The 56,310-nt window shown below is 47.5% G+C and carries 58 protein-coding genes and 2 pseudogenes (2 of these 60 running past the window's edge); 23 read left to right on the top strand and 37 right to left on the bottom strand.

What is annotated here, in order from left to right:
* The 5 genes from AC2YIT_RS20910 to AC2YIT_RS20890 form a co-directional block, all read right to left on the bottom strand.
* On the bottom strand, positions 1–118 hold the 5' portion of the coding sequence (locus AC2YIT_RS20910; protein WP_487280459.1) for an SDR family oxidoreductase. It extends 632 nt beyond the left edge of the window; 118 of the gene's 750 nt are visible here — the first part of the coding sequence; its start codon is at positions 116–118; its stop codon lies beyond the left edge, outside the window.
* A gap of 172 nt (positions 119–290) precedes the next feature.
* On the bottom strand, positions 291–2,942 hold the full coding sequence (locus tag AC2YIT_RS20905) for a sigma-54-dependent Fis family transcriptional regulator (protein WP_487280458.1): 2,652 nt from the start codon (positions 2,940–2,942) through the stop codon (positions 291–293).
* A 128-nt stretch (positions 2,943–3,070) separates the two neighbouring features.
* Positions 3,071–3,934 carry a hypothetical protein gene (locus AC2YIT_RS20900; RefSeq protein WP_487280457.1) on the bottom strand — a complete coding sequence of 288 codons (864 nt, stop codon included), beginning with the start codon at positions 3,932–3,934 and terminating at the stop codon, positions 3,071–3,073.
* 776 nt (positions 3,935–4,710) lie between these two features.
* Positions 4,711–5,031 carry a helix-turn-helix domain-containing protein gene (locus AC2YIT_RS20895; RefSeq protein ID WP_487280456.1) on the bottom strand — a complete coding sequence of 107 codons (321 nt, stop codon included), beginning with the start codon at positions 5,029–5,031 and terminating at the stop codon, positions 4,711–4,713.
* Between the two features lie 168 nt (positions 5,032–5,199).
* Complete coding sequence (locus tag AC2YIT_RS20890; RefSeq protein ID WP_487280455.1) at positions 5,200–5,772, bottom strand: antirestriction protein ArdA; 573 nt, start codon at positions 5,770–5,772, stop codon at positions 5,200–5,202.
* Positions 5,773–6,055: 283 nt separating this feature from the next.
* Here AC2YIT_RS20890 and AC2YIT_RS20885 point away from each other — a divergent pair, with 283 nt between their 5' ends.
* Entirely contained in the window at positions 6,056–7,165 is a 1,110-nt protein-coding gene (locus AC2YIT_RS20885) for a serine hydrolase domain-containing protein (RefSeq protein WP_487280454.1), read from the top strand.
* A gap of 55 nt (positions 7,166–7,220) precedes the next feature.
* On the opposite strand, the gene AC2YIT_RS20880 is transcribed toward AC2YIT_RS20885, so the two are convergent.
* On the bottom strand, positions 7,221–7,538 hold the full coding sequence (locus AC2YIT_RS20880; protein ID WP_487280453.1) for a hypothetical protein: 318 nt from the start codon (positions 7,536–7,538) through the stop codon (positions 7,221–7,223).
* 517 nt (positions 7,539–8,055) lie between these two features.
* Here AC2YIT_RS20880 and AC2YIT_RS20875 point away from each other — a divergent pair.
* From AC2YIT_RS20875 to AC2YIT_RS20865, 3 genes are all read left to right on the top strand, one after another.
* Positions 8,056–8,679 carry a hypothetical protein gene (locus AC2YIT_RS20875; protein WP_487280452.1) on the top strand — a complete coding sequence of 208 codons (624 nt, stop codon included), beginning with the start codon at positions 8,056–8,058 and terminating at the stop codon, positions 8,677–8,679.
* Between the two features lie 56 nt (positions 8,680–8,735).
* Entirely contained in the window at positions 8,736–10,178 is a 1,443-nt protein-coding gene (locus AC2YIT_RS20870; RefSeq protein ID WP_487280451.1) for a serine hydrolase domain-containing protein, read from the top strand.
* A gap of 101 nt (positions 10,179–10,279) precedes the next feature.
* Entirely contained in the window at positions 10,280–10,951 is a 672-nt protein-coding gene (locus AC2YIT_RS20865; protein WP_487280450.1) for a hypothetical protein, read from the top strand.
* A gap of 95 nt (positions 10,952–11,046) precedes the next feature.
* On the opposite strand, the gene AC2YIT_RS20860 is transcribed toward AC2YIT_RS20865, so the two are convergent.
* Positions 11,047–11,664, bottom strand: a complete 618-nt coding sequence (locus tag AC2YIT_RS20860) for a hypothetical protein (RefSeq protein WP_487280449.1) — start codon at positions 11,662–11,664, stop codon at positions 11,047–11,049.
* Positions 11,665–11,803: 139 nt separating this feature from the next.
* On the opposite strand from AC2YIT_RS20860, the gene AC2YIT_RS20855 reads away from it, so the two are divergent.
* The gene (locus AC2YIT_RS20855) at positions 11,804–12,199 is read left to right on the top strand and encodes a helix-turn-helix domain-containing protein (RefSeq protein ID WP_487280448.1); all 396 of its coding nucleotides are present in this window, start codon (positions 11,804–11,806) and stop codon (positions 12,197–12,199) included.
* Positions 12,200–12,262: 63 nt separating this feature from the next.
* Here the strand turns inward: AC2YIT_RS20855 and AC2YIT_RS20850 are convergent, their stop codons facing one another.
* From AC2YIT_RS20850 to AC2YIT_RS20810, 9 genes are all read right to left on the bottom strand, one after another.
* The gene (locus AC2YIT_RS20850; RefSeq protein WP_487280447.1) at positions 12,263–12,730 is read right to left on the bottom strand and encodes a hypothetical protein; all 468 of its coding nucleotides are present in this window, start codon (positions 12,728–12,730) and stop codon (positions 12,263–12,265) included.
* 55 nt (positions 12,731–12,785) lie between these two features.
* Entirely contained in the window at positions 12,786–13,631 is an 846-nt protein-coding gene (locus AC2YIT_RS20845; RefSeq protein ID WP_487280446.1) for a relaxase/mobilization nuclease domain-containing protein, read from the bottom strand.
* Positions 13,628–14,002, bottom strand: a complete 375-nt coding sequence (locus AC2YIT_RS20840; protein WP_487280445.1) for a hypothetical protein — start codon at positions 14,000–14,002, stop codon at positions 13,628–13,630. The genes AC2YIT_RS20845 and AC2YIT_RS20840 overlap by 4 nt, the downstream gene beginning before the upstream one ends.
* Positions 14,003–14,032: 30 nt before the next feature.
* Positions 14,033–14,287, bottom strand: coding sequence for a plasmid mobilization protein (locus AC2YIT_RS20835; protein WP_487280444.1), 255 nt, complete (start codon positions 14,285–14,287; stop codon positions 14,033–14,035).
* A gap of 281 nt (positions 14,288–14,568) precedes the next feature.
* Complete coding sequence (locus AC2YIT_RS20830; protein WP_487280443.1) at positions 14,569–15,099, bottom strand: hypothetical protein; 531 nt, start codon at positions 15,097–15,099, stop codon at positions 14,569–14,571.
* A complete protein-coding gene (locus tag AC2YIT_RS20825) occupies positions 15,092–15,790 on the bottom strand; it encodes a P-loop NTPase family protein (protein ID WP_487280442.1) in 699 nt (232 codons plus the stop codon). Before AC2YIT_RS20825 ends, AC2YIT_RS20830 begins: the two co-directional genes overlap by 8 nt.
* A 3-nt stretch (positions 15,791–15,793) precedes the next feature.
* The gene (locus AC2YIT_RS20820; protein ID WP_487280441.1) at positions 15,794–16,120 is read right to left on the bottom strand and encodes a hypothetical protein; all 327 of its coding nucleotides are present in this window, start codon (positions 16,118–16,120) and stop codon (positions 15,794–15,796) included.
* Between the two features lie 4 nt (positions 16,121–16,124).
* A complete protein-coding gene (locus tag AC2YIT_RS20815; protein WP_487280440.1) occupies positions 16,125–16,421 on the bottom strand; it encodes a hypothetical protein in 297 nt (98 codons plus the stop codon).
* 98 nt (positions 16,422–16,519) lie between these two features.
* Complete coding sequence (locus tag AC2YIT_RS20810; protein ID WP_487280439.1) at positions 16,520–17,257, bottom strand: hypothetical protein; 738 nt, start codon at positions 17,255–17,257, stop codon at positions 16,520–16,522.
* A gap of 735 nt (positions 17,258–17,992) precedes the next feature.
* Between AC2YIT_RS20810 and AC2YIT_RS20805 the strand changes: the two are divergent.
* A pseudogene (locus tag AC2YIT_RS20805) lies at positions 17,993–18,232 on the top strand (Arm DNA-binding domain-containing protein); the annotation flags it as partial.
* A gap of 3 nt (positions 18,233–18,235) precedes the next feature.
* On the top strand, positions 18,236–19,261 hold the full coding sequence (locus AC2YIT_RS20800; RefSeq protein WP_487280543.1) for a site-specific integrase: 1,026 nt from the start codon (positions 18,236–18,238) through the stop codon (positions 19,259–19,261).
* 212 nt (positions 19,262–19,473) lie between these two features.
* Here the strand turns inward: AC2YIT_RS20800 and AC2YIT_RS20795 are convergent, their stop codons facing one another.
* Entirely contained in the window at positions 19,474–19,794 is a 321-nt protein-coding gene (locus tag AC2YIT_RS20795; RefSeq protein WP_487280438.1) for a hypothetical protein, read from the bottom strand.
* A 459-nt stretch (positions 19,795–20,253) separates the two neighbouring features.
* Positions 20,254–21,174, bottom strand: a complete 921-nt coding sequence (locus tag AC2YIT_RS20790) for an SDR family NAD(P)-dependent oxidoreductase (RefSeq protein ID WP_487280437.1) — start codon at positions 21,172–21,174, stop codon at positions 20,254–20,256.
* Positions 21,175–21,180: 6 nt separating this feature from the next.
* Here AC2YIT_RS20790 and AC2YIT_RS20785 point away from each other — a divergent pair, with 6 nt between their 5' ends.
* Positions 21,181–21,492, top strand: coding sequence for a winged helix-turn-helix transcriptional regulator (locus AC2YIT_RS20785; RefSeq protein WP_487280436.1), 312 nt, complete (start codon positions 21,181–21,183; stop codon positions 21,490–21,492).
* A 461-nt stretch (positions 21,493–21,953) separates the two neighbouring features.
* Here the strand turns inward: AC2YIT_RS20785 and AC2YIT_RS20780 are convergent, their stop codons facing one another.
* Positions 21,954–22,289 (bottom strand): helix-turn-helix domain-containing protein, encoded by a 336-nt coding sequence (locus tag AC2YIT_RS20780; RefSeq protein WP_487280435.1) that lies wholly within the window; start codon positions 22,287–22,289, stop codon positions 21,954–21,956.
* A gap of 167 nt (positions 22,290–22,456) precedes the next feature.
* On the bottom strand, positions 22,457–23,029 hold the full coding sequence (locus AC2YIT_RS20775; protein WP_487280434.1) for an antirestriction protein ArdA: 573 nt from the start codon (positions 23,027–23,029) through the stop codon (positions 22,457–22,459).
* A gap of 280 nt (positions 23,030–23,309) precedes the next feature.
* Here AC2YIT_RS20775 and AC2YIT_RS20770 point away from each other — a divergent pair, with 280 nt between their 5' ends.
* Positions 23,310–24,419, top strand: a complete 1,110-nt coding sequence (locus AC2YIT_RS20770; protein WP_487280433.1) for a serine hydrolase domain-containing protein — start codon at positions 23,310–23,312, stop codon at positions 24,417–24,419.
* Positions 24,420–24,459: 40 nt separating this feature from the next.
* A complete protein-coding gene (locus tag AC2YIT_RS20765; RefSeq protein WP_487280432.1) occupies positions 24,460–25,017 on the top strand; it encodes an isochorismatase family protein in 558 nt (185 codons plus the stop codon).
* Here the strand turns inward: AC2YIT_RS20765 and AC2YIT_RS20760 are convergent.
* A complete protein-coding gene (locus AC2YIT_RS20760; RefSeq protein ID WP_487280431.1) occupies positions 25,007–25,795 on the bottom strand; it encodes a phytanoyl-CoA dioxygenase family protein in 789 nt (262 codons plus the stop codon). The two genes, AC2YIT_RS20765 and AC2YIT_RS20760, sit on opposite strands and share 11 nt — an antisense overlap.
* A gap of 105 nt (positions 25,796–25,900) precedes the next feature.
* On the opposite strand from AC2YIT_RS20760, the gene AC2YIT_RS20755 reads away from it, so the two are divergent.
* Entirely contained in the window at positions 25,901–26,401 is a 501-nt protein-coding gene (locus AC2YIT_RS20755; RefSeq protein ID WP_430849212.1) for a hypothetical protein, read from the top strand.
* A 3-nt stretch (positions 26,402–26,404) separates the two neighbouring features.
* On the opposite strand, the gene AC2YIT_RS20750 is transcribed toward AC2YIT_RS20755, so the two are convergent.
* The 11 genes and pseudogenes from AC2YIT_RS20750 to AC2YIT_RS20700 all read right to left on the bottom strand — a co-directional run bounded on the left by AC2YIT_RS20750 (position 26,405) and on the right by AC2YIT_RS20700 (position 34,246).
* Positions 26,405–26,560: a Kazal-type serine protease inhibitor family protein gene (locus tag AC2YIT_RS20750; RefSeq protein ID WP_430849214.1), complete on the bottom strand. Its 156-nt coding sequence runs from the start codon at positions 26,558–26,560 to the stop codon at positions 26,405–26,407.
* 540 nt (positions 26,561–27,100) lie between these two features.
* A pseudogene (locus AC2YIT_RS20745) lies at positions 27,101–27,807 on the bottom strand (DUF6544 family protein).
* Between the two features lie 402 nt (positions 27,808–28,209).
* Positions 28,210–28,374: a hypothetical protein gene (locus AC2YIT_RS20740; protein ID WP_487280430.1), complete on the bottom strand. Its 165-nt coding sequence runs from the start codon at positions 28,372–28,374 to the stop codon at positions 28,210–28,212.
* Positions 28,375–28,454: 80 nt separating this feature from the next.
* Positions 28,455–28,910, bottom strand: a complete 456-nt coding sequence (locus tag AC2YIT_RS20735; protein ID WP_487280429.1) for a DinB family protein — start codon at positions 28,908–28,910, stop codon at positions 28,455–28,457.
* A 33-nt stretch (positions 28,911–28,943) separates the two neighbouring features.
* Positions 28,944–29,282 (bottom strand): hypothetical protein, encoded by a 339-nt coding sequence (locus AC2YIT_RS20730; protein ID WP_430849222.1) that lies wholly within the window; start codon positions 29,280–29,282, stop codon positions 28,944–28,946.
* 119 nt (positions 29,283–29,401) lie between these two features.
* Positions 29,402–30,421 carry a zinc-dependent alcohol dehydrogenase family protein gene (locus AC2YIT_RS20725; protein ID WP_487280428.1) on the bottom strand — a complete coding sequence of 340 codons (1,020 nt, stop codon included), beginning with the start codon at positions 30,419–30,421 and terminating at the stop codon, positions 29,402–29,404.
* Between the two features lie 26 nt (positions 30,422–30,447).
* Entirely contained in the window at positions 30,448–31,464 is a 1,017-nt protein-coding gene (locus AC2YIT_RS20720; protein WP_487280427.1) for a hypothetical protein, read from the bottom strand.
* Positions 31,465–31,468: 4 nt separating this feature from the next.
* Positions 31,469–31,957, bottom strand: coding sequence for a P-loop nucleotide/nucleoside kinase family protein (locus AC2YIT_RS20715; protein ID WP_487280426.1), 489 nt, complete (start codon positions 31,955–31,957; stop codon positions 31,469–31,471).
* Positions 31,958–32,023: 66 nt separating this feature from the next.
* Positions 32,024–33,349, bottom strand: coding sequence for a PAS domain-containing sensor histidine kinase (locus AC2YIT_RS20710; protein ID WP_487280425.1), 1,326 nt, complete (start codon positions 33,347–33,349; stop codon positions 32,024–32,026).
* Between the two features lie 168 nt (positions 33,350–33,517).
* Positions 33,518–34,030, bottom strand: a complete 513-nt coding sequence (locus AC2YIT_RS20705) for an Hsp20/alpha crystallin family protein (protein WP_430849232.1) — start codon at positions 34,028–34,030, stop codon at positions 33,518–33,520.
* A 45-nt stretch (positions 34,031–34,075) separates the two neighbouring features.
* Positions 34,076–34,246, bottom strand: a complete 171-nt coding sequence (locus AC2YIT_RS20700; protein WP_430849234.1) for a hypothetical protein — start codon at positions 34,244–34,246, stop codon at positions 34,076–34,078.
* Positions 34,247–34,525: 279 nt separating this feature from the next.
* Here AC2YIT_RS20700 and AC2YIT_RS20695 point away from each other — a divergent pair, with 279 nt between their 5' ends.
* A complete protein-coding gene (locus tag AC2YIT_RS20695; RefSeq protein WP_487280424.1) occupies positions 34,526–35,710 on the top strand; it encodes a S1C family serine protease in 1,185 nt (394 codons plus the stop codon).
* A 215-nt stretch (positions 35,711–35,925) separates the two neighbouring features.
* Complete coding sequence (locus AC2YIT_RS20690) at positions 35,926–36,174, top strand: hypothetical protein (protein ID WP_430849239.1); 249 nt, start codon at positions 35,926–35,928, stop codon at positions 36,172–36,174.
* A 32-nt stretch (positions 36,175–36,206) separates the two neighbouring features.
* Here AC2YIT_RS20690 and AC2YIT_RS20685 read toward each other — a convergent pair whose 3' ends face one another.
* Entirely contained in the window at positions 36,207–36,671 is a 465-nt protein-coding gene (locus AC2YIT_RS20685) for an NUDIX hydrolase (protein ID WP_430849241.1), read from the bottom strand.
* A 407-nt stretch (positions 36,672–37,078) separates the two neighbouring features.
* Here AC2YIT_RS20685 and AC2YIT_RS20680 point away from each other — a divergent pair, with 407 nt between their 5' ends.
* From AC2YIT_RS20680 to AC2YIT_RS20650, 7 genes are all read left to right on the top strand, one after another.
* Complete coding sequence (locus AC2YIT_RS20680; RefSeq protein WP_430849243.1) at positions 37,079–37,537, top strand: DUF3659 domain-containing protein; 459 nt, start codon at positions 37,079–37,081, stop codon at positions 37,535–37,537.
* Between the two features lie 79 nt (positions 37,538–37,616).
* Positions 37,617–37,898 (top strand): YtxH domain-containing protein, encoded by a 282-nt coding sequence (locus tag AC2YIT_RS20675; RefSeq protein WP_430849245.1) that lies wholly within the window; start codon positions 37,617–37,619, stop codon positions 37,896–37,898.
* Between the two features lie 123 nt (positions 37,899–38,021).
* Positions 38,022–38,540 carry a hypothetical protein gene (locus tag AC2YIT_RS20670; protein WP_430849247.1) on the top strand — a complete coding sequence of 173 codons (519 nt, stop codon included), beginning with the start codon at positions 38,022–38,024 and terminating at the stop codon, positions 38,538–38,540.
* A 245-nt stretch (positions 38,541–38,785) separates the two neighbouring features.
* Positions 38,786–39,157, top strand: a complete 372-nt coding sequence (locus AC2YIT_RS20665; RefSeq protein WP_430849249.1) for a rhodanese-like domain-containing protein — start codon at positions 38,786–38,788, stop codon at positions 39,155–39,157.
* 123 nt (positions 39,158–39,280) lie between these two features.
* Positions 39,281–39,841, top strand: a complete 561-nt coding sequence (locus tag AC2YIT_RS20660; RefSeq protein WP_487280423.1) for a class I SAM-dependent methyltransferase — start codon at positions 39,281–39,283, stop codon at positions 39,839–39,841.
* Between the two features lie 874 nt (positions 39,842–40,715).
* Entirely contained in the window at positions 40,716–41,588 is an 873-nt protein-coding gene (locus AC2YIT_RS20655) for a helix-turn-helix domain-containing protein (protein WP_430849255.1), read from the top strand.
* 74 nt (positions 41,589–41,662) lie between these two features.
* Positions 41,663–42,079, top strand: a complete 417-nt coding sequence (locus AC2YIT_RS20650) for an ester cyclase (protein WP_487280422.1) — start codon at positions 41,663–41,665, stop codon at positions 42,077–42,079.
* A 104-nt stretch (positions 42,080–42,183) separates the two neighbouring features.
* On the opposite strand, the gene AC2YIT_RS20645 is transcribed toward AC2YIT_RS20650, so the two are convergent.
* Together AC2YIT_RS20645 and AC2YIT_RS20640 are read right to left on the bottom strand one after the other, a co-directional pair.
* On the bottom strand, positions 42,184–43,101 hold the full coding sequence (locus tag AC2YIT_RS20645; RefSeq protein WP_487280421.1) for a helix-turn-helix domain-containing protein: 918 nt from the start codon (positions 43,099–43,101) through the stop codon (positions 42,184–42,186).
* 59 nt (positions 43,102–43,160) lie between these two features.
* Complete coding sequence (locus AC2YIT_RS20640) at positions 43,161–43,961, bottom strand: SDR family oxidoreductase (RefSeq protein ID WP_487280420.1); 801 nt, start codon at positions 43,959–43,961, stop codon at positions 43,161–43,163.
* 284 nt (positions 43,962–44,245) lie between these two features.
* Between AC2YIT_RS20640 and AC2YIT_RS20635 the strand changes: the two genes are divergently transcribed.
* Together AC2YIT_RS20635 and AC2YIT_RS20630 are read left to right on the top strand one after the other, a co-directional pair.
* Positions 44,246–44,770: a TetR/AcrR family transcriptional regulator gene (locus tag AC2YIT_RS20635; protein ID WP_430849263.1), complete on the top strand. Its 525-nt coding sequence runs from the start codon at positions 44,246–44,248 to the stop codon at positions 44,768–44,770.
* A gap of 24 nt (positions 44,771–44,794) precedes the next feature.
* The gene (locus AC2YIT_RS20630; RefSeq protein WP_487280419.1) at positions 44,795–45,205 is read left to right on the top strand and encodes a DUF1348 family protein; all 411 of its coding nucleotides are present in this window, start codon (positions 44,795–44,797) and stop codon (positions 45,203–45,205) included.
* Positions 45,206–45,389: 184 nt separating this feature from the next.
* On the opposite strand, the gene AC2YIT_RS20625 is transcribed toward AC2YIT_RS20630, so the two are convergent.
* Together AC2YIT_RS20625 and AC2YIT_RS20620 are read right to left on the bottom strand one after the other, a co-directional pair.
* Positions 45,390–45,941, bottom strand: coding sequence for a DJ-1/PfpI family protein (locus AC2YIT_RS20625; protein WP_430849267.1), 552 nt, complete (start codon positions 45,939–45,941; stop codon positions 45,390–45,392).
* Positions 45,942–46,282: 341 nt separating this feature from the next.
* Positions 46,283–52,462 carry a DUF8202 domain-containing protein gene (locus AC2YIT_RS20620; protein ID WP_487280418.1) on the bottom strand — a complete coding sequence of 2,060 codons (6,180 nt, stop codon included), beginning with the start codon at positions 52,460–52,462 and terminating at the stop codon, positions 46,283–46,285.
* 586 nt (positions 52,463–53,048) lie between these two features.
* On the opposite strand from AC2YIT_RS20620, the gene AC2YIT_RS20615 reads away from it, so the two are divergent.
* On the top strand, positions 53,049–56,310 hold the 5' portion of the coding sequence (locus AC2YIT_RS20615; RefSeq protein WP_487280417.1) for a hybrid sensor histidine kinase/response regulator. It continues 773 nt past the right edge of the window; the window shows 3,262 of its 4,035 coding nt (coding positions 1–3,262); it begins with the start codon at positions 53,049–53,051; its stop codon lies beyond the right edge, outside the window.

Here is a 56,310-nt window from a genome sequence, read left to right as displayed (position 1 = left end):
TGATGGTGTTAATGCCTGTTGCTGGTGAGCCCGCGATTACCTCGTGGCCTAGGTTGGTAAGGTTAGTGACAACTTTGGAACCGATAAGGCCACTTCCGCCGATTACTACGATTTTCATGAGTGTTAAAGATTTTGGTTCAAAAACACTTCATAAAGATCAATCGCCATACCAAACTAGCAAGCTATTGATAATAAACAAATTACCTGTTTGTCATTATAAAAAACCACGCGATATTTCGCCTATTAACACGGGTCGGCTTTGTATATCGCGTGATTTCGTTTTGTTCAGCTCAATCTGCCAAGTACTGACGTTTCGTAATGCCCAGCTTCTTGATTTTTGAATGCAGTGTGGTGGCAGGCATTCCTAGGTATTCGGCAGCCCCACCACGACCGGCGAGCTTTCCGCCGCACCGTTTGATGGTTTCGATAATGTGTGCCCGCTCCACGTCCTCCAACGTGCCCACCATTGTGGTGAACTGCGATATCCCATTGGCCTTCTTGTTAGGCAAGTATACCTCCCGTATCATCGGCCCGGTCGACAGCAGTACACACCGTTCCATCAAATGTTCGAGTTCCCGTACATTACCGGGCCAGGGATAGCTCGTAAGTTCGTGCAGCACTTTGGGCGAAATTTTCTTGACTTTCCGGCCGGTGGCTTTACTGTACCGGTCCACAAACAGGTGTGCGAGCGGCACAATATCGTCGCGCCGGTCGCGCAGGGGTGGCAGGTGGATCGGAAAGACATTGAGGCGGTAGTACAGGTCGGATCGGAACCGGCCTGCCTTTACCTCTTCTTCCAGGTTCCGGTTGGTAGCCGCAATAATGCGGACGTTCACTTTGATAGTTGTTTTCCCGCCGATCCTTTCCAGCTCCTGCTCTTGTAAAACGCGCAGCAGTTTCACCTGCGCTTCCAGCGGCATTTCGCCGATCTCGTCGAGAAACAAAGTACTATGGTCGGCCAGTTCAAACTTGCCTATCCGGCGTTCCAGCGCGCCGGTAAATGCGCCCTTCTCATGCCCAAACAACTCACTTTCAATCAAATTGGCAGGCAATGCGGCACAGTTGATCTTGATCATCAGCTTATCTTTCCGAGGCGAAGTGCTGTGGATCGCTCTGGCGATCAATTCCTTTCCTGTGCCAGTCTCACCAGTAACGAGGACAGTCGAGTTAGATTCCGCCACGAGGCTGATCAGCTCGTATACCTGCTGCATTTCCGGCCCGCTGCCAACGATCTCGTTGAAATTGTACGTCTGTTTGATCTGCTCTTTCAACTGGCTGTTCTCCATTTCGAGCATCCTTTTATAAGCCAATATCTTTTCATTGGCCTGAATGTTGGCAACGGCTGTCGAAATCTGCGAGCAAATACCTTGCAGGAGTTCACTTTTCAGGTTATCGGTGAGCAGCCAGAGTGTACCAAGGTCGGCCTGGGCACTGCGCAGAGGCGCCGCAAAAATATATTGAAGCCCTGTTTTCGCCCAATGCTCTACAAAAGGATTGTCGGGACAGGTCGTAAGTTCTTTTTCAACGTTGAGGATTACACGGTCTTCGGAAGCGAGTATTCTGGCGGTAATCGGTTTGTCGACGCTGCCGGAAACTGCTGCCAATGCATCGAGCTGCCCGGCATTTTCGAAGAGCGTCTTGTCATGCATGAGGGGTTCCAAAGTAAAATTATCGTCAGCGATCAGGTTGATCAGGGCCAGCCTGACGTTCTGTACGCGGCTTAGCACCTTAAAAACGGCATTCTTTAAATCCTCCTTCGTACGTACGCGTGAAATTTCATTGCTGAAACCGAGCAGGAAACTTTTCTCCTGCTCCCGTTCGATGATCTCCTCCGCAGCCAGCACATTCGACATCGCCACCGAGATCTGCGATCCGATCGCCTGCAACAGCGTGAGATTAGCCTGCTCTATACCCAGCCACAGCACGCCGAGCTTCAAATCGCCATTGCGCAATGCGATGCCTACCATTGTTTTAAGGCCCATGCGCTGCCATATCCAAATGTACCAGCTTGTGACGCCCCGGCTGACCTCCGCGTCGATGTTAACCTGCAGCGGTATCGCGCTGTCGAGCACCCGGTTTTGCAGGCCGTCGGAAATCGGGAACTGTCCCTGGGTCAGCTCGATTCTGTCCTCATCGGAAATCTGGTTAACTCCCAAATCGTATGCGTAAGTGTTCATGGTTTGCCCGTCGGGATTGATCCGCCGGATACTGAACCCGCGCATGAGGTTGAACCGGACCAAGGTTGTGCGCACCGCGTCGACGAGTTCCTGCCGGTTGCGGACCGCGGCCAGGCCAATGCTGCATTCGAGCAGGACTTCATTGATCCACTCCTTTTCCCTGATCTGCTCGTTCTTGATGATATTGGTGACCGCGCTGGAAATCTGCGGTGCAATGCTTTCTATTATGCCGACGAATTCCTCCGTGAAACTGCCCGGACGGTCGGTGTACATATGCAGGAAGCCGATGATCTCGTTCTTGCTTTTCAGAGGCGTCATCAGGATTTCCCGAATACCCCTTTCATAATTCACTCGCAGAAAAGTGGGGCTGCCCGGCAGGTCCATCACATCTTCCATCCAATACAAAACCGGCTTGCCGGCATCGAGTACACCCTCTATGAATGGGCCGCTCAGGGGAAAATCGGAGTCGACCAGCGTGGCATAGATCGGGTGCGTCTGAATGGGCGATGATTTCGGGTCGAGCAAAAACGGGCGGTACGAGGTCCGCTCCGGGTCGATTAGGGTTACGATCGTATGTTTAAAGTAGAAACGGCTCTTAATGCGGGAAGAAAACAGCGCGATCAGGTCATTCTTGTCACGGATCTGCGTGATGTCGTCACTTAAGTCGAGCAGTATCTTGCGCTGTTTTTCCAGAAACTCCCTGGTCTCTGGATTTTTGGGAAGCGCTTCCTGAGCTTCGCGCCCGTTCTGGATATTTTCTTTCATACTAGATGTGATGGCTGATCTGCCACGGCGAAAGAACTGTATCGCATGATAGGGGCAGATGTACGAATTTAATGAAAGTGGGAACGCAAAGTGGCGATCCGAAGAAAGTAACCCCTGAGAACGGGCACTCAAATGCTGTTTGCCCATCCAGACAAGAAACGCTCTACTGCGGCTTTGACCGGTTCGTCACCGGAAATAGAACCGGCCGTAGCGATGCCTAGTAGCAAGCAGTGCGAGGGTTCCATGCCGATTTTCAGGCCTGATGCGTAGCCTTCGATGAATTTGTCGCGCTCGCGCTCGTGGTGCATATATGCGGGCACCGGCGGGCGGGTGACCTCAAAATAGAAGTCTTGCATGATCAGCGAAGCATTAGTTTCAGAATAGATAATAAGACGCCGCACGTCCAATGTCTGGAAAAGTGTCCTATAACGCCCTCTCGCGTCGGGATCCTTCATGCTAAACTCCGCAATATCCTTCCCTCCGAATAGTACCGACCATACGCCCCAGGCTTCCCGCTCATCCAACGCAAGAGTTACATTGCCACTGTGGGTGAACCTGCCCATTACATCCAGGATTTCATCCACGTCGAAAAAGTGACGGCTGGCAGGATTGCCGAGGTAGAAAATGAATTCCCAGTCGTTGCGTGCCAGCGGGCGAATTACATCGGCCAATAGGCCGTACCAGACATCGGCGGCCTGGTGCACGTCCGTCCAGTCGGAAAAGGGGATGACGCGGCTTTGGGAAAACAGTTTTTTTAAGACTTCCATGCCGGTTTGGGAAACGATGTCGCGCCATCGGGAAACCTTTGTTGAGGTGACAGAGGCGGCTTGCGCTGCTCCCGCCCTGATTCCCATCAGTTGCAGCAGGGGAGCATTGTCTTCGGAGGCGAAACCGGACACAAAGTCGGTGTCACCGAGCATTCCAACGGCCTGTGAGACGGAGCGAAGTATTGTACGCGTCGCGTCTGCCGTCAGGGATTGGCGATTCATCATGTTGAGTTTGGATACGATGCTCACTAAGTGTAAATACTTATACCCAAAAGCAATATGTTGATTATCAACAGGTAATTTGAAATGGCACCACAAAAAAGACACTGTATTTCGTCATTTCCCGTTTGGGTTACGAAATACAGTGTATATCGAAGTATCCATACCTGTATATGCCAATATCGCAGTCTGCTGCTGCATTTCTTTCAAAAATACTTTTCGCCGGTATCTAAGCTACCGAACCCGCTCGCTGTTTCTAATAATTTCTATAATTCTGGCTGTTTTAAGTTGCCTTGAAAACTTCGCTGTGGGTTTGTTGAAAATTCAGGTTAATTTCCCGTCCAGCGCCGAGTGTTCAGCAATAAAATTGGATTAAGCATTGGGTATGGGGCGTCTTGAACGGCTTATATAACTAAGCTAGGAGTACCGGAAGAACTGACATCTTTTTATTGGTGTCTCCTGTCTCATTCAAAGCAAAAAGCACTATTAACGAGCATTTTTTTGCTTTTGCCATCTAAGGCAATCTATTTGAGCAAGCAAAATGGGGTTGAACAGGCCCTTCGCCTTGTTAGCGGCGTCTTGTATACCACACCCACGACCAAGCAAGTCTCTTCCAATTTTTCATCGGCTTACCGTTCACATTTTGCCATAGCTGTATTTGGTAATGGCAAAAAAACTGGCTGCTTCGCGAGCCGTCGATCCTTGCTGCAAAAAATAAACCTCGACATGAATTTCGTCTGGCGGGCACCCGTTTCCAAAGCCGGCTAAGAAGCGTTTATGCCTCATTTGACCGCAATAGTTTTAAACTTTTCGAACATTTTATCAATATCTGACCGCTCGTAGTAGATCACGCCGCCAATCCGCATAAAGCTGAGCTGGCGACTTACACGCATGGCGTGCAGCTTGCCTGGTGAGACATCGAGCAACTTCCTGACCTCCCGAGATTTGAGCCATTGTTTGGAATGCTGAGAGCCTCCACCTGCCAGCAGCCGTCTCATTTCTGAGAGCATTTGCTCTTTAAACTTTTCAAGATCCGCCAAAGTGACTAATTGATGCGTGAACAACGCCGAACGCTCCTCTGATTGCTTGTCCTTCTTTTCCATTGCTGCCTGCTTTACGTTAACAATCAAAAACATCGATTGACACGTGCAGTCGATGTTTTTGATCGAAAAATAATAGTCAGCATTTGATGCTTGCTTCCTCTCTTTCCTAGTGGAACAAAAAGAATAAGGTGCCGTTAGATGCGGCCCGCATCTAACGGCACTTTGCCTTCAATAATCTGTGAAGATATGACCTTCGTGTTCGCTGTACCCTTCTAAAAACAAGTCTTTGGCGAAGGCTTCATAGTCGAAGTACCTTTCAAGAGCTTGTGGCACACCTGACAACAAACCTGTGTCTTCGATATATTGATAGGCATATTCAAGTGTAGCGTCTTTCCCAGAGCCGCCAAAGAACCCTTGGTAGCTTTCCTGGAAACTTTCGATTTGGTCTTCCACCTCGTAGCCATTAGATGGCCAATAGTTGATCTGCTTACAGTAAATCTCGAACGCTTCAGCAGTCTCATCGTCCATTTCGCCGCTGGCCCCAAAGTAGGCGAACGCTTCTTTGTGAAGGCTGCATTCTGATATCAAAAAGTCCGGGATATTTTCCCAGTCCTGGAACATGAGCTCCGGACGGCAGCCGTCGCTGTCAAATTCATTCCGATGAAACTCAAAACAGTCTTGAAGAAATTGTCTGAGATCAGAATATTCCGTCAGGTCAAACCATTTACCGAACAGCGAACCACTGCTATACTGACCATAAGTTCCAACATAGATTTTTGGAGCATTTGCGAGATTTCTCATGATTGAAAGGCATTTAAGAGTAGCTATGGCCCGGCGGGGCCGCCCAGGCTTTGTGCTCAGGGCAATCGCTGTCTTCCACTCAAAGAAAAAATGACGGGGCTTGTCCCGCTGGTTGCAAGCCCATACGGCGGTTTAAGGTGCGGCTGGCAGTTGTGCGACCAGCTAAAAAGCCGGATGACGAAGTGCAGGCTTTCAACCGTCATTTTTTGCTTTGTAACTTTCGTTTGCACTGATCGCATTGTTAACTTCGGCTCCCATTCAAGTATCTTTCTTTCCGCAGTCTATGAAATGTCCTTTACTGTTATTAGCATTTTACCTATTGGCTGGATTAGCTCATGCTCAGACATCCAAACTTGATTCGCTGGTTATCGGGAAATTGCAAGACCTTCGCGTTCCTGGCCTTGCCGCAGCAAAGGTTGAAAACGGCCAAGTTTCCTGGACGCGTTATTACGGCTTCCAAAACGTTGAGCAAAAAATACCGGTGTCGGATTCAACGGTTTTTCACATAGCCTCTATTTCCAAGACAGTAACGGCCGCCGCCGTTATGCAACTCGAAGCAAAGGGTTACTTCCGGCTGGATGACGACATTAACCGCTTCCTTCCATTTAGCGTTGCCAATCCATTGTTTCCAGCTACTCCCATCACGTTTAGGCAACTGCTCCGGCACCGCTCTTCGATAGCCGATAATCTGGACTATCTGCTTCCATTTTGGGAGAATGAATATCACGGTGCCCATATCCCGTTGGAAACGTTTCTTGCAGACTATCTATCAGTGGGTGGCAAGCACTATCATGCGAATAAGAATTTTGCCGGCGTCGAACCGGGTAGCAGGTTCGAATACTCGAATATTGGCTTTGCACTTTTAGGTTATCTTGTCGAACGGATTGCGAAGATGCCATTCGATCAGTACAGCAAAACGCATCTATTTGCTCCGCTCGAAATGCGTCATACCAGTTGGTCTTTAAAACAGTTTCGATCAGACCGTCTGGCAGTGCCTTATCAGTATTCCGACTCGCTCGGCCGGTATGAAAAATTGCCCCAGGGCAAATATCCGGACTATCCCGCAGGCCAGCTGCGCTGCACAATAAACAATCTGGCGAAGTTTCTCGCCTGCTGGTCAAATGACGGATCGTATGCTGGTAAGCGTGTTATTGAAGCTAGGTCAATACAACTTCTGACACCAAAGGACATGAGCCTGGGGTTTCACACCTGGTTTATGTATTTACTCAACACGGAGACACCCGCATATAGCCATAGTGGGCATGGTCCTGGCATTTCCACCTACATGCTTTACGACCCGTTTTCTAAAAAGGGGCTGATTATTCTGATGAATGGAGAGCTCTCTGATTACTTCGAATGGAGAAAATTGATCGACATGTTTTACAACTCCTGACACGTCCTTGGAGCCACCTCCAATACATAATATTGAGTGTTTTTAAGAGGTTCTCTTAGAAAATCCCTCTTGCCTCCAACACGCCGTCCCTCTTAATCTCGAAAAGTTGTTCGACATACGCGCCTTTCCAACAGTATGCTTTGCCGCCTTTAATTTCATAGAATTGTTCGGGGAAAAACCTTTTCACTTGCTCTTCCTTCATGCCCGATAAGTCGAAGGTAACGGGCTTATCAAATTTCAATTTGACGGCTACTACGTCGCCCGGGATGGGCCTTATCGAATCGATATGGATCTCCGCAACTGGCCCACCGGCCGTTCCTGGTTTTGTAAATGTCGAAGTACTGGTATTTTTCGTGATACAGCTTTCCGTCATAATATGATAAGAACAAAAGCACGTGTTTGTATTTAGAAAAAGCGGGCACACCGTAGTGATCATAAGCGACGAACCTGCAAGTGTCACCCGCAAATTTACCAAATACATTGCCCAGCACTTTGTACTCAGCTCTAAAGGCTTCGTCCATTAAAATTTGATTCTTTGAGCGTACCGGTTCAAATTTCTCTACCGCAATTCGTTCGCCGACGATGACTATCAAACTGTCTGGTTCGCGTTGTGCCTTGCAGTCAATAGAGCTCGCAAGGAGAAACATCATTATTGACAGTACAAAATAAAGATTCAATATGCGGAAATTAAAGATTACTCGAAATCCCATGTGAAAGATGACAGAATTTAGTTTACCAAGCCTTCTTCAAGACACACAATTGGCCATACATAGGCCGGAGTCAGGTAACAAAATATAAACAATTAGTTACAACACCTGTTATATTAGCGCCTCACTTTGCTCAAAACAAACAGAATGGGCAAACCGTAATTTTTCAAACTATCAGCTACTATGAAAAAATTGGTTTTTGCGATTCCCTTGTGTCTTTGCATGCTCGGTGCATTTGCCCAGTCTTCATTCCAGGGACGCATCCTCTACCAAAACAAATTCCTCTTACCCAATGGCCAGGATATCACAGAATCCGCATCCAAAATTATGGGAGCCCAGCAGGATTATTACATTAATGCAAATAACTACAAGTCGACTTCAAACGGACAGCAAGTGACCATGCAGCTTTATAATAGCCATGACAACAAGTATTATAGCATTGACGGCGATAAGACAGCCAAAAGCTTCGATGCCGGCACAGAAACAGGTAAAGTTGAGAAAATCGAAAAGCTGGATGGACCTTTCGACATTCTCGGCCGAAAATGCAAAGGACTGATTATGACTACGGGCTCAGTTAAAACAACGTATTACTATGATGAATCATTGAAGGTAGACACAAAGCCATTTTCCAAGCATAAATTTGGCAACTGGAGCGATTATCTGGAAGCATCGTCAGGTGCCTTGCCACTGGCCTTTGTAATCGAAAATCCACAGTATACCTGGAAGTCGGAGGCGATTAAAATCGAGGAAATGAAGCTTGAAGATTCTTTCTTTTCGCTACCTGCCGACGTGAAGCTAAAAAACTAGCCCAAGCGGCTCCGCGAGTTGTTAATCGCTACTTAACTACCTAGTTCAGAAAGACGATGTTCAGGAAATTCCTCTATACCTTAAGCTGGATTCTCGCCCTGTCAATCTGTGTTTGGGGTGCGGCAGTCGCACAGACCAAACAGCAACAGCTAACAACCCTGTTTGATACGCTGTCAAATCGGCAAAACTTTAACGGGTGCGTGCTGATTAGCGATCAGGGGCAATTGCTGCTTCAATCCGCTTATGGCATTGGCCGCGCAGGAACCGAGCGTCGCTTAACAAACGAATCCCGTTTTGAGATCGGATCAATCACGAAGGCTTTTACGGCTGTCGCGATCATGCAGCTTAAAGAGAAAGGTCTGATTCGATACGATGACAGCTTAACCCAGTTTTTACCCGAATTGCCATTTCCCGGCGTAGCCATCAAACACTTACTGTCCAACACATCCGGCATCGAGGAATTTTTAAGCTGGACGGAAAGCGAAATCGATATATCCGTCATACAGTCCAATAGTTCGATCATTCGGACATTATTCGAAAGAAAAACAAAGCCAGCCTTTGAGCCAGGGCAAGGTGTCCAGTATTGCAATACCAATTATTTGCTGCTGGCCTCGATCGTTGAGATTGTTACGAAAATGCCGTTTGAAGAATATCTGTCCCAGAACATCTTCAAGCCCTGCGGAATGCAAAATACAAGTGTCAATGCGAGACACAAGAGACCATTGCCCTCGGATTACACTTACGACTATTCCTGGGATGGTAGCCAGAACCGTTTGGTTCGGACAGACAGCTTGAAGCGCTATACCCATTATATGTCCGGCATCAAAGGTGCCTACGGGATTTTAACTACTACCAACGATTTATTCCAGTGGCTGCAGGCCCTTTCGGATCATAGATTGATCAGCAAAGCCACCTTTAATGAGGCTACGAGTCCATTTTACATAAAAGGTGGGACCACGGCAGCTGAAATAGACCCCGGAATTCCGTATGCAGCCGGATGGTCAATTATTCCCGGGGATGCAGGGGCAACTAGTATGTATTCCTCTGGAAAGTACGGAGGATACACTTCGTTGGTCGTTAGGAGTTCTTCCAGCAAACGTACGGTCATTTTGCTCTCAAACTCCAATGAAACAACCGACATAATGGGTGTCATGAATAGCATTGACGAGATTCTGGAAACTGGAAAACTTTCGTTCCCGCAGTTGCCTCGACCAAAACGTGGGGTCATTTTACCTGAAAAACACCTCAGGAGCTATTCAGGTAAGTATCTGGCGACCAAGGGGGACTTAGACGAATTACATATTGTATTCTCCAACCATTATTTGCACGGTAGGTTTAGCAACTCTTTTGAGCAGAACCTGTTCCCAGAATCCGAAAATGTCCTTTTCGCAAACGGTATCGGGGCTAAACTGATTTTTAAAAAGGCAACAGACGGGAAAATCCTAGGATTTACCCTAACCGAGAGGGGCATGGAGCGATACTTTGAAAAGGCTCAATAGCACTCGCGGAAGTTGTCTGATGCCTGACTATCGAATTTTCGCGACATGCATCACGGTCAGGGAAATTCTTATATTGCAAAAATTTGCCCTTACTGCCATCTATGACATACTTACCCACTCTCCTTCTTCTCCTCGTCGTTATCGGTTGTAAAAAAACAGAGATAGAGCAGCCTCCTGAATTTCCATCGACGCTCTACTTAAATCGCATCAGTATAAAATCGAAAATCCGGTTGTATAGTGATAAAAAGGAGATAACAGATAAGGCTGTAATAGACAGATTCTTAAAAAACAATGGCGGTTTTACATTAAGAGATTCCTCATTTGTCAGCGATGAACACATAAAATTCTTTTCCCCGGACTCCGCTGAAATACCGAACTCCTTTAACTCGCTGCTCATCACAAAAAATGGTAAACAGTTCATATTCAGGTCGACAAACAAGCTGATTGTCACAAAAGAAGCTATTCAATCCAGCTACAACATGTCAAAATACAGGAGCGAATTTGAACCCGTTTGGGACAGCAAATTCAGCGGCTACAATATGCTAGTGGGCTACGGAAACTATTCCGAGTTGAATTTATCCGTGTTTGAGTACCGGCGTGTATCGTGGAATACATTCTCTGACCCAGACAATTACTACCTGTATCCGCAATTATATAGAGGCTCCGCATCCGGTACCAGGTTTAACGAATTCGATGAATCTTATGTGAATTCAATTAGGAAAGCGGACACCCTGGCCATTCGTGAATACTTCTATTCATTTAAAAAAAGGTAATTGCCGGTTTCCACTTGTGTTGGGTTCTTACAATTTTCGCCTACGACGCAACAAATAGCTTTGTCTAATATATAACATTCTTATACAATATCAAGTTACGTCGCATTGACGGCCCGGCGAGTGGTTATCAAATACGTGGCCTCAAGTAGACTTTCAAGCAATTCATACTGAAATACCTGTGCGCTTTCTCCTGTTGCTTCACAAATACTCATCTTGCTTAGCCCGTATTCTACCCATTCGTCCAAAATCTCGTTCCATTCTTCCAGGCTGTGAGCATCAAAAAATCGACTAAGTGCAAGAATGGGACGCTCTGCCTCCAACAGAGTCAATCTCCTGATTGTCCCGGCGTACTTTGTTGTTAGCTCTTTAATCTCCCTCATATATTTACGATCGCTCGCTATCTGCTCTTCGCTGAATGGCTGAAATCTGTCAAACGAAACGTCTTCTCCGAGTGTCTGTGCAACGTCAAGAATCATCCTGCTTGCGAGAATAATTTTCGTCAACTGTTTTTGCAGCGTAACAACGGTAGATGGCTCGCCACGAAACGAAAATGGTTTCTCACAAGTTACGGCTTTAAGCCATTGCCATAAATCTACACGGAAGTAGTCCAAATCGCCAGGCTGAAAGAACACCGAAATCTCTTGAAATGCCTCCGCAACTTTATCCTTGCCGGTTTGCGATGGCTTGTTTGAATTGAATGCTAAGTTTTCCATGATTCGGTTTTTTCACGCAAGGAGCCACGCAGGCCTGACGTAGCGAACCATGGAAGATTGTATCCTACTATTCACGACTTGTATAATACTTCCTGACTTGGTGTTGACCTTGGTTGTGATATTTACTTAATTTGTAACCATGAGCACAGCAACGAAACCTAGCCACCTTGGGCATAAAATCGGCAGAATCCGTGAACTTCGTGGACTGAAGCAGGAAACCCTTGCGCATGAATTGAAAGTCAGCCAGCAAACCGTCTCGAAAATCGAGCAGAGCGAAACAATTGATGAACTAATGCTCGAGCAAATCGCAAGTATTCTCGGGGTTTCCGTTGACGGGATCAAAAATTTCAGTGAAGAGGCGGTGTTCAATATCATCTCTAATACTTTCAATAATACCAGTAGTGACAGTTCCACGCTTATAGCCAGCTCATTAAACTATCAACCGACTTTCAACACTATCGAAAAGATCGTCGAATTGTATGAGCGTTTGCTTCAAAGTGAGCGAGAAAAAATAGAACTTCTAAAAAACAAGTAATAGAAAAAAGCCGCAGGATTGCGGCTTTTTTCGTTTTGAGATTATCTTTTGATAATTCGAATTCTACGGCGTCTGTACGCGGGGCTTCCTACCACGAGGTTTCCCTGTGTATTCCGGTTTCGGAGCCTCAGCTTCAATCGTCAGCTCAAACCCCTTCGTGGTCTGATCAAAATCAAATGTCGAGATTTTGAAAATCAGCTTTTCACTTTCGAAGTTGACGTTACCTTTTTTCAAAATTATGGCCAATGGAATTACATGACCTCGGCCGCTTTTTTCGAATGAGAAAGTTTGATCGGAACTTGCAGATGGGACCAGATATACGGATTTGATTTTTCGCTTCCCTTCCTGAGTGCCTATTTTGAATTTGGTGGACTCTGGATCAATTCCTAGATCACGTAGTGCAGTTGCCGGAAAAACAAGTTTGCCTGAATTAGAAATGTAACCCGTTGGGAGCGGCGCTTCTTTGCGGGTCTCCTTGGTTTTTGCTACGTTTTCCTCTGGGGAAAAGAATTTGATTGCTTTAAGCTTCATGGGTGCAATTGGTTATTTTTGGCTAAAATAAGTCATTCTCCCTAGAAACTGGCATTTAAATGCCAAGGCCCTGCTTTTTCTGTCTTTTTTGCACCTGATGCAACTGCTCTTTAATCTCGATTCCGATGTTTTGAGCCAGCCGTTTTTCAATGGAGGCTAGCGAATAGCTCCGTCCCAAGTCGGAGCCCTTAATCTTGATATTTTTCCGCATATGATAGAATGCGATTCCTCTTCCAACATAAGTCTTATACCCCTGGGTTAACAATTTCGCTTTGAGCTCATCGATCGATGCTGCCGTATTTAAAGGCTGGTCAACGGATGATTTCAGTTTCAGATGCTGCTTGTTGGTCTGGACATTTTCAAGCTCTAGCCGCTTATTGATCCTCATTTCCGGAGCCTGGATTAATTCAAGCCTTTGTTCCATTCTGCGGCAGAATTCGCCGGTTCTGGCGTAGTTGTGAAAGTGCTTTGAAGTGTTTTGGCCATTGAAATTAATTCGATTTGCGACGATATGAAAGTGCACATTCGACGTATCTTCATGCTTGAAAACCAGCATCTGATTCTGTTCAAACCCAAACTCCTTGGCGAACTCGTTGGAGATCTCAGTGATTGTTTCGTTGCCGGGCTTTTCGCCTGGCGCGAAGCTAAATGACTGGTGCCACATGAACTTTTTCAGGTTCGTATTTTGCATATGATTACTGTTAAACTGGTTGATCAAATAGTCCAGGTCCAACTTCCCGTCGGCCTGCATTTTTATGCCCAGGTTCTGGATATAAACCAATTCCCCTCGTACATCCTGCTCATCCAGGCTTTGCCGCATCTTTGCAGAGACGTGTTTGTCGTAGTAGCAATATTCAATTAACCCTTTGGCGTAGCTGCCGAGTGTCGCCTTTCCAATCATAACCTCATCTTTTTCAGGGTTGCATTTACAGCTTTTTCAATCTCAGCGTGAACGGAGGCTGCATCGGTTTGGCTCCATGTCCAGAAAGGTGTTAGTTCTGCAAGAGTCTGTGAATAGTAGGCCTCATATTTTTGCTGCAAATCACCGATCAGTCGACTGGTCGCACTGCATCTCAGCAGTAGCTGATGTTTGCCTTCGGTTTCAGGTAGCATTTGAGAAAGATAAGAGCTGAGCTCATTTGACCAATTCAGCAGTTCTTCGAATGCTTTCTTCATGCTACGGATCTCAAAGCTTTCAAACACCCAAAGCGTGATAAGATCGGCGAGCAGCCGAACCCGCAGGCTACTGTGCTGCCACTGGTCTGTAAGCATTTGGTGTCCCTTGGTTTTTAGAACTGCGAGTTATAAAACGCCGGAAAGTTGTTGAAGCACCCTGACCATCTCGGCAGTTGCCTTGGGCAGCGCCCTTTTCTGCGGCCTTTTAAAAGGCACATCAAGCGCCAGGGCTAAGAAATATTGACTGGCGGAAAGCCCGCTTTTTTCAATGAGCTCATTAATCTGTCTTTTCTGATCAGCACTTACCCAGACTGAAAAGTGTTCCCGTTTGGCAGTACCTTTTTCCTTAGGCGGTCTGCCTTTTTGTTTCTGATTTTCCATGTGTCTTTTTTGATTAGCTATGAGCCGGAAGGCGAATAGCAGGGGTCCAGGGGTTTTCCCATGGCCAGCTCCCGCCGGGGAGTCGCATTTCGCGACGTACCGGCGATAGCTGGCTGTGGAGGAAACCACCGCGCAGGATCTTTCCTGACCGCTTCTGGCTCAATTTTTCCGTTAAATGATTTTTATGGATTATTTTTTGACTCTTTGGAGCACTTTCTGACTCTTAATACCCTTTAAAGACTCCTTTAGAGCACATTAAGACCTTTCTTTACCGTTTTGGATCAATTTTTCCTCTGCAAAGGCACTTTGACCAATTTTCGTCGCGAGTCGAATTCGTAGCTCTTGCCGAATACATATTTGCCGCGTTTCGATGGCGAGAGAATAAGATACTCGATGCCACCTGACGTTTCCGTCTCACCTTCGCGGATCAAAGCCACATAGTCCGGTGCATTTTTGTACGCCGAAACGAAATCCTCTATCCGCTGGTAATCTACATACGTACTCATGTATACGTAATACAAGATGCCGAGAACAAGTGCAGTAATGGAATACGGCAATCCCTTGCCTAAACCGTGGATGAATGCTTCCAGGATGGAATTGAATTGTATCATCTTCACGGATTCTTTGATCTTGCCACTCAGCTTTTTGTTCTCATCCAATACTGCCCGGAGCTGGCTATCCATGTTTTGAAACTGGGCCTGGTTATCTAGCAAGATGATTGCCGACCAGTCGTCCATTTCAATTTCGTACCTGGCCAGGTATTCCGCTTTGATCCTGGCCAGGGTTTGTCTACTGGTCGACTCGCTAGACATCGGCAAAGTTGATTTGAAGTTCTCTTTGAAGCCTCAATCTCGGACCAATCGTGTAGGTGTCGAGGGCAAGGCCTTTACGGATGCCTGTCAGGATTTCTGCGCCGAGAAATGATTCAGGTTCAAAATCTCCGAACCTGCGGAACACGAGCCCTGAGTTCTTACAGTTTTCCCTAAGCTCCTGGGTTAGATGTGGAAATTTACGGAAGGTGGCCATGCTCTGCCAGACGAGGATTTCAAAGTCGGTTTTAACTAGATCAAACATCCTCAGCAAATAATCGATGGATGGATTGTAAGCACCTCCGCCGCCTATGACGATATGAAACGTGATTTCAAAACCCAGTCCTTCGGCAAATGCTTTGAGAGGTATGTCGTACTCGATGAGCGCTGGAAGCTGCTCGCTTTCAGGAGCACCAAAATCGAAATAGGCGTCTTCGAAATCTTCTTTTGCGATGCTTTGCAAATAAGCCAGTAAATTATCACGGATCAAAAGCCCTTTCTCGTCTAACAGGTTCGCAACATCGGATTGATCCTGATGGACAAATTTAAGCTGACGTGTACTGGTCTGCGTTGAAGCGTCAACGTCGATAAACAGGCACTTGGTGTCTTGATAATGTTTGAGGGCAAACAGGTACATCAGAATGGATTTACCTACGCCTCCTTTGGCTTGCACTATAAAATTCAAGTTTTTCATCGGTCAATATTTTTTAGATGGTTTAACATATGGCTCGGGCTCAGAGCGGGGAAATTTCATTGCCGCTTTGGGTTGAGCCTCAGCTTCGGGCATTTCACTTTTTTGAACTGGCATTTGCGGGTCTCCCCACCTTTTCATTTTAGCGCGGATGTATTTGATGTCATACAGCGAAACCGCTTGCATTGAAAGCTTTTCATTAATCACGTCCACAAGGAACCTAGCTGACATCCTGGACATAAACAGATCGCGATAGAGCTCAAAAAGCATGCGCTTGCGCTTAGGGTCTTTCCGCTCACAGAGCCTGAGAACCAACTCCTTGGTTATCTCCATAGTGTCAATGGTTAAGCTTGGGATCTTTTTGAGACTTTATCCTGTGGTGCCAGTGCCGGATGACTGCCTCAGAAAAATATAGCTTTCCTGCCTGGCGGATAAATGGCAGATTTCCCTTCGCGCAATGGTAGTAAAGCTTTTTTGCAGAGACTGTTTTTAACATCCGCTTTGCTTCATGTACATCGACTAGATGATCAGAGCTGACCGCAGGATCCGAGCGGATAGTAACAGGAGCTACGTCCTGTATGGTGGAGGTCGCGTTTGGATTGTGGCTACGCAAATCCGGAGTTTTCATTTTCATTTTGCCTTTCTGTTTGATAAAACATGCTGGCAAAATTGAGAGTGGCATCGGAGAAACTCCTTCCCATCGTTCGTTATGGAAAGAAAAGAATCAAGATTTTACAAGTTGAGGACAACTAGTCTTGCCTCTTCAATGTATTTATATCGTACATGCCCTTCGACAGAATTAAATTGACCTAACTCTTCAGCTTGGAAAGCTTTTACGAACGAGCTTTGCTCGAAATCATGCACAAGCCAGGAATTGAAAAGGGTGGCGACCTGTGGGGCATCAAGAGTCTTTTCGATGTGCCCCTTTTCCAATAGGGCGTAATAAAGCGCAGCGATATACAGCCGTCCGCCTTTCGATTGCTTGAAATATCGGAAGGTATCGGTGCCATCTACTGGTACTATCCATTGGTGCCTAACCAAAATTTCCTTAAGGCGGTCAAATTTATTCCGTTTCTCAGATGCATCCGTTCCCGCAAAATGCTCGTAAAACAGTCCGTGTATCTGGATGCGTGTTACACTTTTTGCTCCTCCTTTTGGGCTTATCGAATGCTGTAAAGATGTGAGTTCGCGCTTCCAGCTATCCAAGTCTATCGAACTATCAATCTCGTCCTTCGACGGTAAGCTGTGTAGCCAATCTGATATTTGAACAAGTGCCTCATGCACCGCTTCTGGCGATGCGTAGTCCTTTCTCGACAAAAGTCGTTCAAAGATGGCCCGGTTATGCCTGAGAGCAAACGCTGTACGGTACTTGACCTTCCGAATTCTTAGGCGTTTAGCTCTTCCGAGCCACCAGTAAAACTGTTCACGCTCAGAATAACCTCTCTCATGCGAATCAAGGAAGTCTGTCATGTTGTTTGGCCTGACGGAAAATGAATAATTGTTGTGATATAGAATTAACAGACGGTTCAAACACGTAAAATCACTTTCATAGAAAACCCCGGAAAATTCCTCTATAAGATACTTAAAAAAGGGGTATCGGAAATTGGAGTGAAGATTCATAACTAAGCATTTGAAAGGCATAAGGAGTGAATATAATAACCATCGGTTACTATTCATAACTTTCGAATGATTCACTTGACAGCTCAAATCGCTACAGTGTGGGCATACGACTGACGGATTGAAGAGAGTCTGCGCTGGCAGAAGTAATTAACTATAGATATATTGCTTCCGATTGTAAACCCGATATCAGGAAATTATTTAATGAATCAAATAGGAGATTTTTTGAGGAAGCCTTGGTGGCTGACCAGGGAAGTGTTCCCGAAGATCAGAGATCAGCGTGCCAGCCTGGAATCTGCCAACCAAGAGCATGTGCTTTCCTTTGGGTTTCCTTAGTTTCCGATCATTTCCTATCACGGAGCTGAACTCATTCTTTCTGATATGGAATGGTCTTTTGATTGGAAAATACGGCGCCGCTGACCATCCCGTTCCGTGGCAGATTGACCACCGGCCATAATTCGCGGACTTTCGGTCAACTCGCTGTTGAAGATAGAGATAGAGTGGTCAATTCGGACCGAAATGACCTAGTCAGCCGAAAACGAAATTAGATGGTCAGCTTCGCCGTAATTTCCACTCTTCTGGCTATTCAAAGCCAAAGCAACCAAAGACGGTAAAGCGCCGATTTATGTCCGTGTTACGATCGATGGCCTCGATGACGAAATCTCCCTCGGAAAAAAAGTGCACCCCGACGACTGGTGCAACCAAACCAAAAAGGTCACTGCCCCAGGCATGGAAGCCAAACTGATCAACATTGCTATCGATCAGGCGCGCACTTCGCTCACTTCCCAATTCATGGTGCTGCAATCGCAGTTTGAGTGCATTACGCCCACTATGCTTAAAAACGTCTTCAAGGGCAAACCGGTCGAAGACAAAGACGATGCCCCAAAGCAAGGTTCGAAGAAGCAGCAAACCCTGCTTCAAGCATTCGACGAACACATTGAAAAATTTGAATTGATGGTCCAGCGAGGCATGCGTTCCGACAACACACTGCGGCACTGGCGAAAACTTAAAAGGCATGTTACTGCTTTTATCAAGTTTCAGTACAGGACATCGGATTTAAATTTTTCAGAATTATCCGGTCTGTTTGCAGAAGAACTGTACGAATATCTGACACTTCACAAGCCGAAGCCGCTCGCGGAGGTATCTGCCCGTAAGGATGTAAAATGGACCAGGCAGATCGTAAAAATCGGTGTCAAGAAGGATTTCATAACACGCAACCCGATGGAAGGTTTTAAATGCTCGGGCGGTGATGTCGAGGTAATCCCGCTGGAGTTTGAACAGGTGGAGCGAATCCACCGAAAGAAATTGCATGTTGAAAGACTGGCTGAGGTGCGCGACGCTTTCATTTTTCAATGCTTTACCGGTTTTGCCTACCAGGACATCTACGGGCTTACTAGGGATAGCATAACACTTGTCGGTCCGAAGAGGGAAAGGTGGCTGGTTCGGAAACGAGGAAAAACACAGGTCGGCGAAATGGTACCGATTCTGCCGATTGTAGAAGAATTGATTGAGAAGTACAAGGACCATCCATACTGCGTAGCCCACGATAAACTCATTCCAGTCAACAGTAATTTCAGGTATAATACCTATCTGAAGGAGCTAGCGGATCTCTGTGATATTCGGGATATCACGGGAAGTATCAGGAAGCTAGACACTCATGACGCCAGACATTTCTTCGCCGATATGATGCTGAATAATGGCGTGCCTTTGGAAGATGTAAGCAAAATGCTTGGCCACAAAAACATCAGAACCACAATGCGTTATTGCCGGGTGAGAAAATCGCGCATCAGCGAAAATGTTGGACTAGTAAGGGAGAGGCTATTTACCAAAGCTGGCAAGCTCAGGCAGGCTTCCTAGATCTCAATAAGGCCATTTACCCCGGTCGCCGAGATAAGATAAAAGGCGGCCGGGCGATGGCAGATGAGTATCAAATGCGAATCTCTGCAACTCTCCTGGCCATTTTCTTATTGTATTTCAGAGCGATATTACCGCACCGAGGCGTATTTGGCATGGTCTAAAATGCGGTCGCCGAAGACCGACCGGTTTGGGTCGGTGTTTCGCAAAAGGGGTTAAGCAGAATATCTCCCCTTCAAGAATTTTACTAGATCTCTTTCAAGCTTGGTCAGCGAAGAATAAGCAACTGCACTTACCAAACCAGTCAAAACTGCGTCCAATGAGCTTAACAATAAATTGGGTGGCATTGCATGCACAGTAATCTGATTTCCACTTTTTGAAATTTGTGCTCCCACTAGTACTGATTTTTCGACAATGATAGTTTTGCTTTCGCCAACACCGAAAAAGCTATAAGAATACTTGGAAGAAAATTCTTGCCGCAGGGCCAGAATGAGTTCTTCGGTGGATGGATCTTGCTCTATTTTGAAAACTTTCATAACTGTCTTTGTAAATGTCAATGAAGAATATTGTAAGATAGGAAAGTTGTAGGCTTTTTCAAAGTCGTTGTATCATCGACTCTTATTTAAAATAATGTTTCTGTTCCTTTTGAACTTTTCCGTCTCGGTCGACTCGGTACCATCGCTCTCTGGAAAGTCAAATTTCAACACAAGATGCATAGGAGAAACAACGATGCGTTACTCTCGAGTGAGGAAGTCGAGGATTACCGTGAATGTGGCGAAAGTCCGTTTAAAACTGTTCTCAAAATCTTGTCGTCTTCAAATTGCCGAATAAAAGGCAAAACGAGGGTGTCTCATTTCCAAAAATGAGACACCCTCGTTTTATGGTATAAGCATTGCTTGAGGTCATTTTGAAATCTGGCAGGTAAGCTTGTCCATTATTAACTGTAACAGCTTCAAAGTAGGTTCCCGTAGCTGCTCGTTAGATTAGTATCCGTCTTAGCGCATTCCTCCCGAAACGGCTAATTTTTCACCAGTGATCCAGCGCGCATTATCTGAAGCCAGAAAAGCAACTGCTGGGGCTATCTCATTGGGTTTGCCGAACCTACCCATCGGTATAGCGGCAATCATGCTCTTCTCGATGGCGCTACCTGCCAGGCCCAGCGTCTTTGACCCTTCGGTATCAGTTGGACCCGGTGCCACCGTATTGACGCGGATGTGTCGATTCACCAGTTCCCTTGATAAAGAAACGGTTAAGGCGTTCAAGGCAGCCTTCGATGACGTATAAATGCTCGTGTATGGCCCTGGATTCTGTCCGCCTACTGAACTGATATTGATAACGCTACCTCCTGTTGGGGGAAAATACTTCAAAGACTCCTGGATCGTCAGCACGGGACCTAATACGTTGACCCGGTACTGTTCCAGAAAATCCTCCTCCGTAACAGCTTCAATAGGGCCGAATCGGGCGATGCCAGCGTTATTCACCAGCACATCCAGCTTGCCAAACCGATCCTTTACCTGTTTTAACAAATCAATAATATCGGCATGCCGGGCCATATCGGCCTGAAGGGCAATGGCCTGTCCGCCTGTCTCCCGGATGGCGGTAACCACGCCTTCCGCATCACTTGCCGCCGAATGATAGGTAACAATGACGGTCGCGCCACAGGCGGCAAGTTCCTTTGCGATGGCAGCACCAATACCTTTTGAGCTGCCTGTAACGATGACAATCTTCTGTGTCAAATCTATTTTCATTATATCTTTTTTTGACAAAGCTAAATGAACGAACTTTACCCTGGGAATGAGTTTCCCTTTAGAAAGTAGTTTCCTTTGAGAAACTAAGTTGCGCCAAGACAGATGAAAAAGAAAGTATTTATTGATCAAAAGCCCCTGCACTGTCCAAGTCAGCTCAGGGCTATCCATGATACGATGGATATTTTAAGCGGCAAATGGAAAATCACTATCATTGGCTGCCTTGCCTTCGGCGACAAACGGTTCATGGACTTAATGCGGGAAATAAAAGGGATTGGCTCCAAAATGCTGTCCAAGGAGTTACATGAGCTGGAGACCAACGGTTTGATCAGTCGCACGGTGCAGCCAACCAAACCGGTCACCGTAGAATACGCGCTTACCGCTTACGGTGAGACCCTAAGGCCTATCCTGTGGGAAATGGCTGATTGGGGGCAACATCACAGGGTAAAAGTAAAAGCAATATTCAACGGAGAAATTGACAATGGCTAGAACATAGCTGACCAGGTTGCGACAAACCGGTGCCATACTCGCGGGGATCGGTACGCGACACCTTAAATTCACCATCAGATAGAAATCCGAGCCTAAATCAGGTTGACAATGGCTTACCAGTACATCTGTTATCGGTTTATGATTTTTCTTACTTATTCGTTACAAACCACGTAACGATTTGAGGGTACAAATCCGCGATTACCAGGCCCTTGCTCCGATTCTTATACAACCTAATAAGAAATTGATCAAACTCGACAAACTTTACAAACCCTCTAACCTCGACTTGGTGCTTTTCCATTTTGGCAATCAGTTTAGCCTGCTCAAGAGGTGGGGCATAATCGATATAGCGTAGACTTACCAGAGCCCAATTCATGTATTCATCAAAACAAGCACGCGCATTATTGTAGCCACTCGCGGCGGGAGAGCCTTTCCTAATCCAGGTAGATAAATTCGCAAATGCCTCATTGATTTTGCTTTGATATTCCTGTTTTTGGCCTTCTGGACCGATAAAATTGTGATTCAATTTTGAACTTCTCAAACATTTTTTCAATGTCAGCCCTGTCATAATAAATCACACCACCGATCCGCATGAAGCTTAATTGGCGGCTTACACGCATGGCGTGCAGCTTGCCTGGCGATTTGAGCCATTGTTTGGAATGTTGAGAGCCTGCACCTGCCAGCAGCCATCTCATTTCTGAGAGCATTTGCTCTTTAAATTTTTCAAGATCCGCCAAAGTGACTAATTGATGCGTGAACAACGCCGAACGCTCCTCTGATTGCTTGCCCTTCTTTTCCATTGCTGTCTGCTTTACGTTAACAATCAAAAACATCGATTGACATGTGCAGTCGATGTTTTTGATCGAAAAATAATAGTCAGCATTTGGTACTTGCTTCGTCTCTTTCCCAGTGGAACAAAAAGAATAAAGTGCAGTTCGATGCGGGCGCATGGAACTGCACTTTGCCGTCAGTAGTCTGTGAAAATATGACCTTCGTATTCGCTATATTCTTCTAAAAACAAGTCTTTGGAGAAGGCTTCGTAGTCGAAGTAACGTTCAAGAGCCTGAGGCACAGCTGACAACAAACCTGTGTCTTCGACATATTGGTAGGTGTATTCAAGTGCGGCGTCCTTTCCTGAATCGCCAAAGTATCCCTGGTAGCTTTCACGGAAACTTTCGATTTGGTCTTCCAGCTCGTAGCCATTAGATGGCCAATAATTGATCTGCTTACAGTAAATTTCGAACGCTTCAGCAGTCTCATCGTCCATTTCGCCGCTGGCCTCAAAGTAGGCGAACGCTTCTTTGTGAAGGCTGCATTCTGATATCAAAAAATCCGGAATGTTCTCCCAGTCCTGGAACATCAGTTCTGGGCGGCAGCCGCTGCTATCGAATTCATTCCGATGAAACTCGTGGCAGTCTTGCAGGAATTCATTTAGATCTGAGTAGTCTGATAGGTCAAACCATTTACCGAATAGCGATCCATTGTTGTACTGACCATAGGTTCCCACGTAGATTCTTGAAGCATTTTCGAAGTTTTTCATAATTGAAAGGCATTAAGTAGCTATGGCCCGGCGGGGCCGCCCAGGCTTTGTGCTCAGGGCAATCGCTGCCTTCTACTCAAAGAAAAAATGACGGGGCTTGTCCCCCTCGTTGCAAGCCCATACGGCGGTTTAAGGTGCGGCTGGCAGTTGTGCGACCAGCTAAAAAGCCGGATGACGAAGTGCAGGCTTGCAACCGTCATTTTTTGCTTTGTAACTTTCGTTTGCACTGATCCCATTGTTAACTTCGGCTCCCATTCAAGTATCGTTCTTTCCGCGTTTTATGAAATGTCCATTACTGTTTGTTGCATTTTACCTATTCGCTGGATTAGCTTATGCTCAGACATCAAACGTTGATTCGCTGGTTATCGGGAAGTTGAAAGAGCTGCACGTTCCGGGCCTTGCCGCGGCAAAGGTTGAAAACGGACAAGTTTCCTGGACGCGCTATTACGGCTTCCAGGATATGGAGCGAAAAATACCGGTATCGGACTCAACGATTTTTCACATCGCCTCTATTTCCAAAACAGTAACGGCTGCGGCCATTATGCAATTCGAAGCGAAGGGTTACTTCAAGCTGGATGATGACATAAACCGCTTCCTTCCATTCCGGGTTGCGAATCCACTGTTTGCAGCTACTCCTATCACGTTCAGACAACTGCTACGGCACCGCTCGTCGATAACCGATAATATGGAATATCTGCTCCCATTTTGGGAGAATGAATATCAGGGTGCCGATATCCCATTGGGGACGTTTCTTGCAGACTATCTATCTGTCGGGGGCAAACATTATCACCCGAATAAGAATTTTACAGACGCCGAACCGGGTAGCAGGTTCGAATACTCCAATATTGGCTTTGCATTGCTAGGTTATCTTGTCGAGCGAATTGCGAAGACCCCATTCGACCAGTATTGCAAAACGCATCTGTTCACCCCACTGAAAATGCAAAATACCTATTGGTTCTTAGAGCCATTTCAATCAGACCTGCTGGCAGTACCTTACGAGTATTCAGACTCACTTGGCCAGTATCAAAAACTACCCCAGGGTAAATATCCGGACTATCCCGCAGGCCAGCTACGCTGCACGCTAAACGATCTGGCGAAGTTTCTTGCCTGCTGGTCAAACGACGGAGCGTATGCTGGTAAGCGTGTTATTGAAGCTAGCTCCGTACAACTTCTGACGCCAAAGGACATGAGCCTGGGCTTCCACACCTGGTTTATGTATTTGCTCAACACGGAGACACCCACGTATAGCCATAGCGGGCATGGTCCTGGTATCTCCACCTACATGCTATATGACCCATTTTCAAAAAAAGGGCTGATTATTTTGATGAACGGGGAGCTTTCCGATTACTTCGAATGGAGAAAATTGATTGATTTACTCTGGAAGTCCTAAACATTCCCAGGCAAGTAACTTTACTTAAAAAACAGTTCAGATGATCAACAGAAAAGCACTCCTAATAATTGACATGCAAAAAGGCTCCTTTACAGAAGGCACCCCTCGTCACAACACTGAAGGAGTCGTGCAAATAATCAATTTGCTTGCAGCGGTGTTTCGCGAGAAATCTTGGCCCGTGTTATTTATTCAGCATGATGGTAGCACAATGAACGAGTTTGTTCCCCTTACTGCGGAGTGGGAATTGCTGGATGATCTACAAATTGATGCCAATGATATCCGCATTGACAAATATGCCAATGATGTATTCTATCGCTCCGAACTCCAAAAGAAACTGGACCTGCTAGCTGTTAACGAATTAGTTATCACAGGCTGCGCCACAGATTTCTGTGTAGAATCCACGATTCAGTCGGCAGTTTCAAGGGATTACAACGTAACCGTCATCGAAGACGGTCACACTACCGGTAACAGACCGAACCTGAAAGCCCATCAGGTGATTGACCACTACAACTGGGTATGGAAGAACATGATCCCCACAAAGGGAAAAATTGAAGTTTTACCCCATCATTTATTTCTTCAAAAGATTCTCAACGACTGATTCCGTTCCCTTCCAAATCAATTTCATTTGGAAGGATACCGGCGAATTCAGACCAGCAGAGCCCCTCGGGCAATGATTTTCTGCCAAATTCTATATGTATCACGCGGCGGCGATGGTTAGAAGTTGTGCGGCTGGAAGCATGAAGCAATAAAGGCTTCATCAGCATGATCCCACCGCACCTGACATCGCAGATAACCTCACGCTCAGTAGACCAGTCAATGTCCTCGGCGCGGTATACCCCTTTGCCATGGGATCCTGGCACCACCCGGAGGGCCCCGTTTGTGTGATCGGTATCATCCAGGTGAACCCGGATCGTAAAATTATCTTCCAGGATTTCCAGTGGCGGCTGAACCGCAAATTGCCCCTGTTTGACAGTCCATGGCCCAAAGCCGGGATAATCACCTCTTTTGTCGACCGAGATCGTAAGGTCCTGGTGATAAGGCACAAACCAGTTCGACTTTTCTGGCTTATCAAAATAGATAGATTTAATAATAAAGTAATCGTTTCCGAAAAGCCGGTTAATCAAATGGCTAAGCCGCTGATTCATAACCTGAAGTTGAATCTGCGGAATTTCTTTTACAAACTGCCTGATAGCGAACAGGTCGCCGTTCTGACGAAATGTATCACTGCTGGCATCCGCATTGGCAATGGTTTGCAGCAACATTTCAATTTCGTCACCAGTAAAAATCTCATTGATTATAAAAAAGCCATCGCTGGCGAACTGGCTTTGAACGTCGTCATAATTGATCACAGGTACTTGCGGGTAGATTTGAAGCAAGTAAGTGAAAATGATTAATGTTTGCGCTCAATATCTGAGGCCAATAAATGAATGTTGGATTTATATTAAATTTTCTTTTATATTGTCGACATAATCTGTTTTGCTATGAAGTACTTCTCTTTTCTTTTTGTCGTTTTTTTAATCAGCGCGTGTCGGCAGGAACAAATGCCTGTTCAACGGGAGCCGAACTTCAACATCATACTTTCATCCACAGATGATTACGGAGATAGCGTCAATCTGAAAGAGGGTTCTGTTGGTTATCCGCGCCGAATGGATGTCGGTTTCGTTGACATTAGTCTTACTGAACAGGAATGGCAACAGATTTTCCAAATTGTCCCCTGGAACTCGATAAAAGACCTACCCAACTATTATGAGCCGCACGGGCAACATCTTTTTGACGCCGGGACTTATGATAAAATCACATTTATTAATGGTAAGCTCAGGAAGACAGTAATGCTGAAGTCGTGGGATAAATTTTCGGACAATCCCGAACTGGTGGAACAAATACGTGACTGTGTAGGCCTTGTTCATCAAACAGTCCGACCCAAAACCGATATACCACCTTTGAAAAAATTTGAATGCGGAGTCGGATTTGAAGCTCGCTAGCTGCTACAAGCATTTACCATCGGCACAGGAGGTAATTCCATTACTTTCCGCTTCACAACTATTCCCGTATGTTTTTCCGTCAAACCCGCAAACTGACCCGTAAATATCCGGGCAGTTAAGCGGCTCCGGTGCATCTTCCTTACAGTTAAGGCAGGCCAAGCATCGGTATTGGCAGTAGGAATGGCGCGCATAAAAATTTTCGAACTATCATAGCCTGATGATTTTACCTGGGACGAATCGAGGATATGGTGATCCAGTTTCCATATTTTTTTTAGCCATCGCTCTCATCTTTTTGGAACCTCAACCAAACTGCTTGATTACCTGACATGTAAGACTCGGGAGCATTCGATCGATACTTAATTGAATCGACCGTGACAAACATCCGTGCTATTGAAGGAAATGTTAGGCGATTAGATACGCACGATGCCCGGCATTTCTTCGCAAACATGATGCTTAACATTGGCATTCCTCTGGAAGATGCCAGCAAATGTTAGGCCACCGAAGTATCAGAACAACGACGCGCTACTGCCGAGTGAGAAAGTCGAGGATTAACGCGAACGTTGCACCAGTGAAAAACAAGCTATTTACCAGGGCGGGTAAACTTCCGCAAGCCTCTTGACTGTCAGGAGTGGTTTGTGCGCTCGGGACCATCGCCCGACCGCACAGCCAGAATACGGCAGCATGGTTTTGGCCGGTCGCTCAAATCGAGGTGTTGTAATCGATTTCTTTGATCGTGAACCGTGCATAGGGGTAATAGCGGCCATTAATCTGCCAGCCCGCTTCCAGAACGGTCGGAATGCGTACGCCATCATGCAGCTCATAGTTGCTCAAACGGTTTACCCATTTTTGCCTTGGCCCCTCCCCCATACTCCGCATAGCGCTCATCTCAACGATTTCATGCCGGGAATTAAAAATAACCATATAGTTGATCGATATGCCAAGGTAATTATATTCCAGTCTGGCAGAATGCGCACCGATCGGAAACCACTTCAAGTTCTGTGAAGGAAGTAAATTGGTCGGAAAGCAAACGCTTTCTCCCAGCCACCGCATTAATTCGCCACAGTTGTATTTCTCACCATAGCTGTCCTGTATCTTAAAAAGAGAAAACAAAGAAACTACCAGCCTTCCCTTGCCATTGATAAACATATCCCGTCGGTAAACATGGCAGTCTTTCCTTTCCAGACGAAGCCGGGGCGCTTTGCAGAGAAGTACTCATCGCCAGAGATCGTCATCCAACCCTTTTTCAAATCCGACTTGAATAACCCGCTATGCGTTAGATGAACGCGGCTGACGTAACACTGTCCCGGTGAAAGCACATGCCGAAAGTATAGCTGGACCGGTTCGGGCAAACCTTTCAGTTGTTGATAGCTAAATTTCTGAGCAGAAATATCTACCGAGTTGGCCATCAATCCTGCTACTTCGCCGCTGAATCGAAGATACAGGTTCAGACTACCGGCAAAAAAAGTCACAAACAACAAAGTAGCCGTCCATAGTGCCCATTTCATGAGCGCCGAAAGCTGTTTCGAGCCATTGCTTTGTGCGCCTTTGACCTTTAGCGGTGACCTGGTGGTTTCCATATCGGCTCAATGTTTGAAACGTTCAGCACCGGTTTTAACTCTGGTCATAAATGCGTGAAAATCATCCGACGGCTTTGGCATCGGCTTCTTTGGACCAGTAATTAAAGGGCCCAAAAACCGGTCAGTCATTTTTTGTATGGATGTGAGAATAGCGTTCATAATATCATTTTGGTTGAGATTGCAGACTATGTAAGTTCATACCGGTAATGCATATACGACGCATGTAAGACCTCAATATCGCTCATATTCGAAAAGCAGCGTTTCCGATAGCACCGCAGGAAGGTCAAGAAATTGCTTTACAAATGTGTTGCGTCTTTCAGGTAACCCTTCCGGGTTGTACTGTACTCGTATGACGGCTATGCCGGTTGCCAGTAACAAGCAGTAAAGTGTTTTCATATTTGCTCAGATTTTAATGGTCCGACTTCTGGCTTGGTTCTCTACTTTATTACGTAATGGGTATAAAGCGCCCCAACTAACTAAGGCGCGTATTTGAGAATAAGAGCCATCTGCCCCCCATGATGGGCCGTGTGGGAAATTATCCCTCCCAGTGCCTCAGCTAATGTCATACTGCCCACATTTGTTACTGCAATCCGGTCCCAATCCTGATCCGCGTGGCCTGCAATGAGCGTTTCGAGTAATTTCCCGGATTGTTCGACATAAGCCAACAGCTCATCCAGCTTTGTCCATTCTCCTGTGTCCCGCTGGGCTATCAGTGTCGAAGGGTGTACTTCGATTGGCTCACCAAACGTATTCTTGGCAAACATCAATTCGACTTCCGCTATATGCCGGATCAGAAAGCCGACGCTATTTTGCGTTTCGGACAGCCTTTTTTTCAGGTCCCGCTCGGTAATACCACCGAGCTGATCTGAGAATCTTTTGCGCGCACGCCGCCATAATGAAAGCAGCATCTGGGTCGTTGTTGATTGTTTCATTGTCGCTTTTATGATCAACTGCCATCGGTTTTGTTAATCCCGAAAAATAACCGGGGCATTTTTAGAGAATAGCAAGAAAAACACTACCAAAAGAACCAATCCGTTGATTACAGTACCGAAGCGGGCCTGGCTCCATTCTGACACGATAACTGCCTGCGAAGCAATCACCGACACCAGCGCTACCGCAATCCAAAGCTTCTCGCTAAAAAGAAAGAGGATCGAAGTCATGCAAAAGAGGATCGCGCAGCCCACCCAGAAAGCTCCGGGCGCATTATAGATCTCCATCCTATCGCTCGTCGCCGGAGCGAAAAATCCTGCCAGGTGAATCAAACCATGCAGCATCAGCAGGGCGAAAAACAGGTAACGTGCCATGTTTTCTTCTATTGGTTACCCGACAAAAATTGCGCTTAATGCGGTGAAAAATCATGACCATAGTCACCCTAAAAACAATTGGTTATCAATCACATGCAATCCTATTTCGTCACATCCGATCAATCCATATATAAAACGGCTGCTCCATGGATTTTCCCCTCACGCAAGGCCCGTAAAGCCAGGTCAGCCTCAGCCAGCGGGAAAAGCTCGGTCCGTGTTTGAACCGGGGAAATACAGATTTGCTCAAAAAAGTCGTGGCCATCGGCAACAGTCAGGTTTGCCACCGACCTTACCACCCTTTCCTGCCATAACAGCTTGTATGGAAAAGAAGGGATGTCGCTCATATGAATCCCCCCGCAAACGACAGTCGCTCCTTTGCCCGTATCAGAAAGCGCTTTAGGCACAAGCTCTCCTTCCGGTGCGAACAAAATCGCTCCGTCGAGCTGACCGGGCGGTTTCTGTGAGGAATCCCCGGCCCATACCGCGCCCAGCTCGATGGCTAGTTGCTGAGCCGCAATATCCCCTTTCCGTGTGAAGGCATAGATTTGCTTTTGATGCGCCACCGCAATCTGGATTAAAATATGGGCCGCTGCCCCAAATCCGTATATACCAATTTGGGTACAATCGCCGGAAAGCATCCTGTATGACCGGTAGCCGATCAGACCGGCACACAACAGCGGCGCGGCCCATGGATGCTGGTAAGCCGGTGGGATTGGAAAACAGTACCGCTCATAAGCGACAAGGTATTCGGCATACCCTCCATCTGTGGTGTAACCGGTAAACAATGCACGTTCGCACAAATTTTCTTTCCCATCCCGGCAGTACTGGCATTTGCCACAGGTGTAGGCCAGCCAGGGCACTCCGACAACGTCTCCTTGCCTTAGAGCGCTTACGTCCCGGCCAACCGCGATAACCTTGCCAACCACCTCATGGCCGGGGATCAAAGGGTATTTCCCCTCTTTCAAATCGCCATCCAGGATATGAAGATCGGTCCTGCAAATCCCGCAGGCCATTACTTTGATCAGAACCTGCCCTGAATCAGGTTTTGGAACAGGAACCTGCATCTGGGTCAACACAGCACCGGGCGCTGGCAGCACCATCGCGCGCATGGTATCTGGAATATCCTCTGTTTTTTTCATCGGTAAATTGCTTTTGAAGAACATCCTTACTTTTCGGCGATCAGATCAATGTAGGATTCCATCAGATCCAGGTATTTCCGGCATTTGGCCAGCGCGACTTGCCTCGCACTTCCATTTGCGGATGACTGAGCGGCGATAGCGAATACCTTTGCCCTGATATTCGCTCTCAGGCACTTGTAGTAGATGAAAACGAGAGAGTCCTCTGGAACCTGAAAACATGGAAAATAATCGCAGTAGGTCGATAAAAAGATCTCCGAAAAGGCCTGTTTGCAGTAAGACTCCATGTCCATGCAAAGAAATGCGAGTTCGTCGATAACGTCGATCTGTCTGAATGTGTCGTTGTATTCCAGGCAATCGAACAGTACCGGCTTTTTGTATAAAAATATATTGCCACAATGAAGGTCGCCGTGAACGTCCCTGCGATAGCCCAGCCCAACCCTTTCATTGATCCGGCCGCCGTAGCGGGAAAGGCATGCGGCACTAAAAGACCTGGCTCGTTCAATCAAATCGCCGTAGCGTTGTCCGAGCTGCTCGCTGGCAAAGCTTGTCACTCCCCCAAGATCATCAAAGGTCCGGGCCAATTCAGCCAGATCAAGAGGCTTCGCGATAGTCTGGGAGCGGCTGTGCATGAAAGCGATTTCCTGGGCCAGGGCTACAATGTGCCCGGCACTAACTTTTTCCACATTAAGCATGGCGTCCATTTTTTTGGTCGCCGCCAGCCGCCGCATCACTACCGCGTAGTCCACGATCCGGCCCTTGGCCCCGCCTATGGAGAACTGCCCGTTGTGCTCTCTGACGGGCAGCACCTGCTGATAAATAGGCGAAAAGCGGCTGTTAAGCCTCAGTTCTTTCCGGCAAGCCTGTCTGCGCTGGCTGACCCGGGAGAAATCCAGGAACGAGAGCCTGACCGGCTTTTTGATTTTAAAAGCGCATCCGGCGCCCAGTAAAATCCACGAAATATGGGTCTCTTCCAACGATGCATGCAGCGGCGCGCCGTTGAAATCACCCCTGCTGGCCAAACTTTCGATTTCAGACCGGTCCATCTTTCTACCCCAGATATTTCAATGCAACTTCAATCATTTCTTCGACATTATCATTCTCTGAATGCAGTAACAGGTGCGGCCCTTCGAATTTTTCAAACAGGTGTTTCATGGACTGATACACGCCAAAATCCGCTTCGCTGTCGGATCTGGGCCAGCTTAACCGTTCTTTTGTGAGCGCCTCGCTGGCAGTAACAAGTATGAAGCGGATCCCGCAATGACAGTCCCGGGCCGTTCCATTAAATAAATCGCGCATGCTATGATGATAAAAAGTAGCGTCGACCACGGCCGGTTTTCCAGCCCGAACGGCGGCCGCCGCCATTTGGGCCATATACTCATAAATACGGAGCTTATCGTCAAACGAGTATTTCCCCATTGCCGCAAGACGCTTTCTGACCCGGTCACTATTCAAATATTCAGCGCCAAGCCTTGCGGCAAGTCGAATGGCGAAATAACTTTTACCTGAGCCTGGTAGTCCTGCAACAACAATGATCATAGCTTCTGGAAAGTTTTCGGAGAAAAAGCTGATATAGTCGCGCTCCGGACATCAACCAGCTTCCGCTCATATCATCGAAGTTTCAGCGGGCAAAGCCGCAGGCTGTTTGTTGGCCAGTGAAACATGAAAGGTTGTCCCTTTTCCCAACGCACTTGTCAAAGAGACAGTTCCCCCCATAAGTTCGACATAGCCCTTCACAATGTTCAAGCCCAGGCCAGTCCCCTGCCCTGCACCGGCATTCGAAGCCCGGAAAAAACGGTCGAAAATGTATGGCTGATCCGCTTGTGAAATCCCAATTCCATGATCCTGTATATCCATTTTGACCTGCCGTTCACTGCAAGTTGCTTCCACAAGAATCTGCGTTCCCTCACCGGAGTACTTGATCGCATTGGAAAGCAGATTCAACAGCACGTTCCTTAAAAGCTGCGTGTCAAGCCAAACCTCAGAAATGCCATAATGTACCAGGCTGATCCTCTGGTCGGGCTTACATAACTCCTTTATTTCTTCAATCAACTCTTCGCAGAAGACCTTTAAATCAAGTAATACCGGAATGCTCTTTATTTTGCCCTCCTCGAGTTTGCCGATGGAAAGAAAATCATTAAGTATCTCAGTAAGGCCGTTTACTGTGGTCTTTATTCTTTGGATGTGTTTTTGGCGCTTCTCATTATCGGCCGTCGTTGTGTACTTACTGATCAGCGAGCTCGAAGACAAAATTGTGGCCAGGGGTGTCCGGAATTCATGCGAGGCGACGGTAACAAACTGGCTTTTCATCAGATTTAATTCACGCTCCTTTTCAAGTGCCTTCATGACTTCGCGTTGTGAGCGTTTGACTTCCTGAATCGCTTCTGCAAGCTCAGCTGTACGCTGCTGAACCCTTTTTTCAAGGTTCTGATTAAGTCTTTGAATTTGAAGGTTCGCGTCCAGGATTGCCATTTCCTGTCTTTTACGCTCGGTGATATCAATAATAAAGGCAACAACAAACTGACCTTCGCTGGTGTGAAATGGGCTTAGGCTAACCTCGACCGGAAACTCGCTGGCATCCCTACGTTTGCCATAAAGCTCTGTTTGGTTGTCCATTCCCCTTACTTTTGCGTCAAGATCGTACCGCTCGCGGTAAGCAACATGCTTGTCTGCGAACCTATCCGGGATCAGCACTTCTATCTTTGTACTTTGCAACTCTTGCTGGCCATATCCGAATAGCTCAGCGGCTTTCGGATTGACCATCACAATCCGCCCGTCGCTACCAACGACAATAATCCCTTCGGTGGCATGCCTGAACAGCGCATCCAACATTTCTATGTGACGGGTTATTTCTTTTAATGACCCAAAAAGTCTGCTCGAGCTCATGGCATTTAACAAAAACAAACGACAAAAATCAACAGTAAATAACATCCCGGTCCGGGATAACCAAATGGAAGTGAGACTACTCACTGAACACGCATACTTTCCAAAAATAGCTATCCGGGCAGGTCCTTGTAATGACTTACATCATAGTAATTTCTATTCGCAAGAAGCTCACCCGCGGTTTACGGGTGAGCTTCTTACTTGTGTTCGCCATGGTTAATTGACAGTAATCTGTTTGACCGAATTCTGGTTTCCAGCTTCCTCCATTTTAGGAATCCGTAATTTAAGGATACCGTCTTCGTAATTCGCTTCGATTTTGTCTTTATCTACCTGTTCTGGTAAGGTAAAGCTTCTGCTAAATGAGTTATAGCTGTATTCTTTTCGTTTGTATCCTTCTTGTTCTTGTTCCGTGTCCTTTTCGGTTTGCGAACTAATTGTTAACAGATTGCTTTTCACATCGATTTTAAAATCGCTTTTTTTCAGCCCGGGGGCCGCCATTGTGACTGTAAAATCGGTCTCGTTCTCGGAAATATTTACAGCAGGGACTGAATTTTGACGAAGCAAACTGCCAAAACCATTCCTGCCCGCCCAGTCGTCCCATGGCCGAAAAAAGTCTTCAAAAAGGGGATAAAGCCCGGTAGATCTCATTAAAGATGTAGTTGACATAATCTGATTATTTAAAGGTTGACAACTAGATAACAGTTCAAAATTACATCCCTGGTTTGGCATGCCTGATGAGCTAAAAAAGCATATAAGATGATAGATGTCAGCGTTTTAAAACAATTGAGTACCTGAGCGTATCAGGAGCCCGGCGGGTAATACATTGACGCTGCCGGACTGACCATAAATGAAATTGAATACACCTCCCTTCGGATTGAGTAAAGGGTCCACCCGCACATATTCCTCGTCCTCCTCAACCAGCGAACTATTGTATGCGACTATCATCTCGTGATCATATAACACGCGTGAAAATGCTAAAAGGCACTTTTCAAAGGTGGGCAATGAGAAATTTTTCCCATCAGCCGATAGCTTGCGTCATCAGCACAACTGACTGTAATCATTCATTGCCTGCCTTGCATGTAATAATTTCAACAATGAACAACTTCAAAATTGCTGTCAAGCCGGCCCAAAAAGCCATCGAATCGAGCCGCTAATCTCGGACTCTTGTATTTGTAAAAGCACTCACTGGTTTTGCTTTAAACCCAGACCTAAATCATACATACAGTGAAAGTCATCTCCTCATACAACCCCAAATCGCTTATAAAATGGCTGTTCCCGTCGGCGCTGTCGATGTTGGCATCGGTCTGTCCGGGACAAGACCATCAGAGTACCCGAAAAAGCTCCCGGACGCCGGTAGAGACGATCAAGCGCGCCCATCAAAGTACCGATTCAAGGCCGGCAAATGCTGCACATATGGCGGCCTTGAGCTTTCGGGACGCTGCCCGAGTGGCAACGCTGGCAACCGTAAAAATCAAATTGCGTTTTGATTATACCCCAATTCCGCTTCCGGATTTCTATTTCGAGTTTTTTGACCAAAAATTTGTTGGCCCATACCTTCCAGAAACGCAGAAAGACCCGACCGGCAGTGCTTCCGGTGTGCTAATCAGCAGCGACGGCTACGTGGTCACCAACTACCATGTAGTAAACGGGGCAGATAAAATACAAATTGCCCTTAACGACGGACTCGACTACGAGGCTTCCGTGGTCGGAACAGATAAAGCGGCAGACCTTGCATTGCTGAAAATCAACGGGAACGACCTGCCTTTCATCGAATTTGGAAATTCCGATTCGGCGGCCGTCGGCGACATCGTGCTCATAGTCGGAAACCCGTTAGCCTTCACCTCTACTGTCACGCAAGGAATTATCAGCTACAAAGCCAGAAACATTGCCCAAAGCACTGAGAGGTGGACCCTGCAGTCTTACATTCAAACTGACGGTGTGGTCAATATAGGCAACAGCGGTGGCGCCTTAGTCGATCTGTCGGGCAGACTTATCGGGATTGTCACCGCAATTGCTTCCCCAAACGGTGTATACGCCGGGTACTCATTTGCCATTCCTGTTCAGGTGGTCAAGAAGACAGCCGACGACCTGCGCCGTTATGGCTATGTTCGCCGGGGCAGTTTTGGAATTAAGGTAAGCGAGATTAGTCCAGAGAAAGCTAAAAAACTGAACATTCCCTTCTCTGTCGGCATCTTTATTGATAGCATCGATACAGGCGGAGCTGCTGATATTGGCGGATTGCGCACTGGCGACATAATCACCCGCATTGACGGTCGGCGGATGGATTCGAGGGCCCAGCTCAGCGAGTTTGTTGCCTGCTCATATCCTGGTCAAAAAGTAAGGATAACATTTTTCAGAAATGGCAAGCAACAAGAAATTCCGATCACCTTGCAGGATGGAAAATTATAATGCGGTGAGCGATCCGCGTCCTGACATTCAGGCGAGTTCAATAGTTTCCCTTTTCATAAAGCTCAACATCCGCTATTTCCGGACGCCATGCACATCGGTTGAGAACTGCCACTGATGACTAGGGTCATAACCCGGTGTGATTGCAATCGTTCTGCCTAAACGGGGATAAGGCTAGTTTTAATAGCATTACCATTTTCAACTAAATGTTGCAAGCGATGAAAAAGATTATTGCGGCAATTGACGGGTTAAAATACTCGGAAAGCACAGCTCAATACGCGGCGCAGATGACCAGAGAAATCGCTGGTCATTTGGTTGGCATATTCAACGAAAGTCCGGATTATCATGATTACGCTATTTATGACCTAGCCTTTGAGGATGCGCCGCTGCAGGATGGTTTGGCAGAGCTCGATGAGCATGACAAAATTACGAGAGCATTTATCCATGGAGGTTGTAAGGTTAATTGAGTTCTCTGAAGTTAATTCAATAGCGGTCAGTTTTAATTGCTAAGCATTTGGCGGAGTTCTTCTAACAGGGGAATCTGCTGCTTGTTTATCATGGATTTCGCCTCGTCAAGGCAAAACCATGCTGCTTTATCGATTTCCGGATAAAAACGTGTTCCAGTATTTTTCGGCCATTGAAGCGCAAACATATTGCTGCTAATCGCTGCCGCGTCCAAATCTCCTTCCGCAGCCCAAGCTTGAACAACCTTTCCACCTTTCTGCCGCACATGGGCCAGCGGATAAAACCGGGTTGTTGATGGAAGCAACGTGCCGGTTTCTTCGAAGAACTCCCGTATCGCAGCCGATCTCGGATCTTCCTCCACAGCAAAGTTCCCCTTGGGGATACTCCAAAAGCCGGCATCCTTATCTTTAAAGAAAGGTCCCCCCGGGTGAACCAACAACACCTGCGGCTCTCCTCTCAAAATTCTGTAGAGTAATATACCTGCGCTCTTACTGTTCATAAAATACCCGGTAATTTGACAGAAAACCGTTTATCTAAAGTCCCACAAAAATCTTACCGTGGCATGGGTAACATCTAGGGATTTACTTTGCCCTTGTAAGTTTATACCTATCTGGTACACATCCGATCAAATGGACCCAGTTCCAAGGTTCCCGCCACCATTAAAACCAAATCCCTCCCAAGTTCTTATGCGCAAAATACTGATAGCGATAAGCATAGCAGCGATTCAGTAACCAAAACGAGCCTTTCGCTTCATGGCGGGCTTCACACTTGCTGAATATCACAAAGAAGTAAGCGCGTCCCTGGCAGGCACCAACCATGAGATAAAGCTGCTGATTATGTGACCATTGTCATAATTAACCATCTCGTGCGGCGGTAAATTTGGTAAACAATTAAACAGCCAATCACATGAAGAAGATTCAGTTGTTGCTCCTATTCGTGCTGCTGGTTTCAGCGATCAGCAATGCCTATTCACAAAACTACAAGCAGCCAATACCCTCGATCAATGCAGCGGGTGAGGTGGCTGATGCTAAGGGAAAACACATTGGGTGGATAACAAGTGACGGAGTGATTAAAGATGCTGCCGGTGCTAAAATTGCCCATATCGACGATAAAGGAAACGTTGTCGACAGCCACACGGGCAAAGTAATGGGCAAAGCCGCTAAAAACGGCACATACCTGTATCATGTAAAAGGTGGCGCCGCTGACAGTCTGACAATATCTGCCCCAATGAACGGAACTTGTGAAGTGAAAGATAAAAATGGCAAGGTAGTTCTCCTGGTTCATCAAAACTACAAGCAATATGGGGCTTGCGCACTGCACTGCCTTCAAATGAAAAAAGAGAGCAAGGACATGAAAATGAAATAAATCCTTGCTTCCGGCGGGAATTCGCGAAGCATTCGTATGCCCCGTCCTATTAACGACTATTTAACTAACTATTTAAACTATGAAATATACCAGGATTGCACTCGCCATAGCCCTCGCAGCCGCAGCAGGTTTTACTGCGGGCGTTTTAACTGCTCCGGATAAAGGAAAGCGTACCCGACGGAAACTGAGCGACGCCGCCTTAGACCTGATTGAAGACCTGGAACAAAATTGCCAGGACACACTGGAAGACCTTAAGGTCAAAGCTGAAAAAGAGTACCGTAAAATGGCGCAAGGTTGCGGTTCTATGTGCCGAAAGGAGGATCAACAGCGTGAGGCTCCGGCGGCTAATACAGTTGCATAAACTCTTATGAGCACTGGAACAGTACTTATTACCTAGCTGCAATAAACAGCGGACCTGGTCATGACCGGCGCCCGGCACAATGACATCTGCAACCATTTGGACAGTATCCATCCGTCAATCACAATGGAAGTATTTGAAATCTCTTCATCATTTTCCTGGACGGCCTATTGGCTCAGCAATGCTTTTGCAGTTGTCCTGATAGCGACAAGCAAAAGGTATATTCCATTCACCCGACTAATGGTCCTGCTGATTTTCCTGGCGGCCGCGGCAGTCAACACCTACATCGCAATCGACGCCCCGTGGGCATATCAGGACTATGCGGATACAGCGATACCACTCTACAAAAAATTCATATTGGGAGCATTTATGTCGATTATCACCCCAATGGTATTAACCATTGCATTCTGCCAGTTGCTGATCGCCATTTCTATGTTTGCCGGCCGGCAGGCATTGAAAATAGGTTGCTGGGCGGGTATTATTTTTTGTGTTAGCATCGCCCCACTGGGGTTATATGCCGCTTTTCCCGCAACACTACTGCTGGCAATCGCGCTTTTCCGCCTTGAACGGGCAGTGAACCCCAACGTTAAACCCGCATCTAAGCACCTCTCCTACACGGGCTCACGCAGGACGTCTTCAAAATAACGAAGTTACCTGGCCGCAATCCGGTCACATTCCCAGTTGACCGTAAGGCGCACACACCCTTCAGGTCTTTGCAGGTGACGGGTGATTCATCCGTACAAAGGTTTGTTGATCATCTTCCAAATGACTGGGTCTTTGACCGCGGAATATCATGCTCTTCGCCATCAGCGCTCTGTGGCCGGAAATTTCCCTTACGTGACAAATGTCACTGACGAGCTCGCCGCACGGCCCGAAATTTGTATCATTCATTGAGAAAAACAAATAACAGAAGTCCACAGCAATCGAGCCAGATCATTGAAGAAAAAAATAAACTTATGGGAATCTTGTCATCATTCTTTGGATTAAAAAGTGTGGATTACCTAACCCTTGTTGAACAAGGGGCGCTTATCGTCGATGTTCGCTCTGCCCAGGAGTTTGCAGCAGGGCATATCGAAGGGAGCATCAATATCCCCCTGGGTGAAATCAACGCAAAGACAGATATGTTGCTGAAAAAAGGCAAACCAGTAATTACTTGCTGCCGCAGCGGCGCCAGAAGCGGCTTGGCAGAAAGTATGCTGAGAACGGCCGGAATAAACGCATATAATGGAGGCGCCTGGGAGAGTCTGCTGCAGAAAATCTAAATATACAGATCCAGCATGCTGGTAACCAAATGGTTTTACCAGCCACACTCAGCTTGTAACATTATGAACGACACCTTGAGAATATATTGGGAGGATGTATACAGAACCAAACAATCCGACCAGATGAGCTGGACCCAGGCCAGGCCAGATACTTCCCTGACTTTGATAAATGACTTGCAGCTTGATAAAAACGACCCCATCATTGACGTTGGTGGCGGAGAAAGCAGGCTGGTTGACTACTTATTACAAGAGGGCTTTACAGATATTACCGTTTTGGATATCTCACAAACGGCAATCGATCGTGCAAAGGCCCGACTGGGCCCGTTATCAGACCGGGTGACCTGGATTGTCAGCAACGTTCTGGAATTTATACCAGAACGTCCTTACACGTTCTGGCACGACAGAGCTACTTTTCATTTTTTGACCGAAAAGCAGGACATCGAAAAATATGTCGGAATCGTTGAAAAATGCGTCATTGAAGGAGAGGTAATATTAGGCACTTTTTCGACGGCCGGTCCGGCAAGGTGCAGTGGATTGCCGGTTAAACAATATGACTTTGACTCGATTCAAGAGGTTTTCGGCCAAAGCTTTCGATTGACCAGAAGTCTACGGGTAGATCACATTACTCCATTCAACACCACTCAGAATTTTATCTTTTCGAATTTTAGAAAAGTAATACAGTAATAACTGAGCAACTCCGGCCAACACGTATGGGCCCGCATGCCGACTCGGGGAACGTTGGGTCAGCTCGCGACGCACCTCTTCGAAGGGAAACGATCTGACAAAGCTCACTTTCAGATCGATCTTCCCGGCCACAGTACGGGCATGGTCGGATACATGCCGGCCAGTAATGCAGGCTGGATCAGGCGCTCCCAGACCCTGTTTTTCAGTATCCGTTCGGCCTCCTTTCCTGTCCAAACACCGCCGCGGACATTCCCAACCGCTCAACCCTTATCGCACGGACCTCGTTACGGACCTGACTTTCCTGGTCATTCTATGTCTGACCTTGTTACAGGATATTTCCAAGGATTTTAGCATACTTCACAAAAAGCGAGACGAGGAAGGCTATATGCCGCCGGTGCAGGCCGAGATGGACCGTTCTATAAATTCTATGTTAAATAGAATATCGATAAAGACAATCTCATTGAAAAGGCAAGACAAAACGTAGGTACGATTAAATTAAAAGGTTGTTTAGAAACACCATCTCCCAGCGTCCTAGGCTTCAATGAACGATAACTTATTTTGATTTTAAATATCTGGATCGTTCAAACATAAATGAAGCATATCTGAACATATTCTAGGAGCAATTTCTTGATTTTTATAGATATTGTGTTAACCTGATTTGAGATCTACGAAGTCCAATTTCATCCATGATGAAAAGTTATGTCATGCATTGCTGTCACATGAGACTCACAGACTGGGAATACAATAAGCTTGTTTACTCTCGGATGTATTTTGATCGTCTATTGTTGGGTTCGCAAAGAGCAATCAGGAGTTCATTGTTAGATTGATCAATATCCGGTGTAGCGGGAGAAAAAAAGATATACCTTTTTGCATAATGAATACGTACTACTTGCCTGATGATCTTTTAGATGGCGCCCCGTCTTCGCCGGACGAGGTCGTGATCCGTTATTACAATTCCAATCGTGATTCGGTCAAAAACAGGATTGTCCTCAGTCAGAACATGATCAACGTTCTGGTCAGCGGAACCAAGACGATCATCTATCCGGATGCGACAGCGGTTGTTAATTCAGGCGAACTTGTCGTCCTGTCTACCGGGAACGTCCTTACATCCGAGCTGCTTGCTCATACGGACCAGTTTACCAGTATCCTCTTCTATTTTAGCAATGAGGTGTTTAGTCGTTTCCTGATCAAATATGAGCACTTGATAAAACGGATTACTCCGACGGCCAGCAGGCAGCCATTTTTGATTTTCAAGCAAGACAGCTTTATAAAGCACTTCATTACGTCGTTGATGTCCTTGCTCAGCAATGGCAGTATTCTACCTGCCGAGATCCGCCTGCTTCGGATCGAAGAGCTGTTATTGTACATGCTTCATGCCGATCCACAAAGGTTCCATTCCATTCAAATCATCACCCGCGACAAACAGCAATTGCAGATTAAGAAAGTTGTCGAAAGTCAGATAGGTCAGCCGACTACGGTGGACGACCTGGCATTCCTGTGCCACATGAGCACTTCAACATTCAAAAGGAAGTTCAACGAAATCTATCGGACCTCGCCTCAAAAATGGCTGATCGCCAAAAGACTTGAATTGGCGGCCGACTTATTGAAATCTTTCGATCAAAGTCCTTCCGGCGTATATATGAAAGTTGGTTATCAGAATCATTCAAGCTTTTCGGAAGCATTCAGAAACCACTTTGGCATTACGCCCAGCGACTATCAACAAATGCATTTGAGCGTCTTGCCATAGTTCTTGGCCGTCTATCCCTAACAGCCTCGCTGACTGCACCGGTACTTTTGAGTCATTAAATAAACACAGCAACTATGGAAACAATGACCGAAGACAACAAAGCAGTCGTACGCCGCTTCAACCAGGAAGTAATTGCCGAAGGTAACCTTGAAAGCTTTAAGAAGCTTATGGACGAGCAATTTGTCAATCACTCTGCGCCTGAGGGCATGGATAACGGCCAGGCAGGAATGATTTACTTTTTTAATGAAATCCTTCGCCCTGCAATGCCTGACATTCATGTCACAATCCATCAGCAGGTTTCACAAGGTGATTTGGTAACAACGCGGAAAACAATTAGCGGAACTCAAACCGGAGCCTTATTAGGCATTCCGGCGACGGGACGGGTGGTGAACATTGATGTGATCGATATCGTCAGGGTAAAAGACGGCAAGTACTTTGAACACTGGGGGATCACTTCGCTGCCGGAGGTGTTATCACAACTTCAAAATTAGATCGCATTTAATCAAGCACTTGAATTCCCGCCGACGTACGGAAACGGATCCTCGGCGGGACTCGCTGTTGTATGATATCATCACGAGCCTCAGCTCTTAATCTCTCAATTGAAGCTGGCCCTGAATTCAAGGGGCGAGAAGTTTGTCTTTGATTTAAATAACTTACTAAAAGACTGTGGGTGCTCGAAACCGAGCTGGTAAGCGATCTCCCCTATCGTGAGGTCACTGAACGTCAGTACTTCTTTGGCTTTTTCTATAAGCTTGTTGTGGATGTGCTGCTGCGTATTCTGGCCGGTCAGTGCGCGGAGCATGTCGCCCAGGTAGCGGGGCGAAACGTGCAGCTCGTCCGAAAGATACTGGACGCTCGGCAGGCCTTTCAACAAGGCGGTTTCGTCGTTGAAATAATTGTTCAGCAACTGGTCTAGCTTTTCCAGCAATGCATTGTTGATCGACTTGCGGGTGATAAACTGGCGTTTGTAAAAGCGTTGACTATAATTCAGCATCAGCTCCAACTGTGAAATCAGCACGTCCTGGCTCAGGTCGTCGATGGCCGTTTCGAGCTCATCGCCGATGTTGCCGGCAATGCCCTCGATGATCGACTTTTCTTTGTCCGACAAATGCAGCGACTCGGTTACAGAGTAAGAGAAAAAGCCATAATGCTTGATTTTGGCATCCAGCGGATAATTTCTCAGAAAATCGGGATGAACCAGCAATGTAAATCCAAGGGTCGATTCGGCCACTTGAATGCCCGTCAGCGGCTGGCCAGGCGATGTAAAAAACATGCCCCCTTGCTGAAAATCGTAAGTCGTTTGCCCATACCGCATCCGGCAGCCCGCCGATTCGTTGTAGGTGATGTTATAAAAATCCATGGCAAAAGTGTCGGCCAGCATTTCGGCGGTGATCCGCACCTTATTGAAATCCAGCAAGCTGATTAGCGGGTGCAGAGGTTGCGGCAGGCCGAATGCACGCTGCATTTCAGCAATGGAGCGGTACACGCGCGGTTTGAGATGTTTCCTTTTCATAATCACATAATTGTCTGCCGGCACAAATCGTTCAACCCGCGCCGGCAGACCGTTTTATTTTAGACACCCGCTAACAATTGTTTGATCCCGTCGCGGAAAGCCTCGTCGCCCTCAGCCAGGCGCTTCGCATACCATTCTTTGGCATCCTCGCCGCAGACGTATCTTAATGTGTTGGTACCATCCGTAGCCGCGCCGTACACTACTTCGGCGATTTGTTCGGAAGTCGTCGCAGCTTTTTCGGGCGCCAGCATCCTCAAGAATTTGTTCGTCAATGCTTCATAGGCCGGATGCGCAGCAAAAACAGATTTCGCGCCGATTTCCGTCGCCACCAATCCAGGTTCTATGGTTTTAATCCCAATTCCAAACTCATTCAGCTCATAAGACAAACTCTCCGCCCAGCCTTCCAGCGCAAATTTACTGGCATCATACATCGAGCTTACCGGGAAAGCCATTAGCCCTGCCGATGAGCCGGTAGTGATAAAAAGTCCCGCTTTCCGTTCACGGAAATACGGAATAAAGGCCTGCGTCACCCGCACGACACCGAAAAAATTGGTTTCCATTTGTTGTGCCAGCTGCTCGTCGGTCATCGCTTCCAATGCGCCGAACAATCCATATCCCGCATTGTTAAATACCACATCAACATCGCCCAAGGCCAGCGCCTGCTGCGTGGTTTCGCGGATTTGCGCCGGGTTGGTCACATCGAGCGGCAACACGGTTATGTTATCCAGCGCGCTGAGTTCCGTTTCATTTTCAGGCCTGCGCATGGTCGCGATTACCTTCCAGCCTCTGGCCGCAAACAATTTGGCCGTAGCCCTCCCGATACCAGTCGATGCACCGGTAATAAAAATGGTTTTTGTCATCTGTCTCACTTGTTATTTTCGTAAGACAAATTTCCGCGATGCACGGCCGGCGCTTGTAGCGGATGTGGAAAATGTTGTAGCCAAAATGGGCTTGCGGAATACGACCGCCGGTTTCACCATCCAGCCTGCTTTGTAGCAAAGGAATCCTCCCGGAGGTACGGTTTGTTACGCTTTCTTGATCGTACCCAAAACTCCTCAGCGTGCGATCATATAATTAAAAAAACAACAGACAGACTTGTCTGTCCAATTTTAATGCCTACATTTGTATCACAACCACAACGAACATGAACTCACCGAAAGAAAGGATACTTGAGACAGCTTCGGGTTTGTTTCATCAGCAGGGCTACAATAGCACAGGTATTAATCAGATCATTAGTGAAGCCGCGGTGGCCAAAGCAAGTTTTTATAACCACTTTAAATCAAAGGATGATCTCTGCATTGCGTTCTTGAATGCAAGACATGAATATTGGTTTTCTGAACTGAACAGATTTTGTTCAAAATCAACAGGAATTAAGCAACGCTTTTTGGCTGCATTTAACTTCATTATTTACATGAATGAAAAGGAAGATTTCAGGGGGTGCAGTTTCCTGAATATTTTATCAGAAATATCGAAGGACCAGGGTCCGATACTTTCTGTTATACAAGCGCACAAGAACGACCTGAGAAATTTTTTCAAAAACGAAGATGTAAGTGAGTCCATATCCGACCATATATATTTATTATTTGAGAGTTCAATAATTGAAAGTCAGCTATTTAAATCAAATGAGTTGGTCTATAAATCAAGAGAAATTGTAGATAGTCTAATATAAGTTTCACTTATAATTTATAAAAAAATGGAACAGAAACTTCCTTTGCCACCGTTCACATTGGAAACGGCGCTACAAAAGATCCAATTGGCAGAAGATGCTTGGAACAGCCAAAACCCGGAAAGGGTATCGATGGCTTACACGGTTGACAGCGAGTGGCGGAATAGAAATGTATTTGTTACCGGGCGGGACGAAATTGTGAAATTTCTAACCCAAAAATGGGAAAAAGAACTGGACTATAAACTCAAAAAAGAATATTGGGCCCATACCGACAACAGAATTGCAGTTAGGTTTGAATATGAGTACAGGGACAAAGAAGGCAAATGGTTCAGGGCTTACGGTAATGAAAACTGGGAATTTGATGAAAATGGCCTGATGGCAAAACGATATGCAAGTATCAACGATCTCGAAATCAACGAGGCAGACAGGCATATATAATCAAATTGTTCGTGCGGTCTGAGAGGCTCCGGATAGTTAAGCAGAAACGTTTCCTCCGTCGCTAAATTCGACGGAGGAAACTACACCGCAAAGATGAAAAACACTTTTAAATTGATCAGTCAAACATGGCAGGGCGATTAAAACAACAGACTGCCTTTTCCGGACGACTACTTTTCAACGACTTTCAATTCTTGAGACAAGTGAATACTTCTCGATAGAAGTCGGGGTGTGATTGCCAGGTTTGCCCAGTTACCACATTTCCATCACGGACGGCCTGCTGAGTGCAATAGGTACCACCACCCATTTCAATTTCGGTACGTACATGTTCATATGCGGTCAGCTTTCGGTTTTTGGCCAAGCCGGCTGTAACCAGAATCTGAATACCATGACAAATAGCAAAGATCCATTTACCCTGCCGGTCAAACTCGCGGACAATTTCCAACAGCTTTATATGATTGCGCAAATATTCCGGGGCGCGACCACCTAGCAGCAGAATAGCGTCATAATCATCAACTACGACCTCTTCAATAGTAAGATTTGATTCGCGACCGTAGCCAGGCCGCTCTACATAGGTATCCCAACCGACTTCAAAATCGTGGATCACCAAGTTAAGTCGGCGCTTGCTGGGCGCAGCAATCACAGCAATATCGCCCTCTTCCTCAAAGCGGTGAACTGCATAAAGGGTTTCGTAACTTTCGCCGCCATCGCCTGTGACGATCAAAATTTTGCGATTCATAACGTAAATTATATAAAAGCTAGAGTGTTATTTAAGTCATTTGTGACTAATAGCCCAAAGTCAGAAGCAAGCTCATTTTACCCGGATGTAAACTCGATCGATCATGACCTCATCAGTGCGATCATCGGGAGGTTATGTTCCTTGATTGAATAATAAATCTTATCGATCAACGGCTTCTGGTTCTCGAACGAGATCGATTAATAGGCAGGCGGTGCAAGAGGCATTGTAGCATTCTAACCCTCGAATACGCGCTGGGCGCCCTGGATTCAACGATCCGTTATAAAAAAACAGGACCCGAAATTCGGATCCTGTTTCTGTTTCGCGTCATATAGAATAGCCCGTTATTTCACCACAAAGGTCTTGCTGTGCGCCTGGCCGTTTTCATACACCACACGAAGAACATACACGCCCGAACGCAGGCTGCGAATGTCTACAGTGTTACCCGATTGACTTGTGTTCAACACCTGGATGCCGGATACATCGAAGATCGACAGCTTGTACGCGCCGGCTTGCGGCAGGCTAAGCGTTAACCTTCCATCCACTGCCGGGTTGGGATACACAGACAATGCACCTTTGGCTCCGTCGAATTGCAATGCAGCAACTGAGCTGTACATGAACTTGCCGTCGAAATCAATCTGTTTCAGGCGGTAGTAGTTAGTACCTGCCAACGGCGATGCGTCTTTGAAATCGTAAGACAATGCGCCTTTGCTGTTACCCCCTTCGGTCTGGTTCTCAACGAAACCGATCGCCGTCCAGTCGCGTGCATTTGAGCTGCGCTGAATCTCGAAACCTTTGTTGTTCACTTCCTCGGTAGTGGCCCAGGCAAGGTTAGCGATGCCGCCTTCTTTCGCTGCCTTGAAGTAAGTGAGCGTTACAGGCAGAGCCGATTCGGCGGTGGTCGATACGTACACGAATGACGAGAACGAAGTAATGTTATGGAATTCCACGTAGTTCACGCCGTCTTCCACGCCACTTGCGTCAGGCGTTAGCTGTACCGCTTTGGATGCATCGAGTACACCCGAACCATACACATTCGCGATCACCTCTTCGGCAGTTCCTTCATACTTGAACCAAGCGTTCACCTGGGCGCCCGGAAGCTGCGTAGCCGCCATCTCGGTGGCGCTGTAATAGATGCGCACTTTCGCGCCAGTAACTGTCGTGGCCGAGCCGTTAGTCACCGTGGTAATGCGCGGCATGAGACTGGTCGTTCTGGCAGCGTCCGAGTAGGTTACGCCCTCAGGAGTGATTTTCACCGTGAGGTTGTTCAGCACGTCGGCAGCCACACCTGAGGTAGCGAACAGCTTCAGCGAATTGTCGGTGCTGTTGCGGAAATAGGTCCAAGCGCCGGTACCGCAGTTGTCGTTGTACTCGGTGGTTTCCTCCACTACTGCCGGCAGGTAAACCGTGCCGGTCGTGACAGGCGTCACCTTACCGAAAGTGAAGTAGCTCGCGCCGTTCGGGAAGCTGTGGGTAGCTTCATAGTCAGTGCCGTTCACAGTCAGCGGAACAGCTGTAACGTTAGACGAGAATGCCGCATCGGACGCGAACAGGATCACATACCCTGCGCAGGCGTCATTAGCCAGCGTAGTCGTACCTACGGATGCCTGCGGGAAACGGATCAGCGTTTCGCCGGTTACGTTGGTATTCTGCACTTTCCAGACACGGTTCATGCGGCGGGCATTGTTGATGCTGCCCTCGTACTCGAATGCCGTGTACGTGCCGGCCGTGTTGGTCATGGCCTGGGTATTACCATTGTCGCCCCAGATGAGGAACTGGCCGTCAGCCAACTGGCTGGTATTGGCGTCGTTCGTTGCTGCAATGCCACCGAGGCCGATAATTACCTGATTGTTCGTGTTGGTGTGCTGGTTGCGGCTCTGCTTTTGATGCAATGCCGAACGGAAGTCGTTACCGATACCTGCCACGTTGTTGTGGTAAGCAGCGTTGGCGGTAGCATCCCATACAACAGCATCCGTCGATGTGGTGTAATTGGTACCCGCAGCCAGCGTTACGCCGTATTTGATGGCAAGATAGCTATCTACTTTATTGCGGTCGGTTGCCGATACGGACCCTGCGCCATAGATGATCAGCTCTCCGATGTTGCCTACAAAACCGCCATCATCACCTGCCGTAACATCGCCGGCGTTAGAACCGAATATATGTCCGCCCGTTACTTCGCCAATGGCGCCATGTACATAAGGAGTACCTGCCGGGCCACCATTAAGTCCCTTAGCTATCGAAACGTCTTTAAACGTATGGTACATAATACTCGGGCTGGTTGTCGAGAAGTTCGGGTTTCCGCCGCCTATGTTACCATTGACCAGCAATGACCCCGTATTATTTCTTCTCGCAATGGCACTATTGGCATACAGACCTGGTTGATCCCAGTTCGTTCCGTTGAACGTGGTGTTGTTCATGCCAATGTTGAAGAACCGGCCACCACCGAGTCCCTCTTTTGTTGCGGTAAAAATATCGAAGTCAAGCGAGCTGAGGGTCCTTTCGGTGATGTTACCCAATTTCTGGTCCGTAGCGGTAAAATTAATGCCAGGGTTGAAGTTGAAGTAATCAGCTGCGCCCACTTTGAACTTAGGCATGTTCGACTCGCCCAATTGTGTAGAGATCACACCGCCATTAAAATCGGCCCATTCAGATGCGTCTGTACCGTCACCGAGTGACTCCACATTATAGTCAGCTCTGTACCAATGTGTAAGCTTGTTAGTAACCCCTCCCGGGCCTTGTACAAAGGCTGCGAAAGTAAAATAGCTGCCGTTTGCAAGTGTTACGTCGGCATAAGCATATTCTTTACCGCCAATGGTTACAGTAGAAGACATCTCCGTAACTGCATCCGACAAATCGATCACATCATCGCTACTCTGAACCAGTTTCAGGTTGGCATACCCTTTCGCCCAGGCTACGCGAACGGTCCCTACCGATGCGGTATTCTGAACTTTCCAAATGGCAGAGAAACGGTTGTAAGGTAGACCTGCAATTGTCCCAAATGCAACTACGGGTGCTTTTGCCAGGCCATTGTCGCCCCAAACAAGGAACTGCTGGTCATTGAGCATGGTCGCGTTGCTTGCATTATCATCGGCCAGGCCGGTGGTGCTGACCAATACCTCCTTAGACGTATTGATACTCCACGATTGCTTCTGGTTCAATGAACCCTGGTCATCTCTGGCAATACCTGCAATGTTCTTGTTATAACCGGTATTGACCGTCTGATCCCAGAATGTGGTGGTACCATTGGCAGCGATGTAATTGTGTGGTAAAGTAATACCATACTTGATCGCCACGTAGCTGCGCACGCGTTGTTTCTCGGGCTCGGTCAGATCGCGCTCGTAGGCGATCGCCTCCCCTATCAAACCGTTTCTCACCTCTCCCTGGGCTCCCAATACACTACCATTATTGTGCAGCGAGTTTCCTGCCGTGAAATTGGTATTAACCGTGTTGGTTGTACCATTCTGACCATACTTGATACCGCCCGACCCGATTGTAAAAGATACGTCGTTAAGGTAGAGTTTGTTGGATTGTACTGTCGTGCCTGGATTGGAATACGGGTACAGGATCGGGTTGGCGCCCAATGTCGTATACACCGGATTGTTGGCCTGTGTGAGACCAGACCCCGTTGTGGTACCTCCAAAACCGATAATGTCTGCATAACCGCTCACCGAACGGTTGACGAACGCTGTAAACAAAGTACTGGCGGTACCATTGGCCGTATATGGTTTACCGGTCGGCAGCACCATAAAGCGTGCGTCTGACCCGGTTGTTCCAAAATCTACTGCAGGGTTGAAGTTGTACAGCTTGCTGGCTACAAACGGCTGGCGGGTGTCGTTGGTCTGGGTGTAGTTGTTGGCATTACCCGACAAGTCTGCCCATTCTCCGGGCGCAAAACCTGCATCCGAACGCAGCCATACGCGCAGGTTCAATGCGACCCCACCCGGTCCGTTCAATTGTGTGGCAAATGTGAAGTACTGTCCATCAGCCAGGGTGACGTCCGCGTAGTTGTAGCTTACCCCGTTCAATGAAACCGTGTTCGAGGTCATTAATGTAGACGATCCCACAGAAGCAAAAGTAGGGTCATTTCCTTGAACCAATGTCAGGTTGGCCAACCCTGCCGGCCAGGCTACCCTTACAGTTCCGACACCCGAAGTATTCTGTACTTTCCATACGGAAGCAAACCGGAAGTTGACCCCGGAAACGCCGCTGATCGCTACCGCAGGTACTTTCCCAAGACCGTTATCGCCCCAAACGAGCGACTGACCGTTAGCCAGCGCATTGCTATTTGATGCATTGCTGGCGGCCAAACCCGTTGTGCCTATCACAACCTGGCTACCAGTATTGATACTTTGCGACTGCTTTTGAACCAATGCGCTTCCCTCATCGCTGGCAATACCCGCAATATTTTTATTGTAGCCTGCATTGGTCGTCTGGTTCCAGAGAATTGTGGTACCATCGCTGGCAATGTAATTGTGAGGCAGAGTAATACCATATTTAATGGCGGTGTAAGTTCTGACGCGTTGCTTTTCAGCCTCTGAAAGGTCTCTTTCATAAGCGATTACCTCACCGATCAAGCCGTTTCTGACTTCCGGCTGAGAGCCCAGGATACTTCCGTCGGCATGCCTGGCGTATCCGGCTGCGAACGTCTGCGTATTGGAACCTGTCGTACCATTCTGACCATATTTAATGCCGGCGGTTCCTACCGTGTAGGACACGTCATTCAAATACAATCTGTTAGCCACAATAGCCGGTAGAGCCGGCGATGCATCCGCATATGGATAGACTACCGCATTAACTCCCAATCGGGTGAACACCGGCAAGTTAGCATTAATCAGGTTCGCGGTTGTAGTGGTCGCGCCAAATCCAAGTATATCTGCGTATCCTCCGACTCCTCTATCCAGATTAATCGTGAAAACCGAGCTGTTGGTACCATTAGCCGAATAAGGCTTACCCTGCGGCACTACCATGAAACGAGCGTCACTGCCCGTAGTTCCGAAATCGATGACCGGGTTGAAGTTATAAGCGGCGGCAGCGGTAAACGGCTGCCGGTTAGCATTACCCTGCGTATAATGATTTGCGTTTCCGGAATGGTCCTTCCATTCAGCCGGTGTGAAACCGTTTTCTGATTTAAGCCAAATCCTGAGGTCGGTGAAAACACCACCTGGTGCGGCTACCTTAGCAGCAAATGTGAAGTACTGCCCGTTCCCCAATGTCACGTCGGCGTAATTATACACAACGCCATTGATAGTAACCTCATTGGCTGCCATACCCGTCACCACGTCTGACGCATCGATCGAGGCATCCGCGCTTTGGATCAGGCTGAGATTCAAAAAGCCTTTTTCCCACGCCACGCGCACCGTTCCCACGTTACCCGAGTTCTGAACCTTCCAAATAGCCGCGAAACGGTGGCTGATGCCGCTGATTCCGGCAATGGCAACGTTCGGCGTTTTTGCCAGACCGTTATCTCCCCAGACCAGGAATTGTCCGTTGTTGAGACCGGTGGCATTGCCTGCATTGCTGCCTGCCAGCGCCCCCGTTCCGATCAACACCTGACGACCCGGATTGGTACTCCACGACTGTTTCTGGTGCAGCGCGCCGTTGTCGTCGCGACCGATACCGGCAATATCATTCTGAAAACCTGTGTTGGTCGAAGCGCTCCATACGACGTTCCCGTCGGAATTTTTATAATCGCGGGTTCCGTTGGCATAGGTAGTCCCGTATTTGATGGCCAGGTAAGTCTCGACACGGTCCATCTGGTCCGCAGTCAGTTTATCTTCGAACACCATCACCTCATTAAGCTGGCCGCTGAAAGCACCACAATTGTTATCGGCACCAATGCGGAAATCCCGGGCGCCGGTACTCAGATTGGCATTGTAAAGCTGGCTGCCGTTGTAATCGGTACGCGTACCATTGAGCGACACTGTCGCTGCGGCGTAAGATACATTCGTGCCAGCGCCGTTCTGCCAGCCCGAACCAGCTGTGAAGAACATGCCAGTCGTCACCCCAGAGTTGCCGATTCCCTGGTAACCAGGTCCACCGGTATAGAACAGGAGGTTCCTGTCGCTACCAAAAAAATGCAGGCCCGGATAATCCATCGACGCGTGAAACCCCGCGAAGCCGCTTTGTTTCAGTGTGTTCACATAACCGGCAGCATAAATACTCCCATTGGCCCTGTCAATCACATTTACGCCTGTACCTGCGGTGAATTGTAGAAAATCGTTGCTGCCATCGAATGTGACAGTAGGGTTAAAATTGGCCAACGCGGAGCTGTTGGAGAATACCGGCCGTGCACTGGCAGTGCTTTGAAGAAGGTTCCGGCCGGAACCCTGTGCCTCGTTCCATTGCTGGACCGTGGCGTTGTCGGATGCAGCGGTGGAGCCTGCATCTGAAAATACGGAGCCGGGCGCATCAGCCCGGTACCAGACCGCCGGAGCAACCCCTCCGGGCGTCTGCGCACGTGCGCCAAAGCACGTAAGCATCGCGGATGCAAGTGCAATGGCGGCAACTTGTACATTTCGTTTCATAAAATAGTTTTCATTTGTCAAAAAATGGTTCACACTTTGTTCCTGTTCTTTTATTTATTCATAGTCAGTACATTAAGGATTAATAAATTGGTTTAAGATTTTTGGGCATGGCGTAGCTGCCCGGAAAGACGCAGTCCGACCCGTACGGGACGATATCCCCCCGATCACGCTTCACTGGCATGGGTTCAACCTACGGGCCCGGAACCGTTTCGCCTTGCGTCAGGAAATGAAAAATGACATAGTGTGGCATAGCGCAGCTATGATTTTCCCGGACCGTATATCACAGGAACTGATTCTATTTGCGGAGGTCGTTTTGAAAATATTTCTACGACAAATGTCTCAACTTAATTCGATTGACACAGGTGAAAATCTTGGCTAAATGGGAGGCTTTTCTTGGCAGAAATGTAGCAGCTCAGCATTCTCTGGTTCAAATGCACGGATATTTAAGGCGAAATTTCGACAAATACCTCAGTCGCGGTGTACCAGTGTAGCGCAACGGTGACATTGGATTTGGTTGTATGCGTCGACAGATCGTAAGTTTGTAATAATTACAAAAGCCTTCTTCTCCACCAAGTACGCTTCTTCGATGACCAGTTACAAAAGTCTCCTGCTTAGCCTGATTACTATTTTTGCCTGCTTCGATACGAGAGCCCAGTCATTTAAAAACATTTTAGAAAAAGAAGAAGAGCCCATCAATGGCGTATTTGCCATTGCGCAGGGTAAAGACGGCCTGATGTGGTTTGGCACCCAGAACGGGCTGATCCGGTATGACACCCGCAGCCTGACCCGCTACCTGAAGGATCCCGCCGGAAAGCCAGTCTTTAGGGGCATTCAGGACATCATATCCGACTCACAAGGCCGCATCTGGGTAGGTACTGACTCGGAGTTGACACTGTATGATCCAAACACGGCCCATATCACCCATTTTAAACATGATTCGACCCGCGCTAATTCGCTGTCCCACGCGTGGGTCAACTGTGTAATGGAAGATAGCAAAAACCAAATTTGGGCAGGGACGCAGCATGGACTCACCCGCATTGTTACCCATAAGGGATCGGTCAACATATCGCGCCATCTGCAAAATGAATTCGAAGGCGCGTCACTTGAAATCAAATGCATAGCCGAAGGCAAAGACGGAACGCTCTGGCTCGGCTCGGCTAACGGACTAATCAGGATGCCGGTCAATGGTGACAAGCCGAAACTGTACCGAATGCCACCGTCTGCAGCCGAACCACTGCGGAACGAGTTTATGACTATTTTCATAAACAACAATGGCCCTGTCTGGCTTGGGAATGGCAACGGCGGACTGATCCGGTTCGATCCGGCAAAGGAAGTTTTCAGCACCATCAGCAGTTTGAAAAATACAGCCGGTGGCCTGCCGGTTGTACGGGATATTATTTCGGACAGGCGCGGCAGGCTGCTGCTTGCTACCGACTCGGGCCTGGCGCATTTCAACCCGTCGACAGGGGAAGTGGATTGGTATGTGAACCAACCCGGTGCCCCACATAGCCTGCCTGACAATTCGCTGTATGCTGCCTACCTAGACAACCACGGCGGGCTTTGGCTGGGAAGCTACTATGGTGGGATCTGCTACGTCCACCTCAACTCTCCCCGCTTCAAACGCTGGCCATTCGGCCCTGACGACCCCCGCGCCAGCTCATTCGTGAATGCCTGGATCGGAAAAAGCAAAACGAGTTGTATGTGGAGCATTTCGGACGATCTGCAAAAACTGCTGCTCTTTGACGCCGCAGGTAAAAAATCCGAGATGTTTCCCCTAAAACTAGACGCCAAAGCAGATTATTATGCATTTTACATCGATGAAAACGAAGTACTCTGGGCTGGCGGCGAAGCTGTGTTAACCAGTGTCGATTTCCGACGGGGTATTTACCGCCATTACCCCCTTCTGGTGCCGGGAGGGCCCGAACTAAAAAAAGGACGGACTTACGTGATCGCCGAGGATAGTTACGGGCATTTCTGGGTGGGAGGAGCTTATGGTTTGCTCTTGCTCGACAAAAAAAACGGCACCTTCACCAAGGCCGCAACGGTTAACTACGCGGCCTCTATTTTCGAGGATTCGCGCCGGAATATCTGGATCGGCGGAAGTGCCGGACTTTACCGGCTCAAGCCCGAGGCAGCCAAAATTCCTAAACTTGTCATCGAAAAAATCCGCTCAAATTCGGAGTTCTCCATTTCATGGCGTGTGAATAAGGACAAGTGGGGAACAATCTGGGCCGCAGGTCATACACAACTGCTAAGCTACAATCCTGAAAAGAACCAGTTTGAGCTGAATAACGACATTCCGCAAGAAGATGTATATGATGTGGTGCCCGACAGCAAGGGTTATCTCTGGATCAATGCGTCTACGAAATTATACCGCTACCATCCCAGGGAAAAGACGCTTCAATCGTACAGCTGGCAGGACGGCCTGCCTGCGAAAGGGACCTTGATGCAAGGCGCCGGCACGACCGACCGGAATGGCCATCTCTATTTCGTGACCGATAAAGGCATGTTCAGCTTCGATCCGGCCGCGATATCCATACCCAACCGCTCCGCCCCTATTGTTCTCAGTTCCTTAAAATTATTTAACAAAACAGTGCAGGCAGGTGACAGTACCGGTATTCTTCCGGTACCCGTCGGAAAATTAAAGGAAATCACCTTCCGGCATGACCAAAGCATTTTCACACTCGACTTCGCGCTGCTGGACTACATGAGATCGGACTTGAACCGCTATGCCTACAAAATAGACGGCATCGACCGGGACTGGAACTATGTCAAAACGCCATCGGCAACCTATACGAACCTCCCGCCAGGCAGCTACATCTTCCAGGTCAAGGCGGCTAATGGCGACGGTATCTGGACGAAAGAACCGCTTCAAGTTAAAATCAACATATTACCGCCTTGGTGGCGGACCTGGTGGGCATACCTGACCTATCTGCTGCTGGCTACCGGTGTCATATATACTATTGCCCGGTTCCTCTGGATCCGGAGCTCTTTCCGGAGAGAAAAGGCATTGAACCAGGTCAAACTCGATTTTTTCACCAACATTTCGCACGAAATCCGCACGCACCTTTCGCTGATCAGCGGGCCATTGGAAAAGGCCTACCAACAAGCCACGGAGGGCAAAAGCAACGAAAACTACCTCAGTTACGCACGTAATAGCTCCGACAGGCTCATGCTCCTGGTGAATGAACTGCTCGATTTCCGTAAAATCCAGAGTGGCGGTACACGCTTGCAAGTACGCGAGCATGACGTGGTGAAGATTATTAAAAGTGTGATCGCCGCATTCGAGCATATGGCTAAGGAAAAAGGGATCGAAACCGTGCTGATAGCCCCCGAAACGCCCGTTTTGCTGTGGTTTGACGTCGCCCAAATGCAGAAAGTGTTTTACAATCTGTTGGGCAACGCCTATAAATTTACCCACGAGGCCGGTCGCGTGGAAGTACGCATTACCGAGGTTTCCAACGAAGTAAAAATTACCGTAGAGGACAATGGGAAGGGGATGTCGCAGGAGCATTTACAAAAACTTTTCACCTATTACTACCAGGCAGATTCCGAAAAACCAGGCTACGGCATCGGGCTGGCCCTTTCGAAGGCAATCGTCGAGCAGCATCACGGCTACCTCACTGCCGAAAGCCGCCTGCATAGCAACCATGCGCTGAATGGAAATGCGACGAGCACCCGCAACGGTTCGCCGGGCGACGCCTCGCCGGGTGGCACCACGCTGACAATCCGGATGCTGCGGGACAACCGGCATTTCGCACCCGAGCAAATCACATCTAACGGATATGCATATACGAAAGAAATATTAACTGACGTGGTAGCCTTGCCAGCCGGTCACCACACCGCCA

The sequence above is a fragment of the Dyadobacter sp. SRI_021 genome (assembly GCF_057586235.1).
The sequence above is the reverse complement of the archived record's forward strand: the minus strand, read 5'-3'. Positions and strand labels throughout refer to the sequence as shown.

Coding starts and splice junctions, on each gene's coding strand:
- AC2YIT_RS20905 (WP_487280458.1), bottom strand. CDS start 2,942: ATGAAAGAAAATATCCAGAACGGGCGCGAAGCTCAGGAAGCGCTTCCC.
- AC2YIT_RS20900 (WP_487280457.1), bottom strand. CDS start 3,934: ATGATGAATCGCCAATCCCTGACGGCAGACGCGACGCGTACAATACTT.
- AC2YIT_RS20895 (WP_487280456.1), bottom strand. CDS start 5,031: ATGGAAAAGAAGGACAAGCAATCAGAGGAGCGTTCGGCGTTGTTCACG.
- AC2YIT_RS20890 (WP_487280455.1), bottom strand. CDS start 5,772: ATGAGAAATCTCGCAAATGCTCCAAAAATCTATGTTGGAACTTATGGT.
- AC2YIT_RS20885 (WP_487280454.1), top strand. CDS start 6,056: ATGAAATGTCCTTTACTGTTATTAGCATTTTACCTATTGGCTGGATTA.
- AC2YIT_RS20880 (WP_487280453.1), bottom strand. CDS start 7,538: ATGACGGAAAGCTGTATCACGAAAAATACCAGTACTTCGACATTTACA.
- AC2YIT_RS20875 (WP_487280452.1), top strand. CDS start 8,056: ATGAAAAAATTGGTTTTTGCGATTCCCTTGTGTCTTTGCATGCTCGGT.
- AC2YIT_RS20870 (WP_487280451.1), top strand. CDS start 8,736: ATGTTCAGGAAATTCCTCTATACCTTAAGCTGGATTCTCGCCCTGTCA.
- AC2YIT_RS20865 (WP_487280450.1), top strand. CDS start 10,280: ATGACATACTTACCCACTCTCCTTCTTCTCCTCGTCGTTATCGGTTGT.
- AC2YIT_RS20860 (WP_487280449.1), bottom strand. CDS start 11,664: ATGGAAAACTTAGCATTCAATTCAAACAAGCCATCGCAAACCGGCAAG.
- AC2YIT_RS20855 (WP_487280448.1), top strand. CDS start 11,804: ATGAGCACAGCAACGAAACCTAGCCACCTTGGGCATAAAATCGGCAGA.
- AC2YIT_RS20850 (WP_487280447.1), bottom strand. CDS start 12,730: ATGAAGCTTAAAGCAATCAAATTCTTTTCCCCAGAGGAAAACGTAGCA.
- AC2YIT_RS20845 (WP_487280446.1), bottom strand. CDS start 13,631: ATGATTGGAAAGGCGACACTCGGCAGCTACGCCAAAGGGTTAATTGAA.
- AC2YIT_RS20840 (WP_487280445.1), bottom strand. CDS start 14,002: ATGCTTACAGACCAGTGGCAGCACAGTAGCCTGCGGGTTCGGCTGCTC.
- AC2YIT_RS20835 (WP_487280444.1), bottom strand. CDS start 14,287: ATGGAAAATCAGAAACAAAAAGGCAGACCGCCTAAGGAAAAAGGTACT.
- AC2YIT_RS20830 (WP_487280443.1), bottom strand. CDS start 15,099: ATGTCTAGCGAGTCGACCAGTAGACAAACCCTGGCCAGGATCAAAGCG.
- AC2YIT_RS20825 (WP_487280442.1), bottom strand. CDS start 15,790: ATGAAAAACTTGAATTTTATAGTGCAAGCCAAAGGAGGCGTAGGTAAA.
- AC2YIT_RS20820 (WP_487280441.1), bottom strand. CDS start 16,120: ATGGAGATAACCAAGGAGTTGGTTCTCAGGCTCTGTGAGCGGAAAGAC.
- AC2YIT_RS20815 (WP_487280440.1), bottom strand. CDS start 16,421: ATGAAAATGAAAACTCCGGATTTGCGTAGCCACAATCCAAACGCGACC.
- AC2YIT_RS20810 (WP_487280439.1), bottom strand. CDS start 17,257: ATGACAGACTTCCTTGATTCGCATGAGAGAGGTTATTCTGAGCGTGAA.
- AC2YIT_RS20800 (WP_487280543.1), top strand. CDS start 18,236: ATGCTTAAAAACGTCTTCAAGGGCAAACCGGTCGAAGACAAAGACGAT.
- AC2YIT_RS20795 (WP_487280438.1), bottom strand. CDS start 19,794: ATGAAAGTTTTCAAAATAGAGCAAGATCCATCCACCGAAGAACTCATT.
- AC2YIT_RS20790 (WP_487280437.1), bottom strand. CDS start 21,174: ATGGATAGCCCTGAGCTGACTTGGACAGTGCAGGGGCTTTTGATCAAT.
- AC2YIT_RS20785 (WP_487280436.1), top strand. CDS start 21,181: ATGGATATTTTAAGCGGCAAATGGAAAATCACTATCATTGGCTGCCTT.
- AC2YIT_RS20780 (WP_487280435.1), bottom strand. CDS start 22,289: ATGGAAAAGAAGGGCAAGCAATCAGAGGAGCGTTCGGCGTTGTTCACG.
- AC2YIT_RS20775 (WP_487280434.1), bottom strand. CDS start 23,029: ATGAAAAACTTCGAAAATGCTTCAAGAATCTACGTGGGAACCTATGGT.
- AC2YIT_RS20770 (WP_487280433.1), top strand. CDS start 23,310: ATGAAATGTCCATTACTGTTTGTTGCATTTTACCTATTCGCTGGATTA.
- AC2YIT_RS20765 (WP_487280432.1), top strand. CDS start 24,460: ATGATCAACAGAAAAGCACTCCTAATAATTGACATGCAAAAAGGCTCC.
- AC2YIT_RS20755 (WP_430849212.1), top strand. CDS start 25,901: ATGAAGTACTTCTCTTTTCTTTTTGTCGTTTTTTTAATCAGCGCGTGT.
- AC2YIT_RS20740 (WP_487280430.1), bottom strand. CDS start 28,374: ATGAAAACACTTTACTGCTTGTTACTGGCAACCGGCATAGCCGTCATA.
- AC2YIT_RS20735 (WP_487280429.1), bottom strand. CDS start 28,910: ATGAAACAATCAACAACGACCCAGATGCTGCTTTCATTATGGCGGCGT.
- AC2YIT_RS20730 (WP_430849222.1), bottom strand. CDS start 29,282: ATGGCACGTTACCTGTTTTTCGCCCTGCTGATGCTGCATGGTTTGATT.
- AC2YIT_RS20725 (WP_487280428.1), bottom strand. CDS start 30,421: ATGAAAAAAACAGAGGATATTCCAGATACCATGCGCGCGATGGTGCTG.
- AC2YIT_RS20720 (WP_487280427.1), bottom strand. CDS start 31,464: ATGGACCGGTCTGAAATCGAAAGTTTGGCCAGCAGGGGTGATTTCAAC.
- AC2YIT_RS20715 (WP_487280426.1), bottom strand. CDS start 31,957: ATGATCATTGTTGTTGCAGGACTACCAGGCTCAGGTAAAAGTTATTTC.
- AC2YIT_RS20710 (WP_487280425.1), bottom strand. CDS start 33,349: ATGTTATTTACTGTTGATTTTTGTCGTTTGTTTTTGTTAAATGCCATG.
- AC2YIT_RS20705 (WP_430849232.1), bottom strand. CDS start 34,030: ATGCCAAACCAGGGATGTAATTTTGAACTGTTATCTAGTTGTCAACCT.
- AC2YIT_RS20700 (WP_430849234.1), bottom strand. CDS start 34,246: ATGATAGTCGCATACAATAGTTCGCTGGTTGAGGAGGACGAGGAATAT.
- AC2YIT_RS20690 (WP_430849239.1), top strand. CDS start 35,926: ATGAAAAAGATTATTGCGGCAATTGACGGGTTAAAATACTCGGAAAGC.
- AC2YIT_RS20685 (WP_430849241.1), bottom strand. CDS start 36,671: ATGAACAGTAAGAGCGCAGGTATATTACTCTACAGAATTTTGAGAGGA.
- AC2YIT_RS20680 (WP_430849243.1), top strand. CDS start 37,079: ATGAAGAAGATTCAGTTGTTGCTCCTATTCGTGCTGCTGGTTTCAGCG.
- AC2YIT_RS20675 (WP_430849245.1), top strand. CDS start 37,617: ATGAAATATACCAGGATTGCACTCGCCATAGCCCTCGCAGCCGCAGCA.
- AC2YIT_RS20670 (WP_430849247.1), top strand. CDS start 38,022: ATGGAAGTATTTGAAATCTCTTCATCATTTTCCTGGACGGCCTATTGG.
- AC2YIT_RS20660 (WP_487280423.1), top strand. CDS start 39,281: ATGAGCTGGACCCAGGCCAGGCCAGATACTTCCCTGACTTTGATAAAT.
- AC2YIT_RS20655 (WP_430849255.1), top strand. CDS start 40,716: ATGAATACGTACTACTTGCCTGATGATCTTTTAGATGGCGCCCCGTCT.
- AC2YIT_RS20650 (WP_487280422.1), top strand. CDS start 41,663: ATGGAAACAATGACCGAAGACAACAAAGCAGTCGTACGCCGCTTCAAC.
- AC2YIT_RS20645 (WP_487280421.1), bottom strand. CDS start 43,101: ATGAAAAGGAAACATCTCAAACCGCGCGTGTACCGCTCCATTGCTGAA.
- AC2YIT_RS20640 (WP_487280420.1), bottom strand. CDS start 43,961: ATGACAAAAACCATTTTTATTACCGGTGCATCGACTGGTATCGGGAGG.
- AC2YIT_RS20635 (WP_430849263.1), top strand. CDS start 44,246: ATGAACTCACCGAAAGAAAGGATACTTGAGACAGCTTCGGGTTTGTTT.
- AC2YIT_RS20630 (WP_487280419.1), top strand. CDS start 44,795: ATGGAACAGAAACTTCCTTTGCCACCGTTCACATTGGAAACGGCGCTA.
- AC2YIT_RS20625 (WP_430849267.1), bottom strand. CDS start 45,941: ATGAATCGCAAAATTTTGATCGTCACAGGCGATGGCGGCGAAAGTTAC.
- AC2YIT_RS20620 (WP_487280418.1), bottom strand. CDS start 52,462: ATGAAACGAAATGTACAAGTTGCCGCCATTGCACTTGCATCCGCGATG.